Below are 57,671 nucleotides of genomic sequence, written 5' to 3' on the forward strand. Positions count from 1 at the left end.
ATATGCAAAACGTTTTAATATCATTTATTTATAATAAATATTATTAATTAAATAAAATATTATTAGTATTTTCATATAATCAAATATTTAATATATTTTTTTATTATCATATTTTACAATTTTTTTATTTGTATATTTTTTTTTTTATTTGTATAATTCTATTAATTTTCAAGATCATAAAAATAAAAATTTTAAAAAAGTAGGTTAATATATTTATGACAAAAAATATTTTTGATGTAATTGTTATAGGAGGAGGACATGCTGGAACTGAAGCAGCATCAGCTGCTGCAAGAATGAAAAAAAAAACTTTATTATTAACACAAAAAATTAATACAATAGGTTCATTATCATGTAATCCAGCAATTGGTGGAATTGGAAAAAGCCATTTAGTAAAAGAAATTGATGCATTAGGTGGTCTAATGGCTATAGTCACTGATTATGCAGGTATTCAATATAAAATATTAAACTCCAAAAAAGGACCAGCAGTAAAATCAACAAGAGCACAAACAGATAGAATCTTATATCAACAAAATATGATTAGATTATTAAAAAAACAAAAAAATTTATTTATTATTGAAGATGAAGTTGAAGATTTAATAATCAAAAATGATTTTATTCAAGGTATAATCACTAAAAACAAAAAAAAAATCTATGCAATATCTGTAATATTATCTACAGGAACATTTTTAAATGGTACAATCCATATTGGATCAAATAAATTAAAAGGAGGTAGAATAGGAGATCAATCTTCTATAATTTTATCAAAACGATTAAGAGAAATGCCATTTAAAATTAATCGATTAAAAACAGGAACACCACCAAGATTAGATGGAAAAACTATTGATTATAAAAAATTAAATATTCAACATGGGGATAATCCAACACCATATTTTTCATTTATAAAAAAAAATCATAATAGACCATTACAAATACCTTGTTATATTACCAACACTAATGAAAAAACTCATGAAATTATCAGATTAAATTTTTATAAAAGTCCAATATATCAAGGTAAAATAGAAGGTATAGGACCTCGATATTGTCCTTCAATAGAAGATAAAGTTTTTCGTTTTAAAGACAAAAATAGTCATCAAATATTTTTAGAACCAGAAGGTTTAACTACTAATATTATTTATCCAAATGGAATTTCAACTAGTCTACCATTAGAAACACAAAAAGAAATAATTAATTCTATTGTAGGTTTAGAAAAAACTAAAATCATTCAACCTGGTTATGCCATTGAATATGATTATTTTGATCCTAGAGATTTAAAATTAACATTAGAAAGTAAAATAATTAATGGTTTATTTTTAGCAGGGCAAATTAATGGTACTACTGGTTATGAAGAAGCAGCTGCTCAAGGAATATTATCTGGTATAAATGCTAGTTTATATGCATCAAATTTAGAACCTTGGTTTCCAAAAAGAGAACAAGCTTACATAGGTGTTTTAATTGATGACCTTTGTAATAAAGGCACGACTGAACCATATCGTATGTTTACATCAAGAGCTGAATACAGGTTATTATTAAGAGAAGATAATGCTGATATAAGATTAACTGAAATAGGTCAAAAACTAAATTTGATTGATGAATACAGATGGGAATATTACAATCAAAAAATAATTAAAATAAAACAAACAAAAGAAAAATTAAAAACAATGATTTTTCATCCTAATACAGAATCAACACTATATTTAAAGAATAAAAAATGTATTAATATTAAAAAAAAAATTACTGCTGAAGAATTGTTAAAAAGACCTGAAATTAACTACAAAGATCTCATGAAAATAAAATTAATACCGAATGTTCATTATGAAACCGAAATATTAGAACAAATTGAAATAGAAATAAAATACTTAGGATATATTCGACGTCAAGAAAATGAAATAAAAAAACAAACAAAAAATGAAAATACTAATTTATCTCCATACATCGATTATACAAAAATAGTAGGTTTATCAAAAGAAGTCATATCAAAATTAAATACTTACAAACCAATGACTATAGGACAAGCATCTAGAATTTCTGGAATTACTCCTGCAGCAATATCAATAATATTAATTTATTTAAAAAAAATATATTTAATTAATAAATATAAAAAAAACAATAACAATTAAATTATTTATATATTATTCATAATATAAAATTATATTAATTTTTTTATTTTTTAAAATTACCAATTTAAAAAAATAAATATTTATATATATACTATTTCAAATAATAATAATTATAAATTTATTCATAAAAATTTAAATTTTAATATATATTAAAATAAATAATATTTATTCAAAAATAATAAAAATTATTTTTTGGATAATAAATATATCAATAATTGAGTTTAAATTAAACATCTTAAATACATTTAATTAATTATTTTAAATTTAATCAAAAATATTTTTTATCTTGATTATTTATTAAAATAAATCAATACATTATAAAAATATTATAAATGTAATAAAAGGAAAAATATTTTTTATGTTTTCATCTGGAAAAAGTGATCCTCAAAATTATATTCATCATCATTTACAACATTTTACAATTAATTTAAACAACTTAAATTTTTTCAATAAAAATAGTACATTAAATAATTTTTGGAGTATTAATATTGATTCAATATTTTTTTCTTTTTTTTTAGGTTGTATATTTTTAATTATTTTTTATAAAATTTCAAAAAAATTACAAAAAAAAACACCAGGAAAATTACAAATATTTATTGAAATTATAATAAATTTTATTAACAAAAATGTAACAGAAATGTATCAAGAAAAAAATAAATTAATAGCACCTTTATCATTAACAATTTTTATATGGATTTTTTTAATGAATTTTATGGATTTAATACCTATAGATTATTTACCTATTTTAGGTCAAAAAATATTAGGAATTAAATATATGAGAATAGTACCATCTGCTGATGTTAATATTACATTATCTATGTCAATAGGTGTATTTATTTTAATTTTATATTATAATTTTAAAGTAAAAGGTTTTATTAATTTTATAAAAGAAATAACATTACAACCATTTAATCATCCTGCTTTTTTTATTTTTAATCTTGGATTAGAGTTAGTAACTCTATTTTCTAAACCTATATCATTAGGATTAAGATTATTTGGAAATATGTATGCCGGTGAAATGATTTTTATTATGATATCTAGTTTATTGCCATGGTGGTCTCAATGGATTCTAAATGTGCCTTGGTCAATCTTCCATATATTAGTAATTTTTCTTCAGTCTTTCATTTTTATGGTTTTAACAATTGTATATTTATCCATGGCATCTAAAAAACACTAATTATTATAATAATAATTTAAAATTTTATTTTTACATTAGAGCAAAATAATAATGGAACATTCTAACGTAGGTATGTTGTATATGGCTGCAGCTATGATGATAGGATTAGCTGCAATTGGTGCAGCAATTGGTATTAGTTTATTAGGAGGAAAATTTTTAGAAGGAGCTGCTAGACAACCTGATTTAATTCCATTGTTACGTACTCAATTTTTTGTTGTAATGGGTTTAATTGATGCCATTCCAATGATTGCAGTGGGATTAGCTTTATATATGATATTTGCTATTACATAATTTTATGAAAATATTTTTAATATATAAAATTATTCTTATACAAATCTTTATGCTGTAAACAGCATAAAGATTTGTATTTTATTTAATTACATTTAATTTAATCCAAGGTAAAATAATTTGAATTTAAATGCTACGATTTTAGGACAAACAATTTCGTTTATTTTTTTTGTTTGGTTTTGTATGAAATTTATTTGGCCTCCTGTAATTACAATGATTGAAAAAAGAAAAAAAGAAATTATAGATTCTTTTAATTTGATTAAAAAAAGAAAAACAGAATTATTATTAAAAGAAAATGAAATAAAAAAAATAATAGAACATGCTCATATAAAATCTGATGAAATTATAAAAAAAGCATATATTAGTCAGAATGATATTATTGAAAAAGCAAAAAAAAAAGCTATAAAAGAAGAACAAAAAATAATGGAAACAATGAATTTAAAATTAGAATTAAAATATAATAAAATCAATGAGGAACTACAAAAAAAAACAGGATTGTTAGCAATAATAATAGCAGAAAAAATATTAAAACGTTCTATTAATAAAAAAGACCATGAAAATCTTATTCATCAAATAATATCAAAATTTTAAGAAAAAAAATTGTGAATTACTATATTACTTTATCAAGACCTTATGCAAAAGCAATTTTTAATCTTGCTATCAAAACAGATACTATACAAGATTGGAATGAACAATTATTTTTTTGTTCAGAAATTTCAAAAGAATTATTTAAAAATAAAAAATACAATAATTATTTCAATAATGAAATTTTATTTAAAATATTTGTTACAATTGGGGAAAAACATATTAATCAAAAAACAAAAAATTTAATAAAAATCATGGCTAAAAATAAAAGATTAATATTATTTCCTAATATCTTTAATTTTTTTTGTAATCTAAAAAATAATTATAATAATATAATTAATTTAGAAATTGTATCATCTTTTCAATTAGAATTAAAAATTTTAAATATTGTTCATGAAAGACTATTACAATATTTTTCTAAAAAAATTATTTTTAAACATACTATTGATAATAGTATTATCGGTGGGTTAATTATTAAAATAGATGATCAAATTATTGATTGTTCAATTTTAAATCAAATTAAAAAATTAAATAACATATTAAATTTTTAAGAGAAAAATAATGTATGCAATTAAATGCTATTGAAATAAGTGAATTAATACAAAAAAGAATTACTCAATTTGAAATTGAGTATAAAATGGAAAATGAAGGAAAAATTATTTCTGTTGTTGATGGTATTATAAAAATATATGGTTTATCTCAAGTAATGCAAGGTGAAATGTTGTTAATACCATCATGCAAAACATTTGCAATTGCTTTAAATTTAGAAAGAGATTCAGTCAGTGCTATTATTATGGGACCTTATACACATATCACTGAAAATATGACTATTAAATGTACGGGTAAAATACTAGAAGTTCCTGTAGGAGAAGAATTGCTAGGAAGAGTAGTAAATACATTAGGTGAACCAATTGATGGAAAAGGAATAATTAATTATAAACAATTTTCTTCTGTTGAAAACCATGCTCCAAACGTCATTAACAGAAAATCTATTCATGAACCCATCCAAACTGGTTATAAATGTATAGATACTATTATTCCTATTGGAAAAGGTCAAAGAGAATTAATTATAGGAGATAGACAAACAGGAAAAACAACACTTGCTATAGATACAATTATTAATCAAAAAAAAACAAATATAAAATGTATTTATGTTTCTATAGGACAAAAAATCTCTAATGTTGTAAATATTGTTGAACAATTAAAAAATCATAAAGCATTACATAATACTATTATATTAGTAGCTTCAGCATCAGAATCAGCTGCTTTACAATATTTATCACCATATTCTGGATGTTCCATGGGTGAATATTTTAGGAATAAAGGTGAAGACGCTTTAATAATTTATGACGATTTATCTAAACATGCTATAGCATATAGACAAATTTCTTTACTATTAAAAAGACCACCTGGACGTGAAGCATATCCTGGAGATATATTTTATTTACATTCGCGATTATTAGAAAGATCAGCATGTATTAATGAAAATTATGTAGAAAAATTGACTAAAGGAAAAATAAAAAATAAAACAGGATCATTAACAGCATTACCCATTATTGAAACCCAAGAAGGAGATGTTTCTGCTTTTGTACCGACTAATGTTATTTCAATTACAGATGGACAAATATTTTTAGAAAGTAATTTATTTAATTCTGGTATTAGACCAGCAGTAAATCCAGGAATTTCAGTTTCTCGGATTGGAAGTGCTGCACAAACTCAAATAATTAAAAAATTATCTGGAGGAATTAGAACAGCATTAGCTCAATATAGAGAATTAGAAGCTTTCTCACAATTTTCTTCAGATTTAGATGATGTTACTAAAAAACAATTAATAAATGGGCAAAAAATAACTGAATTACTAAAACAAAAACAACATATGCCATTATCTATAGCAGAACAAGCTATACTTTTATTTGCTTCAGAAAATAATTATTTTGATGATATTGAAGTTAAAGATATTACTTTATTTGAATATAAATTATTAGAATTATTTAATGATAAACATAAACAACTAATACACAATATTAATAAAAATGGTTTATATAATGAAGAAATAAAAAATGAATTTCATTTAATTATTAAAAAAATTAATATAAAAGAATAAAACAAATTTTTTAAAAACGATAATTCAGGAATCATCATGGCTGTAGTAAAAGAAATAAAAAATAAAATTAATAGTATTATTAATACAAAAAAAATTACAAAAGCCATGGAAATGGTTGCTGTATCTAAAATGAAAAAAATTCAAGAAAAATTATTTAATTGTCGTCCATATTATGAAAATTTAATTAAAGTAATCAATCATATTACTTATGCTAATTTAGAATACAAACATCAATATTTTCAAAAAAGAAAAGTTAAAAATATCGGAATTATAATTATTTCTACTGATAGAGGTTTATGTAGTAATTTAAATACTAATCTTTTTAAAAAAATATTATTATATATTGAAAAGTATTCAAAAAAAAATATTACATTTAAATTAATTATTTTTGGATCTAAAGGTTGGAAATTTTTTAATGATTTAAATATTAATATATTAGGTGGAATGACAGGTATTCATGAAAAAATAAATATTTCTGAATTATTAGGACATATTCATATTTTCTTAAAAGAATATAATCAAAAATCAATTGATAAAATATCTATTGCTTATAATCATTTTTACAATACTATGATACAAAAACCCAAAATTATTAATTTATTACCAATAAATCAGACAATACAACAAGATGCAATCACAAGATGGGATTATATATATGAACCAAATTCCAAAATATTGCTAGATACCTTGTTAAACCGATTTATTGAATCTCAAATTTATCAAAGTATTTTAGAAAATTTAACAAGTGAACAAGCAGCTAGAATGATTGCGATGAAAACAGCAACTGATAATAGTAGTAATGTAATTAAAGAATTAAAATTAATTTATAATAAAGCACGTCAATCTTCAATAACACAAGAATTAATTGAAATTATTTCAGGTGCTTCTGTAATTTCAACTAATGAATAAAATAATTCGAGGTTTAGATGTCTGCTGGAAAAATTATTCAAATTATTGGTTCTGTAATTGATGTTGAATTTTCAACAAAATGTGTACCTAAAATATATCATGCTTTAGAAGTTCATAATAAAGGTTCTAAAATAATTTTAGAAGTACAACAACAATTAGGTTCAGGAATAGTAAGAACTATTTCTATGGGATCTTCTGATGGATTAAAAAGAGGATTATCTGTAATTAATTTACAACATGCTATAAAAGTTCCAGTTGGATCTTCTACATTAGGTAGAATAATGAATGTTTTAGGTCATCCAATTGATATGAAAAATGAATTTAAAAATAAAAATGGAGACCAAATTGAATATTGGGAAATACATCGCAATCCTCCAAAATATGAAGATCAATCTATTTCACAAGAAATATTAGAGACTGGAATAAAAGTTATAGATTTAATGTGTCCTTTTGCTAAAGGTGGAAAAGTAGGTTTGTTTGGAGGTGCTGGAGTAGGTAAAACAGTTAACATGATGGAATTAATTCGAAATATTGCCATAGCACATTCTGGATACTCTGTATTTACTGGAGTTGGGGAAAGAACAAGAGAAGGTAATGATTTTTACCATGAAATGAAAGCTTCAAAAGTATTAAATAAAGTTGCATTAGTATATGGTCAAATGAATGAACCTCCTGGTAATAGACTCAGAGTTGCATTTACAGGTTTAACTTTAGCTGAAAAGTTTAGAGATGAAGGAAAAGATGTTTTATTTTTTATTGATAACATATACCGTTATACTTTAGCAGGCACAGAAGTTTCAGCATTATTAGGTAGAATGCCATCAGCTGTTGGATATCAACCAACTTTAGCTGAAGAGATGGGGAAATTACAAGAAAGAATTACTTCAACTAAAAAAGGATCAATTACTTCTATTCAAGCTATTTACGTACCTGCTGATGATTTAACAGATCCTTCACCTGCAACAATATTTTCTCATTTAGATTCTACAGTGACATTAAGTCGAAATATTTCTTCTTTAGGTATTTATCCAGCTATTGATCCTTTAAATTCTAACAGTCGATTATTAGATCCTCAAATCGTTGGAGAAGAACATTATCAAACAGCTTTAAAAGTACAATCTATTTTACAACGTTATCAAGAACTAAAAGATATAATTGCAATTTTAGGAATGGACGAATTATCATCAGATGATCAAATACTTGTAAGTAGGGCAAGAAAAATACAACGATTTTTATCTCAACCATTTTTTGTAGCGGAAGTATTTACTGGATGTATCGGTAAATATGTTACATTAAAAGATACTATTAATGGTTTTAAAAAAATTATTATAGGGGAATGTGATCATATACCAGAACAAAATTTTTATATGATTGGTTCCATTGATGATGCTTTTAAAAAATAAAAACATATAATTTGATGTATTAATACTGGAATACATTATGAATTGTTATCTTAATGTTGTTAGTCTCGAAAAAAAAATCTTTTCAGGAAAGATATTAAAAATAAAAATATCCGGTATAGAAGGAGAACTTGGAATTTATCCTGGTCATTCTCAATTGTTAACCATGATTCAACCAGGATTATTAGCCTTAACCAATATAGATAAAACAACAGAATATATTTATTTATCCGGTGGTATTTTAGAAATACAACCGCAATTAATTACTATTTTATCTGATACAGCAATCCGAGGAGTAGATTTAGATATTGAATTAATAAAAAAATCAAAAAAAGAAGTAGAAAAAATGATTAAAAATAATGTTAACAAAATTGATTTAAAAATAAAATTAATACAAACTATTGCAAAATTGAAAGTTATTGAAGTGATGAAAAAATCAAAAAATTAAAATGTTATCAATGAAAGCTTTTTAATTAAAATTTTAATTAAAAAGCTTTCATTGATTTAAAAAATTTTAAAAAATATAAAATTTTTATGTATATATAATGAATTATATTTAATTATAATAATATTTATAATTATTTAAATTTATTATTAGTAATAAAAATTTTTTTAAAAAATTTTAAATAAATATGATTAAATAGATTATTTTTAGATTAAATATCTAAATTTTGTACATTTAAAGCATTTTCTTCAATAAATTTTTTTCTTGGTTCTACAGAATCACCCATTAATATTGAAAATAATTGATTAGCAGAAATAGCATCTTTAATAGTTATCTGAAGCATATTTCTTGTTTCTGGATTCATAGTTGTCATCCATAATTGCATAGGATTCATTTCACCTAAACCTTTATATCTTTGTATGTAAATATTTTTTAAAGATTTTTTTATTAACCAATTTAATGTGTTTTCCAAGTTATTTATTAGGATTACATCATTATCTTTTTCAATATACAGATCTTTATTAATTAGATGATTAATTTTTATGTTAAATAAAACAATTTTTTTATATGCTTCACTATTAATGAAATCATAGTTTAATATATAAATATGTTTTTCTCCATATGAAGAAACTGTAATGATAGGTTCAAATATTTTTTTTAAAAAATTATATTGCAATAAACCATTATATTGCAATTTATTAAATTCTTTTTTATTTAAACAATTAATTAAATTATTCATCCATGTTTTTACAATCAAAGAATTATAAAAATTATTTATTACTGGTTGATATATTAATTCATATAATATATTAAGAGGTAAAATATAAGAAATTTTTTTAATTAAGTTTTTAATTAAACAATATTCTTCAATAATTTTTTTAAATATATTTGGTTTAATTAATTTTTTTTCTGGTTTTTTAATATAAACAGAAATTTTTTCTAATGCTATTTTTATTTTATATTTTAATATTTCTTCATCATTTTGAATATATTTTTCTTCTTTACCTTTTTTTACTTTATATAATGGTGGTTGAGCAATATATATATATCCTCTTTCAATAATTGCTGGCATAAATCGATAAAAAAAAGTTAATAATAATGTTCTAATATGTGAACCATCTACATCAGCATCTGTCATAATAATAATTTTTTTATATCTTAATTTATCTGGATTATATTCATTTTCACCAATACCACATCCCAACACTTTGATTAATGTAGTTAATTCTGTTGAAGATAATATTTTATCTAATCTAGATTTTTCTACATTTAATATTTTCCCTTTTAAAGGTAAAATAGCTTGAAAACGCCTATTTCTTCCTTGTTTAGCCGATCCTCCAGCAGAATCTCCTTCTACAAGATAAATTTCAGATAAGCAAGGATCTTTTTCTTGACAATCTGCTAACTTTCCTGGTAATCCTATTAAAAAATCTAATGAATTAGTTTTTCTAGTAATTTCTCTAGCTTTTTTAGCAGCTTCTCGAACACGTACTGATTCTATTATTTTTCCAAGAATTAATTTAGAATCATTAGGATTTTCTAATAAAAAATCAATAAGATATTCGTTAATCAAAGATTCTACCACTGATTTTACTTCAGATGAAACTAGCTTTTCTTTTGTTTGTGAAGAAAACTTTGGATTAAACATTTTTATTGAAATAATAGCTGTTAGTCCTTCTCTAACATCTTCACCAGAAATGTTAATTTTATTTTTTTTATTATATCCTTCTTTTTCTATATATGTATTGAAAGTTCTTGTCATAGCTGATCTAAATCCAACTAAATGAGTACCTCCATCTTTTTGCGGAATATGATTAGTAAAACAATGTATATTTTCTTGAAAAGAATTGTTCCATTGCATCCCTATTTCCACTTCAATCTGATCTTTTTGAGCTACAAAAAAAAATATATGAGAATGAATAGATAATTTATTTTGATTTAAAAATTTAACAAAAGATTTAATACCTCCTTTGTAATGATAACAATCATGTATATTTTTTTTTAAATTCTTTAAATGAATAGATACTTTTGAATTTAAAAATGATAATTCTCTTAATCTTTTAGATAAAACTATATATTCAAATTTTGTTTGTTTTTTAAAAATTTTATAACTAGGCCAAAAATGAATATATGTTCCGGTATTTTTATTAGAATTAAATTCTTCTAATGATCTTTGAGGTACACCATTAAAATACCATTGTTTATATGACATATTATTTTTTAAAACAACTAATTTTAATTTTTCTGATAAAGCATTAACAACTGAAATACCAACTCCATGTAAACCACCAGATATCTTATAAGAATTATCGTCAAATTTACCACCAGCATGTAATACAGTCATGATTACTTCAGCAGCAGATATACCTTCTTCTTGATGTAAATCTATTGGAATTCCTCTTCCATTATCTTGAACTGATATTGAATTATCATCGTGAATTGTCACAATTATTTCAGTACAATATCCTGCTAAAACTTCATCTATGGAATTATCTACTACTTCAAATACCATATGATGTAAACCACTACCATCATCTGTATTACCAATATACATACCAGGTCGTTTTCTTACTGCATCCAATCCTTTTAATATTTTTATATTAGATGCATTGTAATTATTAGACATTCATACTCCTAATCAATATAAATAAAAATGATATTAATTATTTTTGTCCACATTGTTATATTTATTTTATTATCATTTTTATGTATAATAACATTACTTATATATATATTTGTAAAGGATAAAAAATATTTTTAAAAAAAATAATAAAATATTATCTTTAAAAAATATTTTAATGTTGTTGAAAAAAATAAAAAATAAATCAATTACATTCGAATTGGCATAATAATATATTTAGAAAATGTTTTAATTGTATCTTCAATTTGAATACTAGATATTGGTATATTTAATATAAATCTAACATTATCACCTTGAATAATATTTAATACATCTAAAATATAATTTACATTAAAAGAAAATTCTATTTTTTCAAAATTATTTTGATAATGAAGATTGATAATTTCTTCAGCTAATTCATCTATTTGATTATTACTAGTAATTTTTAATTGATTATCACTAATTATAAAAGATATACCTCTAAATTGTTCGTTACATAAAATAGCAACTCTTAATATTGAACTACGTAATAATTTTGTGTTAATTTCAATAATTTTTTTTTTATTACTCAATAAAATATTAGAATAATTAGGAAATTTTTCATCTATCAATTTTGTAGTAAATATTAAATCTTTTTTTTGAATAGATATACTTTGTTTAGTAATAAATATTTTTAACATATCCTTAGAATAATTTAAAATTTTAATTAATTCTACAACACCTATTCGAGAGATAATAATTGAAAATTCTGAAATAAAATTTTGAAATGAAATGTTACAAATAGCTAATCTATAACCATCAGTAGTAACACTACGAATATTATTTTTTTTGATTTCAAATAACATACCATTTAAATAGGATCTGATATCTTGTTTAGCCATGCAAAAATAAGTTGATGCAATCATATATTTTAAAAATTTTTCTTGTAGTATAAAACTAGTTTGAATCGAATTAATGAACTTTGGAAATTTAGGAAAATTTTTACTATTTAAAGTAGATAAAGAAAAAAAAATTTTATTTGATTTTAAAATTATTTTATCATTTTTTAAATATACTTGAATAATAGATTGAGGTGGTAATGAACGACAAATATTTAAAAATTTACGTCCAGGAATAGTTATTGTTCCAATAACATAAGGTGTGGATAAAATAATTTTAGCTATTATTTCTATTTCTAAATTAGTACTTATTAAAAATAAAAATCCTTTTGTAACATTGATTAAAATATTATTAATAATTGGAAAATCAATATTCTTACCTAATAAAATACTAATTTTTTGTACAGATTCTAACAATATTTTTTGTTCTATAGTAAATTTCATAAATTTATATTGATAATGTTTTAATTAAGTTGAAAAAGTCATTATTGATGTTATGATTTTTTTGTATTAATTGTTCTATAGTTCTACATGCATGTAAAACTGTTGTATGATCACGTCCTCCAAAAGCATTACCAATTTCTGATAAACTGTAATTAGTTAATTTTTTTGTAATAGCCATTGCAATTTGTCTAGATAAAACTATTGATCTTAAACGTTTTTTAGATAATAAATCAGTTAATTTAATTTGATAATATTTTGATACCATTTTTTGAATGATATCAATAGTTACTATTTGTGTTTTATTAAATAAATTGTATAATATTTTTTGAACAAAATTAATTGTAATTTTTTTATGATTAAAAATAGATTTTATAATAATTGTATTAATTATTATTTCTAAGTCTCTGACATTAGAATGTAATTTTTTAGCTATAAAATAAGCTACATCTTTTGATAATAAAATATTTTTTTCATAAGCTTTATGAATGAGAATAGACATTCTAGTATTTAACTCAGGTGGATTGATTGCTATAACTAAATCAAAGTTAAATTTTAATTTTAAAAAATCTTCTATTCCTTTAATTTCTTTAGGATAACAATTAGCAGTTAAAATAATTTGTTGATTTCCTTGTAGTAAAGTATAAAATGTATGAAAAAATTCTTCTTTGCATTTTTCTTTATCTGAAAAATATTGAACGTCATCAATTAAAAAAAAATCTACTGATTTATAATAATTTTTTAATCGATCAATTATTTTATATTTTAATGCATAAATTATATTTTTAATAAATAATTTGGAATTAATATATATAATTTTAGCATTTTTTTTATTTAAAATAACATTATTTGTTACCGCATTTAATAAATGTGTTTTACCTAAACCAGTTTTACTATATAAAAACAAAGGATTGTATTTTTTTCCAATATTGTTTGCAATTTGATATGTTATAGAACGTGCTAAATGATTAGATTTTCCTTCTACAAAATTATCAAAATTATAGTTTTTGTTAATATTTGAACAATAAGATAAATTTAATTGAGATTGATTAATATGAATTTGATTTATCATAAAATTATTTTTTTTTTTATTTTAATTGATTTTTCTTTTTCTTTATTTAAAATTTCTTGAATAATTTTAATTTTTAATAAAGGATGATTAGGTCCAAAATAACTATAAAGTAATTGATTAAAATCATGAAGATATTTTTTCTTAATCCAATCTAAAACAAATTGATTTGGAGCATATAATTCAAATATATTATTATTTATTAATTGAGCTTTTAATGGTCTAATCCACATACTAAATTCAATTGGTGACAATTTATTTTTCAAAATAGTTAAAAAATATTTCCAAATATATAATGACACAATATTCTCCATAATTAATAATTTAACAACATAGATTAATAGAAAAATATTTTTTTATATTTTTTATTTTTATAAGATTAAAAACAAATAAAAAAATAAAATTATTATTTAATGTATATTTTAAAAATTATTATTAAAAATATCTTTTTTCATATTTTTAATATTTTATAATTTATGTAATAATTATATATATTTACTATAAAAAATATAAACAATAACAATCAATAAAAATATTTATAATTATATTTTTTTAAAATATAATTTTATTAATGATATATATATTAATAAAAAATATTTTAAACATAAATTGATTTTTATCTTTAAAAAAGATTTTTCAATGCCATAGCCATAAGCAATAACCTTGGTAAATAAATTACATATGATAGAATTGACATAAATTTACTAGAACAATATATATAATGAAAATAAATATATTAATAAATAAAATATAAGGATAAAAAAATGAAAAGAACATTCCAACCATCTATTATTAAAAGAAATCGTAGACATGGTTTTCGTTCTCGTATGTCAACTAAAAATGGACGATATATTTTATCTCGTAGAAGAAGTAAAATGCGTGCTTGTTTAACTGTTTCTTCTAAATAATATCTATATGTAATGTGTAGATATTATTTTAAAAAAAAATTAAAATTATTAAAATCAAAAAATTTTAACTATGTTTTTAAAAAACAAAATAAAGTAATTTACAAAGAATTTATTATATTATCTTGTATAAATAATTTATTTTATCCTCGTCTCGGTTTAATTGTATCTAAGAAAAATATTAATAAATCTCATGAAAGAAATCGTATTAAAAGATTAATTCGAGAAACTTTTAGATTATCACAATATAAATTATCACACATGGATTTTGTTGTAATTGTAAAAAAAAACGCAAAAAAGAATAATAATATAACATTAATTAATATTTTAAAAATTTTATGGATGGAATATTATCAATAAAAAATTTTTTATTCTTGTATTTTAATATATTTCATCAAAAAATTTTTATTAACTATTTTATTTGAATAATTACTATAATTTATTTTATTTAAATTGTATTGTTTTCAAAAAATATATTTTATGAAAATACATTTTAAAAAATTTAAAATAATTTATATTTTTATGAAAAAAAATACATTATTAATTAATAATAAAATCAAAAGAGATTTCAAATAATGGATTTATTAAAACGTAATTTTTTTGTTTTTTCTTTTATATTCATTTCTGTATTATTGTGGCAAACATGGGGGAATGAATTAAAAATTAATCATCAAAATAAAAATCAACAAAATATAATTTTTTCTGCATTGAAAAAAAATAATTTTATTAATAAAAAAAAATATGTAATTTTAGAAAATGATGTTGTTTCTATTATTATTAATCAAAATGGAGGAAATATAGAAAAAGTTATTTTATTAAAGTATAAAGATTCATTAAACTCAATTAAATTATTTCATTTATTAGAAAATAAAAAAAATTTTATTTATCATGCACAAAGTGGAATAATTAAAAATTATCAATTAAATCATTTTAATCATCAAATTTATCCTTTTTATAAGTCTAATAATAAATTATTTAAATTAAAAAAAACAGAAAAAGAATTAAGAATTCCTTTTTATTGGGTAGACAAAGATGGTATTGAATATATCAAAACATTTATTTTAAAAAATGGAAAATATTATCTTAAAATTGAAGATAAAATAAAAAATAATAAAAATATTCCATTAAATATATCCATATATAGACAGTTAAAACAAACTAGTAAATTACCTGTGCAAGAAAAAAATAAAAATAATAACTTTTCTTTACATACTTATCGTGGTTCAGCATATTCGACTGAAAATGAAAAATATAAAAAATTAGAATTTAATAAAAGTAATAATATACCATTAAATATTCAAACTTCTAATGGTTGGATTGCAATGCTACAACAATATTTTATTAGTGCCTGGGTGCCAATTATTCCAAAAGATAATATAATTTATACTAATTTTTTAAAAGATCGTAATCTTTCTATTATTGGATATAAATCTAATGCAGTATTTATAGCTCCTTTTTCTAATTATAGTTTTAAATCTCATCTTTGGATTGGTCCTGCAATTCAAGATGAAATGAATAAGATAGCTAATCATCTTGATTTAACAGTTGATTATGGTATATTTTGGTGGTTATCTCAACCATTATTTAAGTTATTAAAATTTTTTCATATGTTTATTGGGAATTGGGGTGGTTCTATTATTGTTATTACTATTTTAATTAAATTAATAATGTATCCTTTAACTAAATCGCAATATTTATCTATGGCAAAAATGAGAAAATTGCAACCTAAAATTAATCAAATTAAAGAAAAATATCATGATGATCCAAAAAAAATGAGTAAAGAAATAATTTTTTTATATAAAACTGAAAAAATTAATCCATTGAAAGGATTTGTTCCTTTATTAATTCAAATGCCTATTTTTTTAGCTTTATATTATATGTTAATTAATGCAGTCGAATTAAGACATGCTCCATTTTTATTTTGGATAAATGATCTTTCAGGAAAAGATCCTTATTTTATTTTACCAATATTAATGGGAATAACTATGTTTTTAATTCAATATATTTCTCCCAATACCATTACTGATAAATTACAAAAAAAAATTATGAATTTTATGCCTTTAATATTTACAATATTTTTCTTATGGTTTCCTTCAGGTTTAGTTTTATACTATATAATTAGTAATATAATCACAATCTTACAACAAAAAATAATTTCTCGTAGTTTAAAGTATATTAATTACTCAAAATAATAAAATATAAAAATTTTTTTATAAAAATATTAAAATATATTAAAAAATATTAATAATATTTTTTATTTTAAATCAAAAGAAAAATAAAAAAATGATCTTTTATGATACGATTATAGCTCAATCTACTCCAGTAGGAAAGGGTGGGATAGGAATAATAAGGATATCAGGTATTGATGCAGATAAAGCAGCCATTATGGTTTTAGGGAAAATACCAATTCCAAGATATGCAACATTTTCATTGTTTAAAGATAATAAAAAAAATGTTTTAGATGAAGGTATAGCTATTTGGTTTCCAGCTCCTTATTCTTTCACAGGAGAAAATATACTAGAATTACAAGGACACGGTAGTCCTATAATTTTAGATTTATTAATTAAAACTATTTCATCTATTCCTGGTATTAGAATAGCAAAACCAGGAGAATTTTCTGAAAGAGCTTTTTTAAATGAAAAATTAGATTTAATTCAAGCTGAAGCTATTTCTGATTTAATTAATGCTAATTCCGAAAAATCTATTCAACTTTCATTAAGATCGATGAAAGGAGAATTTTCTAAATATATTTATCAGTTAGTTAAAAAAATAAATAATATTCAATTAAAAGTTGAAGGATCTATTAATTTTATTGAACTTGAAGATATAAAATTATCAAAAAATTATATATATAAAAAATTATTAAATATATTAAATGATTGTAATATTATTCATAAACAAGCTAGACAAGGTAGTGTTTTAAAAGAAGGTATTAAAGTAGTTATTGTTGGTCAACCAAATGCTGGAAAATCTAGTTTATTTAATCAGTTATGTGCTGATAACAAAGCTATAGTAACTAATATTAAAGGTACTACTAGGGATGTTTTACATGAATATATTAACATTAAAAATATTATATTTCATTTAGTAGATACTGCAGGATTACGTAATCCTACAAATGAAATTGAAAAAATTGGTATTGATTTATCATGGAAAGAAATTTATAATTCTGATCATATATTATTTGTGATTGATGGTAGTATGAATTTTGAAAAACAATCACAATTATATTTAAAATATGTTGCTCTTTTCCCTAAAAACATAAATGTTAGTATTATAATTAATAAAAATGATTTATTTTTAAAAAAGAATAATTTTTTTAAAAATAAAAATAATTTATTATATTTGTCATCATTAACTGGTGAAGGAATTGAAGCATTAAATCAACATTTATTAAAAACGCATATATCTAATATTGATAATACAGAAAGTTTATTTTTAGCTAGAAGAAGACATTTAAATATATTAAATGAAATTTATTTAATAATTTTGAATAGTAAAAAAAATTGGATTTTATCTCAAAATCTTGAATTATTAGCTGAAAATTTAAATATTGTAAAAAATAAATTAAATGAAATTACTGGAGTGGTAAAAAACAAAAATATATTAGATGAAATTTTTTCTAAATTCTGTATTGGAAAATAATTGTGATTTAAGATAAATATAAAAATTAAATTTGATTTATATAATAATAAAAATATTGTTTTGTTAAAATTTAAATATATCTTTTTTTATTTTGATTTTTAATTCATATATAAAAATTTTTTATTCATATATAAAAAATATATGCCCGAAGGCGGAATTGAACCACCGACACGGGGATTTTCAGTCCCCTGCTCTACCAACTGAGCTATTCGGGCAATATTGTTATTTAATCATTAATTTTCTATTAAAGTCAATCTTTTTATTGATTTTTTAATAAAAAATAATTTTATAAGATATAAATAAACTATTTAATAAAATATATTTATATATTACAAATAATATAATCACTGCATTATATGCTATTATGCTATAATTAAATTTTAAAATTATATCAAATCCATTATATTAATAAAAAAAAACATATAACCCTTGAAAGTTTTAATAAGAATCCTCATATCTGAAGATAAGTACTATTACTTTTAGTATATTTTAATAAATTTTTAAATTTATTAAAATAATTTATTAGATTTATTAAAAGGAAAATTATTACATGAAAATTCGTCCATTACATGATCGTGTTATTGTAAAAAGACAAGAAGCAGAATCTAAATCAGCTGGTGGAATTGTATTAACTGGTTCAGCTGCTAGTAAATCTACTCGTGGAACTGTAATTGCAGTAGGAAATGGTCGTATCTTAGATAATGGTAATATTAAAGCACTAGATGTAAAAGTTGGAGACATTGTAATTTTTAATGAAGGTTATGGTGCTAAAACAGAAAAAATGGATCATGAAGAGGTTTTAATTTTAACTGAAAGTGACATTTTAGCAATTGTTGAATAATAAACAATCTGCTTATTTTTTTAACTAAAAAAAGAAATTGAAGGAATGTCAAATGGCAGCTAAAGATGTAAAATTCGGTAATGAAGCTAGAGTAAAAATGCTTCGTGGTGTAAATGTGTTGGCTGATGCTGTAAAAGTAACATTAGGACCTAAAGGACGTAATGTAGTTTTAGATAAATCTTTTGGAGCACCAAGTATTACTAAAGATGGTGTTTCTGTTGCTAGAGAAATAGAATTAGAAGATAAATTTGAGAATATGGGAGCTCAAATGGTTAAAGAAGTAGCATCGAAAGCAAATGATGCTGCTGGTGATGGAACTACTACTGCTACATTATTAGCTCAAGCAATAGTTAATGAAGGCTTAAAAGCAGTAGCGGCTGGTATGAATCCCATGGATTTAAAAAGAGGTATTGATAAAGCAGTAATTAATGCAGTAGCAGAATTAAAAAATTTATCAGTTCCTTGTTCTGATTCTAAAGCTATTACCCAAGTAGGTACAATTTCTGCTAATGCTGATGAAAAAGTTGGTTGTTTAATTGCAGAAGCTATGGAAAAAGTAGGCAATGATGGAGTTATTACTGTAGAAGAAGGAACAGGTTTAGAAGATGAATTAGAAGTAGTAAAAGGGATGCAATTTGACAGAGGATATTTATCACCTTATTTTATTAATAAACCAGAAACTGGAATTGTTGAAATAGAAAATCCATATATTTTAATGGCTGATAAAAAAATATCTAATGTTAGAGAATTATTACCTTTATTAGAAGCAGTAGCTAAATCCAGCAAACCACTATTAATTATTGCTGAAGATTTAGAAGGTGAAGCATTAGCAACATTAGTAGTAAATTCTATGCGAGGAATTGTTAAAATTGCAGCAGTGAAAGCACCAGGATTTGGTGATAGAAGAAAAGCAATGTTACAAGATATTTCTATATTAACTGCTGGTTCCTTAATTTCTGAAGAACTTGCTATGGAATTAGAAAAAGCAACTTTAGAAGATTTAGGTCAAGCCAAAAGAGTGGTAATTACTAAAGATACCACTACAATTATTGGTGGGATAGGAAAAAAACAAGATATACAAAATAGAATTAATCAGATCCGCCAACAAATTCAAGAAGCTACTTCTGATTATGATAAAGAAAAATTAAATGAACGTTTAGCAAAATTATCAGGTGGTGTAGCTGTATTAAAAGTTGGTGCAGCAACAGAAGTAGAAATGAAAGAGAAAAAAGCTAGAGTAGAAGATGCTTTACATGCAACTCGTGCTGCAGTAGAAGAAGGAGTAGTAGCTGGTGGTGGTGTAGCTTTAGTACGTGTAGCTCAAAAAATTTCTAATATTACTGGTCAAAACGAAGATCAAAATGTAGGTATTCGTGTTGCACTACGTGCTATGGAAGCACCATTGCGTCAAATTGTTTCCAATTCAGGAGAAGAACCATCTGTAGTTACAAATAATGTAAAAGATGGAAAAGGAAATTATGGATATAATGCTGCTACTGATGAATATGGTGATATGATAAATTTTGGAATATTAGATCCAACAAAAGTTACTAGATCTGCATTACAATATGCTGGTTCTGTAGCAGGATTAATGATTACCACAGAATGCATGGTAACTGATTTACCAAAAGAAGAAAAACCAGAAATGAATGTACCATCTGGTGGTGGAATGGGTGGTATGGGCGGTATGATGTAAATTTTTTAAAATTTTTATTAATGTATATCTCCAGGCTATTTTATATAAAAATAGCCTGGAGATTTATTTTTTATTTTATTATAAAATATTATTATAATAATCATCATTAATAATAAAAATAATTACATATATAAAATTTTTTAACAAAATATGTTATTAATTAAACATAATGATTATAATTAATAACATTATTAATAATATTATTTTTGACTGTTTAAATATAAAAATAATTTTAATTATCAAATTAAATTGTAATTAATATTATTAAATGTATTTCATTTTTATTGATTATAAAAAATTATTTAAAAAATTTTAATTTTTATTTAATTGATTTTTATTGTGCGTGTAAACTAAAAATATTATTAATTAATAGAGAAATGTATGACTATATATAACAGTAATAATTTTAAAATTGGTTTAAAAATTATTTTTGAAAACGAACCTTGTTGCATTGAAAGTAGTGAATTTATTAAACCTGGAAAAGGTCAATCTTTTACACGTATTAAAATTCGCAAATTATTAACAGATCAATTATTAGATAGATCATTTAGATCAACAGAATATTTTAAAAAAGCTGATATTTTTGATGTTAAATTATTATATTTATATAATGACAACATTTGTTGGCATTTTTTAAATACTCAAAATTTTGAACAATATTCTGCAGAAAAAAAATTATTGTATAAAAAATTACAATGGTTAATTGAACAAAATTATTATATGACTACTTTATGGAATAATCAGATTATTTCTGTAATACCGAGTAATTTTGTTGAATTAAAAGTAATAAAAACAACACCTGGAATTAAAGGAGATTCTTTAAACAATAATGTAAAAATTGCTATATTAAATAACAATGCAAAAATTAAAGTACCATTGTTTATAAAAACAGGAGAAATAATAAAAGTAGACACAAGATCAAATCAATATATTTGTAGAATTAAAAACAATTAAAAATTTATTTAATATTATTATAATATAGATTATATTTATATTGATTTTTATTAAAATTCATTTCCTTTTATATATTTTCTATAACTATCCCATTCAAAGTTTAACCATAAACTATTACCCAGTCGCATACGATCTATTACTCTTTCACCTAATAAATTAGTCATTCCTCGATAATTTAAATTAGATAACATTCCAGTAGCACGTTTAGAAGATGAACGACGGTCTACTATTTGATTAATAATCACTTTTTCGTAACGTGATTCCGTTTGCATACCTATTTCATCAATCATTAACAAATCGACAGTACTTAAATTATTTAATAATTTCTCTTCTGTATTAGCACTAAAACCATTAAAGGTGCTTTTTATATTTGACATTAAATCAGCAACAGTTACAATTAAAACACTTTTTCCATTTAATATTAAATAATTACCTATTGCAGAAGCTAAATGATTTTTTCCAGTACCTGGTCTTCCAGAAAAAATAAAACTAGATATATTGAAATTAAAATTTTTGGCATATTTTTTTGCACAATCTAACACTTTTTTATGACCATTATGATGTATTCTATAATTATCAAATGAACAATTTATATATAATTCTTTGATTCCTGATCTACCTAAAATTTTTTCCATTTTTGTTGCTTGATTTTCTCTTAAAATGGATTCAGAAGATAATCTTCCTTGTTCTTGATTCCAAGATAATAATTCAGATTCATCTTTAAATTTTGGTTTTATTCTATGAGGTACTAGTTGTTGTAATCTTTTTAAAAGATTTGTGTATTTTTGCATTTTTGTTGATCTCAAAAATATATAATAATAATAAAATTAAAAATTTTAATTTTTAAATTAATTGAATGATTAAAAATATTTTTTAAAATAAAAATCATTTTAAATTAATCAATAGAATAATTTATTACCTACGAATATATAAATAATAAGATACTTTTTTATTATTTTTTTGTTTATATAAATGCCAATTTTTTGGAATATTCAATAAATTAAAATCATTTTTTTTTTCAATATAAATTATAGATTGAGATTCTAAACAATTGTATGTTTCTAAAAAAAATATTATCTTTGAAATCAGTTCTTGATCAAAAGGAGGATCAATAAATATAATTTGATATTTTTCCTTATTTTGTTTTAACCAATGAAAAAAATTATCATGAATAACATTACAATAATTTAAAATTTTTAACCTTATTAAATTTTTTTTTAATTGATTAATAGATTTTTTATTAATGTCAATTAAAGTAACTGATTTTGCAAAACGAGAAATAGATTCTATACCCAGTGCACCACTGCCCGTAAAACAATCCAGACATTTTGAATTTTGAATATCTTGATTTAACCAATTAAATAATGTTTCCCTCATGTAATTAGTAGTTGGACGTATATTATTATTTGAACAAATAGATATTAAACTATTTTTTAAATATCCTCCAATAATTCGAATTTTGCCATAATTACTGTTCATTTTTATATTAAATTTATATGTTATTTATTACTTATTATAATAAAAATTAAGATATATTTAAAATATTTATTATATTACAATAATATTAAACATTTTAAAATATTTAATTTTTAATCTTATATATTAGGAAAATTTTATGACAAAAGATAAAAAACGGAATTTTTTTTCTTTTTTTTCTTTCAAAAATAAAAAACAAATTTTAAAAAAAGAAGATAATCATTCTAAAGATTTAATTATTCTTAAAAAAAAACCTATTAATCTATTTAATAAAGAAGATGTATCTCAAAAAGAAAAAAAAAATTATATTTCAAATATTAATCATAATGTTAAAAAAAAGAATTGCAATTTATTCATGAGATTGAAAAATAGTTTATATAAAACCAGTAAAAAATTTAGTATAAATTTTATAAATTTATTTTCCAAAAAAAATATTAATTGTTCTATTTTTGAAGAATTAGAAGAAAAGTTATTATTAGCAGATATTGGTTTAGATACTACAGATTATATTATTAATAATATTAAAAAAAAAATTAATGATATAGAAATAAATAATTTTAATTGCATTTATACAATTTTAAAACAAGAAATGTTAACAATTTTAAAAAAAACAGAAAAACCATTCTTAAATAATCAAAATTATGTTCCATTTGTAATTTTAATTGTAGGAGTAAATGGAGTAGGAAAAACAACAACAATTGGTAAATTAGCTAAAAAATATAAATTACAAGGAAAATCTGTTATGTTAGCTGCAGGTGATACATTTAGATCAGCAGCAGTAGAACAATTACAAAAATGGGGGGAATTAAATGATATTATAGTAATATCTTCACCAATTCAAAAAGTTGATCCAGCTTCTGTCATTTTTAATTCTTTAGAACATGCTCTAGCTAATAAGATTGATATCTTAATTATAGATACTGCAGGAAGATTACATAATAAATTTGATTTGATGCAAGAACTAAAAAAAATTATACGAGTTATTAAGAAAAAAATTTCTCTAGCACCTCATGAAATTTTATTAATTATTGATGCATGTACTGGTCAAAATGCAATAAATCAAACTAAATTATTTCATGAAAATTTAGGTTTAACTGGTATTATATTAACAAAAGTAGACGGTACTGCTAAAGGTGGAATAATTTTTCCCATTGCTCATAATTTTAAAATTCCGATAAAATATATAGGTATTGGAGAAAAAGAATTGGATTTAATAAAATTTAATAGCATAAATTTTGTTGATGTTTTATTTGAAAAAAGATAAATAAAATTTAATGATTTGATATATAAGATTAATAAAAATAATAAATATCACTAGTTATGAATATAAATAATAATCTTGATTAAAAAATAATTCAATATGTCAGTATATTATATTTATAAAATAATTATATAATATAAGGTTGTATAACAAATTATATTTTATGGTATATAATATAATTAAATTTTTTAAAAATACGGATTATAAAGTTTTTAAAATAATATTAATAACAATATAATTAGTAAAAACGAGTTATTAAATGATTAATAAAAAAAATAGATTTATAATCACTTCTTTAGGAAATCTTGAATCTTATATTAGATCAGCTAATTCTTGGCCTATGTTATCATTAGAAGAAGAACAGTTTTTATCTAAAAGATTATATTTTGATAGTGATTTAAATGCAGCTAAGACTTTAATTTTGTCTCATTTGCGTTTTGTTATACATATAGCTAGAAGTTATTCAGGATATGGTTTACCTCAAGCGGATTTAATTCAAGAAGGTAATATAGGATTAATGAAATCAGTTCGAAGATTTAATCCAGAAGTAGGAGTACGTTTAGTATCTTTTGCAGTACATTGGATCAAATCTGAAATTCATGAGTACGTATTAAGAAATTGGAGAATCGTAAAAATTGCTACAACAAAATCACAAAGAAAATTATTTTTTAATTTAAGGAAAACAAAAAAAAGATTAGGTTGGTTTAATGAATCTGAAGTAAATATAGTAGCTAAAGAGTTAGGTGTTAGTAGTGAAGATGTAAGAGAAATGGAATCTCGTATGTCGGCACAAGATATTACAATTAATTTAAACAATGAAGAAGATTCTCCAGATGGAAAAATTACTACTGTTATGCCATATCTAAAAGATAATGCATCAAATTTCGCTAATTTATTAGAAAAAAATAATTGGGGTCAATATGCTACAATAAAATTAACTAATGCATTATTAGGATTAGATGAAAGAAGTAGACATATTATTAATGCAAGATGGTTAAATGAAAATAATAAAATTACATTACAAAAAATTGCTAATGATTATGGTATTTCAGCAGAACGTGTACGACAATTAGAAAAAAATGCTATGAAAAAATTGAGGATAGCAATAGAAACATAAAATATAATAATTTATTTTATAAATTATATATACAAAAAATTGATTTTTAAAATTTATTTAATAATTACTATATAAAATATTTATATTATATTGAATACGAAAATATTTTTTTACAAACATATTTTTTTTCAATAAAAAAATATATTAGCATCAGTAAAATATTTTATAATACTAATTATTTTACTGATCCTAATATGAATAAAATTTTATAAAAATTTATTATTTTAAAATAAATCTTAATAGGTTTACATCATTTTAATATTATATTATAGTATGAAAAATAATTTGTAATTTTTTATAAAAAATTCTAATTTTATGTATAAAATTATTGTATCTGATTTAGATGGAACACTATTAACATCTCAATATAATATTACTGATTTTACTAAAAAAATATTATTATTATTAATTTCTAAAGGAGTGCATTTTATTTTTGCAACTGGTAGACATTACATAGATGTATTTAAAATTAGTGATAATTTAAATATAAAATCATATATGATTACATCTAATGGTTCTCAAATATACAATCAAAAAAAAGAATTAATTTTTAATCAATTTTTATTAAAAGAAATTGCTATTTCTTTATGTAAAATTAGATATATAGATAAAGAAATTATGACTCATTTATATTGTAATCATCAATGGTATACAAATTCATCTTGTTCCAAAAAAAATATTTTTTGTAAAAAATTATTTTTAAAAAATAAAATTTTTAATTTAGAAAATTTTTGTTTTGATAAAGTTAACAAGATATTTTTCACTTCTAATAATATTAAAAAATTAAAATTATTAGAACAAGAAATATTAGAAATATGGAGTAATAAAAAAAATATTAATATTTTTTTTTCATTTCCAGAATGTTTGGAAATTGTTCCTTGTGGTGTTTCAAAAGGATCTGCATTAAATATTATATTAAAGTTAATAGGATATTCTTTAAGTGATTGTATTTCTTTTGGAGATGGTATGAATGATCAAGACATGCTGAATATATCTGGAAAAGGATGTATAATGAAAAATGCAGATCCTTGTTTAAAATTAGCCCTTCCTCATTTAGAAATCATAGGTGATAATAATAATAATGGATTAGCACATTATTTATGCAAAATATTTCATATTAATATATAATATATATATTAAATTAATTATTAATTTTATTTAACATTAATAATAATGTTTTTTCAAAATAATTTATTCATATTTAATTTTATAAATTTTACAAAATCTATAATTAAAGATTTTTGTTTTTCTTCAGGACGAATAGCTGCATATAAATTACTCCATAAACCTTTATATCCCAATTCTCTTGTTGCTACTAAACCTTGTTTTTCGAAATTATAAACTACCCAATAAGGTAAAGCAGTGACTCCCATCTTGGCAGATACCATTTGAATTAATAAAGATGTATTATCTACATTTTTAAATAATGGAATGATTCCAGCAGGTTTTAAAAAATGTTTCCAAATATCTAATCTAGTAAGATCTATTGGATAAATCATTACTATCTCTTTTTGTAGATCTATCGGTAAAATATTTTTTTTTTTTAATAAAGGATGATCTATAGACATAACTAAACGAATTTCAAATTTAAAAACAGATAAATAAGATAATTTAGATTGATATAAAATGTCTGAAGTAAATACTAAATCGATTTTACCTTTTTGAAGATCTGGTTGAGGATTAAATATAACTTCTGATTTTAAGTTTATTTTTCGTTCTGGCCATTTTTTTTTAAATTTCATTAAAATTGGAATTAACCATTGAATACAACTATGACATTCAATAGCAATATGTATGGTTTTTTTATAATTATGATAACATGATTGCATAGCTATTTTAATTGTTGGTAAAATTTTTTCAGATAAATTTAATAAAATTTTACCTTGTACAGTAAATTCTAAAGGTATACTTTTTCTTATGAATAATTTAAATCCTAATTGTTGCTCTAATTTATTTATTTTATGAGACAAAGCAGATTGTGTTTGATGTAATTTTATTGCTGCTGCCGTAATTGAATTACTATTTTTTAATTCTTGTAATATTTTTAGATGTTTGATTTCAATCATGATATTCCTTCATGTTCATAATGTAGTATTTGCTCTTGTTAATTTTTAATAAATCAAGAACAATAATACATAGTATTAATAAAATAATTAACTTATTTATTAAAAATGTTTTTAATAAGGATAATAAATGACAATTTTAAATCATATTCTTGGTTTTCCTAGAATTGGTTGTAATCGAGAATTAAAACAAGCACAAGAAAAATATTGGAATAATCTTATTTCACAAAAAGAATTATTATCTGTAGGATACAATATAAGAAAATATAATTGGAGAAAACAAATAGAAGAAAAGATAAATTTTTTAACTGTTGGTGATTTTGCTTGGTATGATCATGTTTTAAATACTAGTATGTTATTAGGAAATATTCCTGAAAGGCATAAAAATATTGATAAATCAGTTGATTTGGATACTTTGTTTCGTATTGCTAGAGGGCACGCACCAACTGGTCAATCAGTTGCAGCTTCTGATATGACAAAATGGTTTGATACGAATTATCATTATATAGTACCAGAATTTTTTGAAAATCAAAATTTTAGTTTAAATTGGATACAATTATTTCAAGAAATTGATGAGGCTTTACTACTCAATCATACCATAAAACCTGTCATTTTAGGTCCTTTGACTTATCTTTGGTTAGGAAAATCAAAAAATAATTCTTTTAATAAATTAGATTTATTAAATAGTATATTACCTGTTTATAAAAAAATATTAAAAGAAATTTCAAAAAGAAATATTACATGGATTCAAATTGATGAACCTATATTAGCATTAGAATTACCGACAGAATGGAAAAAATCTTTTATTTTAACATATAATTATTTATATAGTTCTATAAAAATATTATTGACCACTTATTTTGATAGTATAAATCATAATTTAGATATAATAACTCAATTACCAATACAAGGATTACATGTTGATGTTATATTTGGTCAATATAATTTATCTAAGTTAAATAAAATTATACCAATAGATTGGGTTCTTTCTTTAGGTGTAATTAATGGTAGAAATATTTGGAGAACAGATTTAATTAAATGGTTTCAATTAATACAACCAATAACTAATATGCGTACTAATTTATGGATTAGTACTTCATGTTCTTTATTACATGTTCCTGTAGATTTAAATATTGAAAAAAATTTGAATGATGAAATTAAAAGCTGGTTTGCTTTTGCAATACAAAAATGTACTGAGCTTAATTTATTAACTGATGCATTAAATAATAATGATACATATAAAATTAATGAATGGAGTAAACCAATTCATACTAGAAAAAATTCAAATTTAGTACATAAAATAAATGTCCAGGATAAATTAAATTCTATTACTGAACAAAATTTTCATCGAAAAAATAAATATTCTATTCGATCTCAAATTCAAAATAAAAAATTTAATTTTCCAATTTTGCCAACTACTACTATTGGTTCTTTTCCTCAAACTGTTGAAATTAGAAAATTACGTTTAGATTTTAAAGAAAAAAATATAACTAAAGAAAAATACAACCAAAAAATTTCAAATTATATTAAAGATATTATACATGAACAAGAAAAAATTAATTTAGATGTTTTAGTACATGGTGAACCAGAAAGAAATGATATGGTAGAATATTTTAGTAAAAAATTAAATGGATTTATATCAACTTCTCATGGTTGGGTTCAAAGTTATGGTTCACGCTGTGTCAAACCACCAATTATCATTGGAGATATCAGTCGATCTGAAGATATGACTGTTAAATGGTCAAGATATGCACAATCTTTAACTAAAAAACCAGTTAAAGGAATGTTAACAGGTCCTGTAACTATGTTATGTTGGTCTTTTTCAAGAGAGGATTTAAGTAAAAAAAATATTGCGAATCAAATTGCATTAGCCTTAAGAGATGAAGTGCACAGTTTAGAAAAATCTGGTATTCAGATTATTCAAATTGATGAACCAGCTTTAAGAGAAGGTTTACCATTACGAAAAAGCTTATGGGATAATTATTTATTATGGGCAACAAATGCATTTAAATTAGCATCTTCTGGAGTTAATGATGAAACACAAATTCATACTCATATGTGTTATTGTGAATTTAATGACATTATGAATTCTATTTTATTGTTAGATGCAGATGTAATTACTCTTGAAACTTCTAGATCTGACATGGAGTTATTAGAATTCTTTAAAGAATTTAATTATGTTAATTCAATAGGACCTGGGGTATATGATATTCATTCTCCTAATATTCCTACTGTAGAATGGATTGAGAATTTATTAAAAAAAGCACTAAATTATATCTCATTAGATAGACTATGGGTAAATCCTGATTGTGGTTTAAAAACTCGAAATTGGAAAGAAACAAGAAAAGCATTAAAAAATATGATTACAGCGGTTAAGAATATTCGTTCTAAAATGAATAGTATTTAGCATTGTACAAAAAAAAGATGCTTCATTTTAAAAATGAAGCATCTTTTTTTTGTACAATGCTAAATACTATTCATTTTAGAACGAATATTCTTAACCGCTGTAATCATATTTTTTAATGCTTAAAATGCCTTATATTAGTAAAAATCATAATCATATTGTATTCATTTACTGCTTGAATCACTTCTTTATCACGAATAGATCCACCTGATTGAATAATACAATTTACACCATTCTTTTTTGCTATATCGACATTATCTCTAAAAGGAATAAAAGCATCTGAAGCCATAATAATATTTTTAATTTTTATTTTTTGGTCTATTAATTTGAGATTTGCTATTTTTGTTGAATATATACGACTTGTTTGGCCTGAACCAATACTAATAGTTTTTTTGTTTTTTACATATACTACAGCATTTGATTTTACAAATTTTACTACTTTCCAAGCAAAAATTGCATCTTCATATTCTTCATGATTTGGTTTACAATTACTAACTATAGTCCATGTTTTTTCGTTGATATTTTCAGAATCAATATCTTGAACAAGAACACCACCATTAATTTGCTTAAAACTAAATTTATTTTTTTGTTTTTGAATATTAGAACAGATTAATACTCTTATGTTTTTTTTTGTTTCTAATATTTTTAATGCATTTTTACTAATATTAGTTGCAATAATTACTTCAACAAATTGTTGATTAATTATAGTTTGAACTGTATCAGAATTTAATAAACCATTAAATGCTATTACACCACCAAATGCAGATGTAGGATCACATTTATATGCAGAGATATATGCATTAATAATAGAGATGTTTTCTGATACTCCACAAGGTGTACCATGTTTTACAATAACGCATGCTGGTTTTAAAAAAGTTTTAACACATTCCCAAGCAATATCAGCATCAGATAAATTATTATATGATAATAATTTTCCTTGTATTTGTTTTGCAGCAACAATATCAGTAGGTTTTTGAGTATTATCAAAATATAAAGCTGCTTTTTGATGATGATTTTCACCATAACGTAAATTTTGTTTTTTAATAAGATTCAAATTAATGATTTTAGGTAAATATATAAAATTATTTTTTTCATTATAATATTCATTATATTTGGTTTTTAAACATCCAAAAATAATAGAATCATATTGAGAAATATATTCAAATGCTTTACATGCCATGTAAAATTTATTTTTTATAGGAAAATTATTATTATTTTCATCAAGTATTTTGATTGCTTTTTTATAATCTAAAGGGTCAGTTAAAACCATAACATCTTGATGATTTTTAGCGGCAGATCGAATTAAAGTTGATCCACCTATATCAATATAATTTATAATATCATCCATATTATTAATATTTTTTGACATATTTTCTAAAAATGGATATAAATTAACAACAACAATGTCAATTGGAATTATATTATATAATTTCATTACAGCATCATCTTTTTTTCTTCTTCCTAAAATTCCTCCGTGAATTTTAGGATGTATAGTTTTTATTCTTCCATCCATTAATTCAGGAAATTCAGTATAATCTGAAATATTTTTAAAAGGAATGTTATTTTTTTTTAAAAATACAGATGTACCTCCTGTTGATAATATATTAATTTTTCTATCAACAAATGATTTTGCTAATTCTATTATACCAAATTTATTTGAAACACTAATTAAAGCTTGTTTTACAGGTTTTAAATTTTTCATAATCTATATATTATTTATATAAGATAGTAATAACTATTATATTTTAAATAATATAACAATATTAAATAAATAAAATAAAAAATAAAATTTTTTATTTTTATATTTTTATAATCTTAATTAAAATATAAAAATTTTCAGAATAAAAAATTATAATATTTGTTGTATTTTTTAATGTAATAATAGGACAAGGAAAATTAAATATTATCCTTATCCTATTAATGTTAAAGATTATTTGTTATTCATATCTATAATACTAGAATTTAATAATTCTGATAAGCTAGCAGACGCTTCTTCAACACTAATTTGTTGATTTTGTTTATTGTTTTGATTGTTATGACCATTATTTTTAATTTTTTGATTAAATCTTTTTTGATGATAAGCATAACCAGTTCCGGCTGGTATTAAACGTCCCACAATAACATTTTCTTTTAAACCCCTTAACTTATCCTTTTTACCTGCTACAGCTGATTCAGTTAAAATACGTGTTGTTTCTTGAAATGATGCAGCAGAAATAAATGAATCAGTAGCTAAAGATGCTTTTGTAATACCTAATAAATCTCTAGAAAAAATTACTATATTTTTATTTAATTTTTCTAATTTTTTATTTTCAATTTTTATTTTAGAATATTCTAATTGTTCACCATTTAAAAAATTTGAATCACCTTTATGGACAATTGTAGCTTTTCGAAGCATTTGTCTAATTATCACTTCAATATGTTTATCATTTATTTTAACACCTTGTAAACGATATACTTCTTGTACTTCATTAACAATATATCTTGTAACAGATTGTACACCTCTTAACCTTAAAATATCGTGAGGTGATTCAGGACCATCAGAAATCACATCACCTTTTTCAACTTTTTCACCTTCAAAAACATTTAATTGTCTCCATTTTGGAATCATTTCTTCATAAGGTTCAGTATTATCATCAACAGGAGAAATTACTAATCTTCTTTTACCTTTTGTTTCTTTTCCAAATGATATAATTCCAGTAATTTCTGCAAGGATTGCTAATTCTTTTGGTCGACGAGCTTCAAATAAATCTGCTACTCTAGGCAATCCTCCTGTAATATCTTTTGTTCCTCCAGACTCTTGGGGGATTCTAGCAATAGTATCTCCAGAAAAAATTTCTACTCCATTTTCTAATTGTATGATGCTTTTTCCTGGTAAAAAATATTGAGCAGGCATATCTGTTCCTGCAATTAATACATCTTTTCCTGTTTTTGTAACTATTTTCAATGAAGGCCTTAAATCTTTGCCTATTGTTGTTCTTTCTGAAGTATCTAAAACGACAATAGATGATAATCCTGTTAATTCATCTGTTTGTCTAATAATACTTTGTCCGTCAATCATATCAATAAATTGTACAAAACCGTTTACTTCAGTAATAACTGGCATAGTATGAGGATCCCATTTTGCTACAGTTTCTCCAGAATTAACTATTTCTCCATTTCCTTTTGCCATAATTGAACCATAAGGTACTTTATAACTTTCTTTAGTTCTACCGTATTCATCAATCATTCTTAATTCTACATTTCTTGATGTAATTATAATTTTCCCTGTAGAATTTTTAACAGATTTTGCATTAATTAATTTAATTATACCTTTATTCTTGACTTGTACACTAGATTCTGCAGCAGCTCTAGAAGCAGCTCCTCCAATATGAAATGTTCTCATAGTTAATTGTGTACCAGGTTCTCCAATAGATTGTGCTGCTATCACTCCAATAGCTTCACCTTTATTTACGAGATTTCCTCTTGCTAAATCTCTTCCATAACAATATGCACAAACTCCAAAATTAGTTTCACAATTTACTACTGAACGTACTTTAATAGTATCAATAGAATTATTTTCTAAAATGTTACACCATTTTTCATCAAGCAAAACATTTTTTGGAATTAAGATAATAGTAGAATTTATTTTAAAAATATTTTCTGCTGTAATGCGACCAAGAACTCTTTCTCTTAATGGTTCTTTAACATCACCACCTTCAATGAGTGATGTCATGACTAATCCTTCATCAGTTTTACAATCATCTTCTGTAACTACTAAATCTTGAGCAACATCTACTAAACGTCGAGTTAAATAACCTGAATTGGCTGTTTTTAATGCTGTATCAGCTAATCCTTTTCTTGCTCCGTGAGTAGAAATAAAATATTGTAATACATTTAATCCTTCTCTAAAATTAGCTGTAATAGGTGTTTCTATAATTGATCCATCTGGTTTAGCCATCAAACCTCTCATACCAGCTAATTGTCTTATTTGTGCAGCAGAACCACGAGCTCCTGAATCTGCCATCATAAAAATACTATTAAAAGATATTTGATTTTCTATTTTTCCATTTTTATTTAGCACTGGTTCAGTTGATAAATTTTTCATCATAGCTGTTGCAACTCTTTCATTTGCTGCTGCCCAAATATCAATCACTTTATTATAACGTTCACCAGCAGTAACTAAACCAGACTGGAATTGTTCTTGTATTTCAATAACTTCTGTTTCAGCTTCATGAATTATTGATGATTTTTTTAATGGAATTACCATATCATCAATACCTACTGATGCTCCAGATCTTGCAGCGTACGAAAAACCAGTATACATAATTTGGTCAGCAAATTTCACTGTAGGTTTTAATCCTAAAATTCGATAACAAGTATTTAGCATTTTTGAAATAGTTTTTTTAATAAGTACTTGATTAACAATAGAAAAAGGTAGTCCTTGAGGTACTATCATCCATAAAAGAGAACGTCCAATAGTGGTTTGAATTAATTTTTTTGTGGGAATCATTTTTTTATTTTTATTTTTTTTATATTCAGTAATTAACACTTTTACTATTGAATGTAATTCTGTATATCCAGTTCTATATGATTTCTCAGCTTCTTCTGGACTACTTAAGACCATTCCTTCTCCTTTTCCATTGATTTTTTCTCTAGTCATGTAATACAAACCTAAAACAACATCTTGAGAAGGAACAATAATAGGTTCACCATTAGCAGGTGATAAAATATTATTTGTAGACATCATTAAAGCTCTAGCTTCTAATTGAGCTTCTAAAGTCAAAGGAACATGAACAGCCATTTGATCACCATCAAAATCAGCATTATAAGCTGCACAAACTAAAGGATGTAATTGAATTGCTTTTCCTTCAATTAATACTGGTTCAAAAGCTTGTATTCCTAACCGATGTAAAGTAGGGGCTCGATTTAATAAAACAGGATGTTCACGAATAACTTCATCAAGCACATCCCATACTACGGATTCCTCTCTTTCAACCATTTTTTTTGCTGATTTTATTGTAGTAGCTAATCCTCGAACTTCTAATTTACCATAAATAAAAGGTTTAAATAATTCTAATGCCATTTTTTTAGGTAATCCACATTGATGTAAATGTAAATATGGTCCAACTGTAATAACAGATCTTCCTGAATAATCAACTCTCTTTCCTAAAAGATTTTGTCTAAATCTACCTTGTTTTCCTTTTATCATATCAGCTAAAGATTTCAGTGGTCTTTTATTAGATCCAGTTATAGCTCGACCTCTTCTACCGTTATCTAGTAATGCATCTACTGATTCTTGCAACATTCTTTTTTCATTACGAACAATAATGTCGGGAGCTGATAAATCTAATAATCTTTTTAATCTATTATTTCTATTTATTACTCTTCTGTATAAATCATTTAAATCAGAAGTTGCAAACCTTCCTCCATCTAATGGTACTAATGGTCTTAGATCTGGTGGTAATACTGGTAATACCGTTAAAATCATCCATTCAGGTTTATTATTTGATTGAATGAATGATTCAACTAATTTAATTCTTTTAGTAATTTTTTTTCTTTTAGTTTCAGAATTAGTATTGCCTAATTCATTTCGAAGAATTTGACATTCTTGTTTTAAATTTAAATTTTTTAACAAATATTGAATAGCTTCAGCACCTATTTTTGCATCAAATTCATCTCCAAATTCTTCTAATGCATTTAAATATTGTTCCTCTGTTAAAATTTGATTTTTATCTAAGTTTGTCATACCTCCTTCAACTATGACATATGATTCAAAATATAATACTCTTTCAATATCTCTTAACGGCATATCTAATAATAATCCAATTCTGGAAGGTAAAGATTTTAAAAACCAAATATGTGCTGTAGGAGAAGCTAATTCAATATGTCCCATTCTATCTCTTCGAACTTTACTTTGAGTAACTTCTACTCCACATTTTTCACAAATAACTCCACGATGCTTAAGTCGTTTATATTTTCCACATAAACATTCATAATCTTTAATTGGTCCAAAAATTCTTGAACAAAATAATCCATCTCTTTCCGGCTTGAAAGTACGATAATTAATAGTTTCTGGCTTTTTAACCTCTCCAAAAGACCAAGATCTAATCATATCTGGTGATGCAAGTTCAATTTTAATTGCATCAAATTCTTCTTTTTTAGTTTGTGATTTTAAAAATTTAAGTAAATCTTTCACGAATTAGTTCCCATTGCAGTGAAACGAAACAAGGAATCCAATTTTTTTTAATTGGATTCCTTGTGATAACATGAATTTAATTACTTATTCGTCTTCTAATTCAATATTGATACCCAGAGATCGTATTTCTTTTAATAATACATTAAACGATTCAGGCATTCCAGGTTCCATTTGATGATTACCATCAACAATATTTTTATACATTTTTGTTCTACCATTGACATCATCTGATTTAACAGTAAGCATTTCTTGTAACGTATATGAAGCACCATATGCTTCTAAGGCCCATACTTCCATTTCCCCAAATCTTTGACCACCAAATTGGGCTTTTCCACCTAATGGTTGTTGAGTAATTAAACTATAAGAACCAGTAGATCTAGCATGCATTTTATCATCTACTAAATGATTTAATTTTAACATGTACATATAACCAACTGTTACAGGACGTTCAAATTGTTCTCCAGTTCGTCCATCGAAAAGTATGATTTGGCCAGAACTAGGTAAATCTGCTAGTTTTAATAATTGTTTAATTTCATTTTCTTCAGCTCCATCAAAAACAGGTGTTGAAATAGGCATTCCATGTCTTAAATTTTTAGCTAAACAAGAAATCTCAGCATCTGAAAAACTAGATAAATTAACTTTTTGACGAATATTATTTCCAATATCATATGCTTTTTGCATAAATTGACGTAATTCTAATATTGTTTTATGATTATTAATCATATTATTAATTTTATCACCAATGCCTTTAGCAGCCATTCCTAAATGTGTTTCTAATATTTGACCAATATTCATCCTAGAAGGCACTCCTAATGGATTCAATACAATATCTATAGGTTCACCATTTTTATCATAAGGCATATCTTCAACAGGATTAATTTTAGAAATAACCCCTTTATTTCCATGTCTTCCAGCAATTTTATCACCTGGTTGAATTTGACGTTTGACAGCTAAATAAACTTTTACTATTTTTAATACTCCTGGAGCAAGATCATTTCCTTGAGTAATTTTTCTTTTTTTATCTTCTAGTTTTTTTTCAAAAATAATTTTTAATTCTTTATATTTAGAAATTAATGTTTTAAAAATATTATGATTTTTTTTATCATTTAAATTTATTGAGATCCATTTTTCTTTTGGAATAGACAGCAATTTTTCTTTTTCAATACCTGATTCTAATAATAATGATTTTATACGAAGAAATATTTCAGATTCAAAAATTTTTAGTTCTTCTTTTAAATCTTTTTTAACTTGTTTCAGTTGCATCTCTTCAATTTCTACAGCTCTTTTGTCTTTTTTAACGCCTTCTCGTATAAAAATTTGTATATCAATAACAGTTCCTGATACTCCATTAGGTACTCTCAGCGAAGAATCTTTAACATCTGAAGCTTTTTCTCCAAAAATCGCTCTTAGTAATTTTTCTTCTGGTGTTAACTGAGTTTCTCCTTTAGGTGTAACTTTTCCTACTAAAATATCACCGCCTTTTACTTCTGCACCAATATATACAACACCTGATTCATCTAACTTTGATAAAGCTGTTTCACCAATATTTGGTATGTCTGCAGTTACTTCTTCAGGTCCTAATTTTGTATCTCTAGAAATACAAGATAATTCTTGAATATGTATAGTTGTAAATCTATCTTTTTGTACTATTTTTTCTGAAATTAATATAGAATCTTCAAAATTATATCCATTCCAAGGCATAAATGCCACTCTCATGTTTTGACCTAAGGATAATTCTCCTAAGTCTGTAGAGGGTCCATCAGCTAAAACATCTCCAATTTTTATAAATTCGTTTGTTTTTACACAAGGTTTTTGATTGATACAAGTATTTTGATTAGAACGTGTATATTTGGTTAAATTATAAATATCAATACCAGCTTCTCCTGGATGACATTCTTTCTCATTTACTTGTATAATAATCCTTGATGAATCTATATATTTAACTATTCCTCCTCTTTTTGCTACAGCTGTTACACCTGAATCAACAGCAACAGCTCTTTCCATTCCTGTTCCTACTAATGGTTTTTCTGATATTAATGTAGGAACAGCTTGTCTTTGCATATTTGCTCCCATTAAAGCTCTATTTGCATCATCATGTTCTAAAAATGGTATTAATGAGGCTCCTACAGAAACAATTTGTTGATTAGATACGTCCATAAATTGAACTTGATTTCGATTGAATAGACTTGATTCCCCTTTATTTCTACATGTAACTAATTCATCAATAAATTCTCCATTTGATTTAAGATTTGTATTGGCTTGTGCTATTATATAATTTCCTTCTTCAATAGCTGAAAGATATTGAATTTTATTAGTTACAATATTATTTAAAACTTTTCGATAAGGAGTTTCTAAAAATCCATATTCATTGGTTTGTGCATATACTGAAAGAGAGTTAATTAAACCTATATTAGGACCTTCAGGAGTTTCGATCGGACAAACTCGACCATAGTGAGTAGGGTGGACATCTCTTACTTCAAATCCTGCACGTTCTCTAGTTAAACCACCGACTCCTAATGCAGAAATTCTTCTTTTGTGAGTTATTTCTGATAATGGATTATTTTGATCCATAAATTGAGATAATTGACTTGATCCAAAAAATTCTTTAATAGCAGCAGAAATTGGTTTTGCATTGATTATATCTTGAGGCATTACAGTATCTAAATCTCCTAAAGATAATCTTTCTTTAACAGATCGTTCAACTCTAATTAATCCAATACGAAATTGATTTTCAGTCATTTCACCTACTGAACGTATTCTTCTATTCCCTAAATGATCAATATCATCTACTTCTCCTTTTCCATTTCTGATATTAATTAATTTTTTAATTACATCAACAATGTCTGTTTTATTTAAAACACCTATTCCATCAATATTATTTCTAGATAAGGATCGATTAAATTTCATTCTTCCTACAGCAGATAATTCATATTTTTCTTCAGAAAAAAATAAATTTTGAAATAAATATTCTGCTGCTTCTTTTGTAGGAGGTTCACCAGGTCTCATCATACGATAAATTTCTACTAATGCACTTAATTGATCTTTGCTATGGTCAATTCTTAAAGTTTCTGAAATATAAGGTCCATGATCTAAATCATTAGTAAAAATAGTTTCAATAGTATTATAACCAGATTGAATTATTTTTTCTATATTTTCTAAAGATAAGATTGAATTTGCTGATATAATTGTTTCTTTAGTATTTAAATTAATATATTCTTTTGATACGACTCTTCCAGTAAGATATTCTATTGGTACAATAATTTTATTAATATTATTTTTTTTTAGTTCTCTTATATGTTGAGCGGTAATACGACGTCCTTTTTCAATATAAATTTTAGAATCAAATACAATATTAAAAGATGCAGTATCACCTCTTAATCTTTCTGGAATTAATTGCATTTCAATAACATTACTATTAATTATTTTATATTTTGTTTTTTCAAAAAAAATATTTAAAATTTCTTCAGTATTATAATTTAAAGCTCTTAAAATTATACTAACGGGTAATTTTCTTCTTCGGTCAATTCGAACAAATAAATGATCTTTAGGATCGAATTCAAAATCTAACCATGATCCTCTGTATGGAATAATTCTAGCATTATATAAAACTTTTCCAGAAGAATGTGTTTTTCCTTTATCACTATCAAAAAAAACACCAGGACTTCGATGTAACTGAGAGACAACAACTCTTTCTGTTCCATTAATAATAAATGTTCCGTTGTTTGTCATTAATGGGATTTCACCCATATATACTTCTTGCTCTTTGATATCTTTTACAGTTAAATCAAAAGTATCTTTTTCATAAATTATCAGACGTAGCTTGACTCTTAATGAAGAAGAAAAAGTAATACCTCTGATTTGACATTCTTTAACATTAAAAATTGTATTACTTAAACGATAACTCACATATTGTAATTCAGCATTTCCACTATAACTTTTAATAGGAAATATGGAACGAAATGCAGATTCTAATCCAGATTGATTACAACCGTTTTTTTGAATAAATTTTTTGAATGAATCAAGTTGAATAGATAGTAGATATGGTATATTTAATACTTTTGGACGTTTTCCAAAATCTTTTCGAATTCTTTTTTTTTCGGTATAAGAGTAAACCATGGGGTTCCTCAATGAGCCTGATAAGTTGAAAAATTATTACCATAAAATAAAAATAATAAATGAATAAAAATATTTATTTTTTAATGTTATTCAATGAAATATTTTTCAATCAATTAAATTAATTAATATATATATAAATTTTGATTAATTTAATAGAATCAATACTAAAATAAATTTTAAATATTTTTATTTTAGTATTGATTGGTAATTCAATTATTACCATTCAATACTAAAATTAACATGATGATAGTATGATAAATTTTATTTTTATTGTATTTCTACTTCAGCACCTGCTGTTTCTAAAATTTTTTTTAAATTATCAGCATCTTCTTTACTAATATTTTCTTTTATTATCGTTGGTGCAGATTCTACTAAATCTTTAGATTCTTTTAAACCTAAACCAGTAGCACTTCTTACTGCTTTGATAATAGATACTTTATTACTACCAATAGATTTTAAAAATACATTAAATTCAGTTTTTTCTTCTTTTTCTATTGTATTATTAGATTGTGTATTGATAGATAAATTAGCAGATACTCCAAATTTTTTTTCCATTTCTGAAACAAGTTCAATAACATTCATGACCGACATATTAGATATAGCTTCAATTATTTGTTCTTTTGTAATTAACATAAAATTATTCCTAACAAAAATCAAAAATATTTATATCTGATTTAATTTATTTTTAAAATGATTTTAAATTATTTTTTTTATCAGATAAATTGGATAAAACGCGTATCATTTTTCCAGCAGCAGATTCTTTTATAATAAATAGTAAATGCATAATAGATTCTTTATATGTTGGCATATTTGCTAATTGATCAATTTGTGCATCCGTTAGTATTTTTTTTTCAAACACAGCATTAGTAATTTTAAATTTAATATTTTTTTTAGAAAAATCTTTAAATAATCTAATTGCACTTCCAGGATGGTCTAAAGAATAACCAATAAATGAAGGTCCTGTTAAAAATTTTTGCAAACATTCAAAATTAGTTTTTTTAATGGCTAAATTCAATAAAGTATTTTGTACTATACTAATTTTCACTCCAATTTTTCTTGCATCTTTTCTGAGTTCTGTAATTTGGTTTGCTTTAATTCCTCTAGAATCAGCAATAACAGCAGATAGTGCTATATTGGCTATTTTATGTATTTTTAAAACGATTTTTTTTTTTTCTTGAAGGTTTAATGCCATATTCCTGCTCCTAGATTCTAGAAATAATTAAGATGTTACTTGAAATAATAAGTTCTAAAAATTCGGTGCTATACTGTCACTATATATTATATTATAAATGAATTTATATTATAAATTAATTATATTAACATTGAATATTATTTTTTTATTTAAAATTATTTTAAACGTAAAAATTATTATAAAATCAAAAATATTAAAATTATATAATTATAAATTCTTCATTGATATTATCACTATAATATTTTTATTTTTTAAATTTAACAATATTATTTAATTAATTATATATGGATCAATAATAATTGATACACCCATTGTTGTAGATAAAATTATTTTTTTAATAAATAATCCTTTTGATTGATTAGGCTTTAATTTTTTTAATTTTTCTAAAAATGTAATAAAATTATTTTTTAGATTTTGAGCTGTAAAATTAATTTTTCCAATGGTTGTATGTAATATTCCATATTTATCATTCCGAAATCGTATTTGTCCTGATTTAGCATTATTAATTGCATTTTTCAGATCTTCAGTAATAGTACCTAACTTTAAATTAGGCATTAATCCTCTAGGACCTAAAATTGAACCTATTTTGCTAACTGTTGTAATTGCGTCTGGAGACGCAATTACAACATCAAAATTTATTCCATTTTTTTTGATTTGTTCACATAAATCGTTCATTCCGATGAAATCAGCTCCTGCTTTTTTTGCTATTTTTATATTATCACCTTGTGTAAAAACAGCTACTCGTATTAAACGACCTATACCATGCGGTAATACAATTGAACCCCTGACATTTTGATCTGTTTTTTTAGGATCAATTCCTAAATTTACAGCTATATCTACACTTTCAATAAATTTTACTGAAGGAATTTCTTTAAGTATTTTAATTCCATCATCAATATTATATTTTTTTTTAATATTGATTATTTTGTGAATAAGTTGCATTCTTTTAGTAGGTTTTTTCATAACTTATTCTCGTATTGTTAATCCCATTGATTTAGCAGTTCCTAAAATTGATTTACTTATTTTTTCAATATTTGAACCAGTCATATCAGATGCTTTAATTTTTGCTATATCTTGAATTTGTTGATTAGTGATTGAACCAACAATTTCTTGGTTTGGTTTTTTTGATCCTGATTTAATACCAGCTGCTTTTTTTAATAAAGTTGAAGCTGGTGATGTTTTTGTAATAAATGTAAAACTTTTATCAGAATAAACAGTAATTATTACAGGTATTGGTAATCCTTTTTCTAATTTTTCTGTTTTTGAATTAAATAATTTACAAAACTCCATAATATTTAATCCTTTTTGTCCTAAAGCAGGACCAATTGGAGGACTTGGTGTAGCTGATCCTGCTGGAACTTGTAATTTTATGTAAGCTTGTATTTTTTTATTCACCATAATTATATACCTATATAGTATTAAATATTATTTATTTTAAAAAAATATTTTATTAATTTTTTTCTACTTGTGAAAAATCTAATTCTACTGGTGTAGATCTTCCAAATATTGATACTGATACTTTTAATCTACTTTTATCATAATCAACTTCTTCTACAATTCCATTAAAATCTGAAAATGGTCCATAATTTACACGAACTGTTTCACCTGGTTCAAAGAGTGTTTTTGGTCTAGGTTTATCACTAACTTGTTTAAGTCTGTTAATTATTGAATTTACTTCTTTATCACTAATTGGAGATGGTCGATCAGAAGTTCCTCCAATAAAACCCATGACTCTAGGAACATTTTTTACTAAATGCCAACTTGAATCATTCATATTCATTTGAATTAACACATATCCTGGAAAAAATTTATGTTCACTCTTTCTTCTTTGTCCACTTCTAATTTCCACAACTTCTTCTGCAGGAACCATGATTTCTCCAAAATCTGTTTCCATATGATTAAGTTTGATATGTTCTTGAATAGATTGTGTAACACGACTTTCAAAACCTGAAAAAGTTTGTAAAACATACCATCGCTTTTTTTTATCCTTAAACATTTTACCACCTTATGTTAGTAATCAATGATACTAAATAAAATAAAAATCTGTCTAGTATCCATAAGATTAATGACATTATGGTAGTAACTATAGATACAATTAATGTCGTATATAATGTTTCTTTATAGTTTGGCCAAATAATTTTTTTTAATTCTATTTTAGATTCATTGATTAAATCTAGTACATAAATTCCTTTTTGTGTTATCGAAAAAATTTTATATATCATAATACTAGAAAATATTATTAGTATTATTCGAATAAATAAATTAATAAATTGATAATAATAATTACCTATAATAATGATAAAAATCAAAGTAATTATACTGCTCCATTTTATTAATTCTAATTGATGATTATTTTTTTGATCTCGATTATTATTCATCAGAATTTTTAAAAACCATAAACATAGTTATTTGTTTCATTATTTGAAAAATATTAATATTTAATTTTTGATAAAAATAAAATGATTAATTTTTATTCAATAAAAAATAAAATTTTTATATTGAATATATAATTAATAAATTAATATTTTATTTTTTATTATTATGAATTCAGATTTATATTCATTTTAAAATATATTGAATAAATTAATATGTAATATAGCATTATTATTTTTCTAATTGAAAATTTAATTCTTCATTGATTCTTTTTTTTGAATGATTTAGGAAAATAATTAACTAACTATATATTAACAGTATTTTTTATCGATGGTGCTGACACCCAGATTTGAACTGGGGACCTCACCCTTACCAAGGGTGTGCTCTACCTACTGAGCTATACCAGCAAAAATATATGGAGCGGGTAGCGGGGATCGAACCCGCATTATCAGCTTGGAAGGCTGAGGTAATAGCCATTATACCATACCCGCTTAGTATAATTTTAATTAGCTATAATCTTTATTTGGTGGGAGAAGGATTCGAACCTTCGAAGTCTTTGACGGCAGATTTACAGTCTGCTCCCTTTAGCCACTCGGGAATCCCACCTTATTTTTTTCAATGATTTTTTGCCGGCTACCGGAATCGAACTGGTGACCTACTGATTACAAGTCAGTTGCTCTACCTGCTGAGCTAAGCCGGCTATTTTAGTATTTTACGAACAGATTATATTTTTTGCAATAAAAATTTTTATTCATAATAACATATTTTAAAATAAAAATATAATATATTATATTTTTATAATTATATGATTCTTTTAAATAAAAAATAATTTTTTAGTTCAAAGTTTTTTATTAAATATATTTAAATAATATATCAATGATATTAAAAATATTATTTAATTAAAAATTGTAATTTTAGAATTATAAAATATAATCTTATTTTTATATTATTTTGAAAAAAATAATATTCAAGGTATATTAAAAATAATAATGAAAAATTAAATTATTTATTATTTTTTTAAAAATTTAATTAATGTATATGATGAATAAATTACATGGATATCAACTATTTAATTTGATTTATTTTTTATTTTTGTTTCACAAACAATTAATGGAGTATAATATGAATATTATTAATGAATACAAACATGATTTGTTAAATCACGATCTATGGAATTTAAATACTAAAATTCATATTTCATTTGAATTTTTTCCTCCAAAAAATTATGATATGGAAAATAAATTTTGGAATTCAATAGGTAAATTGTCTACATTAAAACCTGATTTTTTTTCTATTACATATGGTGCTAATAATAGTCAATGTAATCAAATTTTTGATTTAGTTAGTAAAGTTAATCAAATTACAAAAGTTGAGGTAGCTCCTCATTTAACTTGCATTAATCATACTATTAATGAATTAGAAGATATTGCTGTAAAATATTGGGATGCTGGCATTAAACATATTATTGCTTTAAGAGGTGATGCACAAAATGTTGATAATAAAATAAAAATGTATGGTTCTGATTTAGTTCGGTTATTAAAAAATATTGCTGATTTTGATATTTCTGTAGCAGCATATCCTGAAATACATCCTGAAGCAATTAATGCAAAAATGGATTTGCTATATTTAAAGAAAAAAATTGACGAAGGAGCTAATAGAGCTATTACACAATTTTTTTTCAATATTGATAAATTTCTTCGTTTTCGTGATAAATGTATATCTAACAATATAAATGTAGATATTGTTCCTGGAATTCTACCGATTTCTAATTTTAATCAAATTTGTCGTTTTTCAAAAATGACTAATGTTGATATTCCAAAATCAATTTATAATATATTTAATGGTCTTGAAAAAGATCAAACAACAAGTATGATATTAGGTTCTAAAATAGCTATGGATATGGTTCAATCATTATATTCTGAAGGAATAAACAATTTTCATTTTTATACTTTAAATTGTTCAAATATTTCTTATGCAATTTGTTGTTTATTAGGTATTAAACCTTGTTGAAACATTTTTGATGATTAAATATTTTTTCGAAAAAAATATTTTAATTGCATTTATATAAATTATTTTATACAGAAATATTCTATAAATTTTTTAATAATTTTTTTAGCAGGTGTGATCATATTATTATCTAAATATTCATTTGGTTGATGTGCTTGATTAATTGAACCTGGTCCTAAAATTAATGTAGGGGCAATATTTTGCATATATGATGCTTCTGTACAGTAATTGACAAAACTAGATTTTTGTTTTGATAACTTTTCAATAAGATTTATCATTTTTGGAAATTTTGATAATGTATAACTAGGAATGGGGTCATGTATATTTTTTATTTTTATATTTTTAAATATATTTGTGATTTCTGTAAATTTTTTTAACATGATTTTATCGAATTTTCGTATAGATAAATTTGGTAATAGACGAATATCTATACTTAATGTACATAAATCACAAATTATATTTGCTGCTTTTCCACCATTAATACATCCTAAATTCATTGTAGAATATGGTATTTTAAATTCCTCTTGTAAACATATATTTTTTATTTTTTTTTTGATTTCAAATAATTTTGTTAATATTTTATACATTATTTCAATACTGTTGATACCTCGGTCAGGATCACTTGAATGTCCTGCTGTACCTGTTACACAAATTGATTTTGAAATATGTCCTTTATGTCCAATGATTGGTTTTAAAGAAGTAGGTTCACCGATAATTATTAAATCTGGTTGAATTTTTGTATTTTTTGAAAAATATTTTGCTCCAGACATAGTAGTTTCTTCATCAGCAGTGATCAGTATATATAATGGTTTTTTAATTTTATTTAAATTAAAATTAAATAATACATCTAAAACACAAGAAATAAATCCTTTCATATCAACTGTCCCTAAACCATAAAATTTATCATTTTTAATAGTTAATTGAAAGGGGTTCACAGTCCATAATTTTTCGTTAATATCAACAGTATCAGAATGACCACTCAGTAATAAACCTCCTGGACCATAACCAATTTTAGCTAATAAATTAAATTTGTTATTTGTAAGAGGTATAGATTGGATCTTTGTAGAAAAATTCAAGTCATTTAACCAATTAGCTAAAATATCAATAATTTTTTTATTACTGTAATCGTACTCTAAATTAGTTGAATTAATTGATATAGTTTTTATTAATGTTTCATAGATTTGAATAAATTTAGGAAATTTTTGCATATTAAATTTCTTTATGAATAAAAATTTAGATTTTATCTAAAACAGTTGTTATTGTATAGAATTAAATATTAAATATAATTTTTAAAAATTTTAATTTAACTAATTTATTTTTTAATTTTAATATTAAAAATATTTATATAAGGTATATAAATTATATGTTAAAAACTCTTATAGTAGGTGCTAGTGGATATTCTGGTATTGAATTAGTTTTTTACCTAAACAGACACAAAAATGTTAATATAACATCACTAGCAGTTTCTAAAAACAGTAAAGATATTGGAAAATGTATTTCTGATGTTGCTCCTCAATTAAAAGGAATAATAAACATTCGTTTACAATCTATTACTGATATTATTGTTAACAATGAAGATTTTGATGTAGTATTTTTTGCTACTGATCATTTTGTTAGTTATGATTTAGTTCCTTTATTTATTTCTCGTGGTTGTGTGGTGTTTGATTTATCTGGTTCATTTAGAATGAAAAATTCTAATATATATACTGAATATTATGGTTTTGTTCACCATCATTTAGATTTATTGGAAAAATCAGTATATGGATTACCAGAATGGAATGCAAAAAAAATAAAACATGCTCAATTATTAGCTATACCTGGTTGTTATCCAACTTGTATACAATTAGGATTAAAGCCATTAGTAATAAAAAAATTATTGTGTTCAGAACATATACCGGTTGTGAATGCTATTAGTGGTGTCAGTGGTGCTGGAAAAAAATCTAATTTTAATAATAATTTCTGTGAAGTTAGTTTGCATCCTTATAATATTTTCATACATAGACATAGTCCTGAAATTATGGAACATTTGAAAATTCCTATTATATTTATTCCACATATAGGAGCATTTTCTCGTGGTATTCTTGCAACAATTACGTGTCGTTTAAAAACAAATATAAGTTATTTAAATATAATAAAAATTTTTGATGAAGTTTATCAAAGTAAACCATGTATTCGTTTATATAATAATGTTATACCTAAATTAAAATCTGTTATCCGATCACCATTTTGCGACATTGGTTTTGCATTAAATAATCAATATTTAGTGATTGTAGTAACAGAAGATAATTTACTGAAAGGAGCAGCAACACAAGCAATACAATGTTTTAATATTCGCTTTGGTTTTTTCGAAACTGAATCACTAATTTAAATCAATGAGTTTATTTTTAATATGAATAATCCTTTAGTTATAAAGTTAGGTGGGGTTTTATTAAGTAGTGATCATGCCATGGAAGCATTATTTGATTTTTTATCATCTTATATACAATCTAATTCTCGTGATGTATTAATTTTGCATGGAGGTGGAAGATTAGTTGATCAAATGATGATTAAATTGGGTTACAAAATTAATAAAATTAATGGATTAAGACAAACTTTATCGCATCATATAGATGTAATAACAGGAGTTTTATCAGGTACTGTTAATAAAACTTTGCTGTCTTGGTCGAAAAGAAAAAATATAAATTCTATTGGTTTATGTTTATCTGATGGTGGTAGTGTTATTGTTAAACAATTAAATCAAGAACTAGGATTTGTTGGTAAACCTGAACCTGGTTGTTCTTTATTTCTTAATAATATATTAAAAAATAATTTTTTTCCAATTATTAGTTCTATTGGAATTACTGATTCAGGTGATTTGATGAATGTTAATGCTGATTTAGCCGCTGCTGCTTTAGCTAAAACATTAAATGCAGATTTAGTTTTATTATCAGATGTAAGTGCTATTTTAAATGGAAAAGGAAAACGTATAAAATCACTAAATAATATTGAAGCTGAATATTTAATTCAACAAGGTATTATTACTAATGGTATGATTATAAAAGTACAAACAGCATTAAATGCTTCATATGTATTAGGAAAACCAATTGAAATTGCTAGTTGGCAAAATGTTTCCAAATTAGAATTATTATTTAATGGTATTTCTATAGGTACTCGTGTTTTATATAATTAAAATGTTTATATATTAAAGGAAAATATCAATGAATAAAAAAAAAACAAATAAAGTAGTCTTGGCTTATTCTGGTGGTTTAGATACTTCAGCTATTATCCCTTGGATTAAAGAAAATTATAATCTTTCAGTAATAGCTTTTGTTGCAAATGTTGGTCAAAATAAAGAAGATTTAGAAGGAATTGAAGAAAAAGCTTTAGTATCAGGAGCTGATGAAGTTTATATCGTTGATCTTCGTGAAGAATTTTTATGTAATTACATATATCCTGTAGTACATACAGGAGCTACTTATGAAGGAAATTATTTATTAGGAACCAGTATGGCACGTCCAATTATTGCTAAAGCACAAGTTGATTTAGCAATAAAATTAGAAGCTAAATTTTTATGTCATGGAGCTACAGGAAAAGGGAATGATCAAGTGCGTTTTGAAATTGTGTATGCTGCATTAGCTCCTGAATTAAAAGTTATTGCTCCTTGGAGAGAATGGAATTTTTATTCTCGTGAAGATTTATTAACATATTTAAAAACTAAAAATATATCTACTACATCTACAATAGAAAAAATATATAGTCGAGATGATAATATTTGGCATACTTCTACTGAAGGTGGAATATTAGAAAATCCTTGGAACGAACCATTAAGTAATTGTTGGATCAAGACAGTGGATCCGTGTTTAGCTCCAAATGAACCAGAATCTGTTTCAATCAAAATTGAAAAAGGTATTGTAGTATCCGTAAATCAGGTAAAAATGAATCCTTTACAATGTTTGGAAAAATTGAATGAATTAGGTTCTAAACATAGTATAGGAAGAATCGATATCGTTGAAAATAGATTAATTGGAATAAAATCTAGAGGATGTTATGAAACACCAGGAGGAACAATTATCATGAAAGCTATTCGTGCGATTGAAGAATTAGTATTAGACAGGGATAGTATAAAATGGAGATTAAAATTAGCTTTAGATATGTCTTATATTGTTTATGACGGTTGTTGGTTTTCTCCATATCGTGAATCTTTACAAGCAGCTATAAAAGTTTTAGTCAATTATTTTTATGGAGAAATAGTATTAAAATTATATAAAGGTATGGTGACTGTTGTACAAAAAAAATCTATTCATTCATTATATTCTCAAAAATTTTCTACTTTTGGAAAAGATGATGAATATCTTCATTCTGATGCAGCTGGTTTTATTCGTCTTTTTTCTTTGCCTTCTCGTATTAGAGCACTACATCAAAAAAAAAATATTAAAGATAATTAAATATTAAATAATTATTTTTATTTAATTCGAATAATTTTTTATGGAGTTATTATGAAACTTTGGGGTGGTCGTTTTTTAAAAAAATCTAATAGTTTTTTTAAAAAATTTAATAATTCTTTAAATTTTGATCATCATTTAGCTGAACAAGATATTTTAGGTTCTATTGCTTGGTCAAAATCTATCTTAAAAACTAATATTATTACTTTAGACGAACAAAAAAAAATAGAACAATCATTAATTATTTTATTAAAAAAAATAAAAATAAATCCAAATATTATATTTAATAGTGATGCTGAAGATATTCATAGTTGGGTAGAAGAAAATTTAATTATCATGTTAGGTCCTTTAGCAAAAAAATTACATACAGGAAGAAGTCGAAATGATCAAGTAACAACAGATTTAAAGTTATGGTGTAAATCCCAAATTAAAATATTAATAAATAATTTAGAAAATTTAGAAAAAGTATTAGTGATTACAGCCGAAAATACAATTCATGTTATTATGCCTGGATTCACACATTTACAACGTGCTCAACCAATTACTTTTGCTTATTGGTGTTTAGCTTATGTAGAAATGTTAAAAAGAGATAAAAGTCGTTTAAATGATGCTTATGCAAGAATGGATACTAATCCATTAGGTTCCGGAGCATTATCTGGTAATGCTTGGTCTATTGATCGATCAGAATTAACTCGTGATTTAGGATTTTCTAGTACTACTAATAATAGTTTAGATAGTGTCAGTGATCGAGATTATGTAGTTGAATTATTATCTATAGCTTCAATCAGTATGCTTCATTTGTCTCGTTTTTCTGAAGATTTAATTTTTTTTAATTCAGGTGAAGCTAATTTCATTGAATTGTCTGATTTAATGACGTCAGGATCATCTTTAATGCCACAAAAAAAGAATCCTGATTCTTTAGAGTTAATTCGTGGAAAATGTGCTCGTGTATACGGTGCTTTAATTCAAATTCTAGTATTATTAAAAAGTTTACCATTATCATATAATAAAGACATGCAAGAGGATAAGGAAGGATTATTTGATGCATTAAAAACATGGAATGATTGTTTAAAAATGTCTTGTTTAGTTTTAGAAACAATTAAAATCAATGATAAAATATGTCTTAAAGCAGCTCAATCTAGTTATAGTAATGCTACAGAATTAGCCGATTATTTAGTTCGAAAAGGTGTTCCATTTCGAGAAGCACATCATGTAGTTGGTAAAATTGTTTTAGAAGCGATGCATAACAATATTTATTTAGAACAGTTAACATTAGATCATTTTAAATTACATCATCAATCTATTGAAGAAGATGTATATGATTTTTTACAGTTAAAATCTTGTCTGAATAAAAGAAATTCTCAAGGGGGTGTATCATTTATTCAAGTTAAAAATACCATAACAAATGAAAAAAATCGGCTTAATATCATTTAAATATAATCTAATAATATTGCATTAATTAAAATATAGTATGTAATTTCAAAACGCGATATTTTGAATATCGCGTTATATATAAAATTTAAAAATATAATTTTTATTATTATGTTTAAAAATTAAAATTAATACAATTTTTTACAGGGACATAAATCTTGCATTAGTGGAATTTTTAAAATAAGCAAATAGGTTATTTATAACTTGTTTATTTTGATTGGTTTTAATATGATACATATTATTTGGAATATGTTTTGAAAAATTAATAAAAAATTAAATATGTTAAATTAATTTTTATAATTAATTCGAATATAGTGATTTTTATTGATTTTATTAATAAAAAAATAATTTTAATTATATTTCAAGATTAATAAATATTACAGTAGGAGATATTTTTTATTAAAAAATAGAATGAATGAGATCAAATTTAAATTTATTTGTTTTTTGAATTTTTAAAAAATATCAAACATAATACATTGATCTTGTTACTTAAATAAATTAGTATTTTAAAAATATATATTTTTAAAGATAAGATATATAGTTGAAATAGAGATAATTTATTTTTAATAATTTAATTTATTCAAAAATTTTTAATTTTACTTTTTAATCAAATAGTAGAATAATATGCTAAAAATAAATTAAAAATTAAATATTTTTATTAATTATAAATAATATAAACTATTTTATATCAAATAGTATATTTTTATTATAGAGAAAAAATAATGTTAAAAACATTAGATATAGTTTGGAATACAATAATTACTGAAACTGAGTTTTTTTTAAAGAATGAACCATTTTTATCTCATTTTTATTATCAAAATATATTGCAACATGACAGTTTAATTGATTCTATGGCATTTATTTTATCCAATAAATTATCTAATTCTATGATTTCTGATAATTTTTTAAAAAAAATTTTTAAAGAAGCTTATTTTTCTGATATTTCGTTAATTGAATGTGTTAATAGAGATATTCAAGCAATATATTATCGTGATCCTTCTATTGATAATTATATTATTCCATTTTTATATTTTAAAGGTTTTCACGCATTACAAGGATATCGGATTAGTAATTATTTATGGACTTTTAATCAAAAATCTTTAGCATTGCATTTACAAAATCAAATATCAACAGTTTTTTCTGTAGATATTCATCCTGCTGCAAAAATTGGATCTGGTGTTATGTTTGATCATGCTACTGGTATTGTTATAGGAGAAACAGTAGTCATTGAAGACAATGTTTCTATTTTACAATCAGTAACATTAGGTGGAACAGGTAAAATAATTGGTGATCGTCATCCAAAAATTAGATCAGATGTTATGATAGGAGCTGGAGCTAAAGTTCTTGGTAATATTGAAGTAGGAATTGGTGCCAAAATAGGAGCAGGAGCAGTAGTTTTAAATTCTATACCAGCTTATTCTACTGTAGTAGGTATACCTGCAAAAATAGTAAAATACTATAATAAAAAAATGTTAATAAATAGCAATATTGATAAAATTCGTCATAAAAATTATTTAATGGAATGTAATTTTGAATATGGTTCAGGTATTTAATGATTTTAAGTATATTTAATATATAATCATTAAAAATATTTTTACATAAAATATATAATTGGAATTCTTTTGAATATTATATTTATTTTTATTTGTTTTGTTAATTTGATTATATCAAAAATTTTTAACTTAATTAATAGAAAAGCTTCCAAAATATCTAAGGAAGCTTTCATTGAAATTATATTTTAATAATATTTATTTTTATTTTTATATTTTATAATTATCAGTCATCCAAAAAACTACGTAATATTTCTGATCGACTAGGATGTCTTAATTTTCTTAATGCTTTTGCTTCAATTTGACGTATTCTTTCTCTAGTAACATCAAATTGTTTACCTACTTCTTCTAAAGTATGATCAGAATTCATATCAATACCAAATCTCATCCTTAATACTTTTGCTTCTCTTGGTGTTAAACCAGATAATATGTTATGTGTTGCTGAACGTAGGCTTTCTGCTGTTGCAGAATCTAATGGAAGTTCTAAAGTGGTATCTTCAATAAAATCACCTAGATGAGAATCTTCATCATCACCAATAGGTGTTTCCATAGATATTGGTTCTTTGGCAATTTTTAATACTTTTCTGATTTTATCTTCTGGTATTAACATTTTTTCTGAAAGTTCTTCAGGGGTTGGTTCTCTTCCAATTTCTTGTAACATTTGTCTAGAAATTCGGTTTAGTTTATTGATTGTTTCGATCATATGTACTGGAATTCGAATAGTTCTTGCTTGATCAGCAATAGAACGAGTAATAGCTTGTCTGATCCACCAAGTAGCATATGTTGAAAATTTATAACCACGACGATATTCAAATTTATCGACTGCTTTCATTAAACCAATATTTCCTTCTTGAATAAGATCTAAAAATTGTAAGCCTCGATTGGTATATTTTTTTGCAATTGAAATAACTAATCTTAAGTTTGCTTCTACCATCTCTTTTTTTGCTCTTTTTGCTTTTGCTTCTCCAATTGATATTCTTTTATTGATATCTTTTACTTGTTTAATAGTCAGTCCTGTTTCTTTTTCAACTTCTGTTAATTTGTTTAAACTATTATGAATGGATTCTTTGACTGTTAGTAATTTTTCAGACCATGTTTTATTCATTTTTTTAACTTGATTAAACCAATTTTTATTATTTTCAGATTTACTGAAAATATGAATAAAACTTTTTTTTGGAATTTGACATTTTTCGACGAATAATTTCATAACATATCTTTCTTGAATCCGTACACGTTCCATCATGTTTCTCATGTTATTTACTAAATGATCAAATTGTTTTGGTACTAATCGAAACTGTTTAAATATTTCTGATAAATTATGAATTTCAATAATAGCATCTTTATGATTACGATTTTTATGTTTTATAATTTGATTTGTTGTGAAATATTGATTTCTTAATTCAGAAAATTTTTCATGGGCTAATACTGGGTCAATATTATTTTCTTCTTCAGTAATTTCTTGATCATTTTGATCAATGTTTTTAATTTCTTCTTGTTTTTTTATTGATTCTGATAATTCTTCTTCAATATTCATTATTGATGAAGATATTATATCTTCTTCATGAGGATCAATAAATCCAATAATTAAATCTGATAATTGCATATCTCCAGATTCCACACGTTCATATTGTTTTAACAAATAAGTAATTGCTTCAGGATATTCTGCAACAGAACATTGTACTTGATTAATTCCTTCTTCAATTCTTTTTGCGATGTCGATTTCTCCTTCTCTAGTTAATAATTCAACTGAACCCATTTCTCTCATGTACATACGAACCGGGTCAGTTGTTCGACCTAATTCTGTTTCGACACTAGATAGTACTTGCGCAGCAGCTTCAGCAGCATCTTCGTCTGTTTCTGTACTACTTTCATTTAAAATTAAATCATCAGCATCTGGAGCTTCTTCTACGACTTGAATACCCATATCATTAATCATTTGTATGATATCTTCAATTTGATCAGAATCGACAATATCTTCTGGAAGATGATCATTGACTTCAGAATAAGTTAGATATCCTTGTTCTTTACCATGATTAACAAGAATTTTTAATTGTGATTGTGGGTTTTGTTCCATAAGACGGTATCCACATTTTTTGTTGATAAATATCAAATTAACTTTTTAAAGGTTAATTTATGAAAAATATTAATAAAAAAATATTTTTAATATTAATAATTTAGTGTTTTTAAAATTAATTTAATTTTTAAAATTATGATCTTAAATTAATATAAATGCATTATTGTCATAATAATTTTTTTGAGATTTTTGATAAGTTGATTGTAATTGACCATAATTCTTTTTTTTCATTTATATTTAATCCTTTTTTTCTTTCTTTTGTTATTAATAATTGATATTTTTTTTCTAACATTTGATTATATATTTTTGTTAATAAATCTAAAAATACATTTTTAATTTTTTCTGAAATAATCATATGATCCCAAATTATTAATTTCCTGAGAATATTTACTATTTTTGTATCTCTATATAATTCTAATATTTGGCTGGTTTTATACGTTGGGTTTTTTTGACATATATGGACTAATTTTAAAAAAATATCAAATCCTTGAATAGGTAGGTTAATTGTAGTTATTTTAGATGTCACTAATTTTGATAATTTAGGATTTTGTATTAATAAACTAATTAGCATACGCATAGGTGTTTGTTTTATTTTTTTAATAATATATTTGTTTTTATTTTTTTTATTAATAATCAGATTCATTTTTTCTATTTCTAGAATACCTATTGTTAATCCTAATTTTTTACGTAGGTAAAATTGAATAATTTGTCCTGGTATTTTATTAATAAATGATATAATTAAAGAACTAAAATGAGCTTTTCCTTCTATAGAAGATAAATCTAAATTATTTAAAAGTTTTGAAAATAAAAATTCTGAAAAGTTAATTGCGTTATCAATTCTTTTTTGAAATTCAACTGTACCTTCTTGTTGAATAATAGAATCTGGATCAGATCCATTAGGTAAAAAAATAAATTTAATACTTTTATTGTCTTGTAAAAATGGAAGTGAAATTTCTAAAGATTTCCATGATGCAAATTGACCAGATTTGTCTCCATCATAACAATAAATAATATTATCAGTAACACGAAAAAGAAATTTAATTTGTTCAGCTGTAATTGTACTTCCAAGTATGGCAACAATATGTTTAATATGATATTGAGTTAACATAATTACATCTATATAACCTTCAACAATTATAATTTTTTTTGGTTTAGGATTTTTTTTTAATAATTCATATATTCCATATATTTGTTTGCGTTTTTGAAAAATTATTGTTTCAGGAGAATTTAAATATTTAGGTGTAATATAAGAATCAATAGCTCTACCTCCAAAACCATTAACTTTACCGTATTTATCACGAATAGGAAAAATAATTCTATTCCTAAAATGTTGATATTTTTTTCCATTAAGATTATCAATAATAATTCCTAATTTAATTAAATGATTTTTTTCAGTTTGATTGATTGTATGATAGTATTGAATAACATTATTCGATTGATTATTACAAAATCCAATAGAAAAACGTTCTATCATTTCTTTTTTAATTCCTCTTTTAATTAAATATTGATATGCAATTTTTGATTTTGCTTGTAATAATGTATGTATGTATATATTACAAATTTTTTTTAATATTAAATATAATTCATTTTTATTGAATAAATTATATGTATTAAATTTTTTATCATATTTTTTAGGTATGTTTAATTTATTTAAAATAGATAATTCTTCAACACTTTCTAAAAAATTTAATTGTTCATAGTTCATTAAAAAATCAATAGCATTACCGTTAGCTTTGCATCCAAAACAGTGATAAAATTGTTTGGTGTGATTAACTATAAAAGATGGTGTTTTTTCATGATGAAATGGACATAATGATTGATAATTATTACCTATTTTTTTTAATGTGATTTTTGAGCTAATTAAATCCACTATGTTTGTTCGAACTAGTAGTTCATTGATGAATTCTTGTGGTATTTTCCATTTATGCATTTTATAT

43 protein-coding genes, 5 tRNA genes and 1 pseudogene are annotated in these 57,671 nt (G+C 23.4%); 26 read left to right on the forward strand and 23 right to left on the reverse strand.

The genetic code is table 11. The features are described from left to right. Nucleotides 1-209 precede the first annotated feature (209 nt). The 9 genes from mnmG (at nt 210) to atpC (ending at nt 9,028) form a co-directional block, all read left to right on the forward strand. Nucleotides 210-2,117: a tRNA uridine-5-carboxymethylaminomethyl(34) synthesis enzyme MnmG gene (gene mnmG, locus AB4W51_RS00005; RefSeq protein ID WP_367676838.1), complete on the forward strand. Its 1,908-nt coding sequence runs from the start codon at nt 210-212 to the stop codon at nt 2,115-2,117. 358 nt (nt 2,118-2,475) lie between these two features. Then, nucleotides 2,476-3,294 carry a F0F1 ATP synthase subunit A gene (atpB, locus tag AB4W51_RS00010; protein ID WP_367676584.1) on the forward strand — a complete coding sequence of 273 codons (819 nt, stop codon included), beginning with the start codon at nt 2,476-2,478 and terminating at the stop codon, nt 3,292-3,294. A gap of 51 nt (nt 3,295-3,345) precedes the next feature. Then, nucleotides 3,346-3,585 carry a F0F1 ATP synthase subunit C gene (gene atpE / locus AB4W51_RS00015; protein WP_367676585.1) on the forward strand — a complete coding sequence of 80 codons (240 nt, stop codon included), beginning with the start codon at nt 3,346-3,348 and terminating at the stop codon, nt 3,583-3,585. Nucleotides 3,586-3,702: 117 nt separating this feature from the next. Then, complete coding sequence (locus tag AB4W51_RS00020) at nt 3,703-4,173, forward strand: F0F1 ATP synthase subunit B (RefSeq protein WP_367676586.1); 471 nt, start codon at nt 3,703-3,705, stop codon at nt 4,171-4,173. Nucleotides 4,174-4,184: 11 nt separating this feature from the next. Continuing rightward, nucleotides 4,185-4,718: a F0F1 ATP synthase subunit delta gene (locus tag AB4W51_RS00025; protein ID WP_367676587.1), complete on the forward strand. Its 534-nt coding sequence runs from the start codon at nt 4,185-4,187 to the stop codon at nt 4,716-4,718. 14 nt (nt 4,719-4,732) lie between these two features. Then, nucleotides 4,733-6,271, forward strand: a complete 1,539-nt coding sequence (gene atpA / locus AB4W51_RS00030; RefSeq protein WP_367676588.1) for a F0F1 ATP synthase subunit alpha — start codon at nt 4,733-4,735, stop codon at nt 6,269-6,271. A 36-nt stretch (nt 6,272-6,307) separates the two neighbouring features. Beyond that, on the forward strand, nt 6,308-7,180 hold the full coding sequence (gene atpG / locus AB4W51_RS00035) for a F0F1 ATP synthase subunit gamma (protein WP_367676589.1): 873 nt from the start codon (nt 6,308-6,310) through the stop codon (nt 7,178-7,180). Between the two features lie 17 nt (nt 7,181-7,197). Next, nucleotides 7,198-8,583, forward strand: coding sequence for a F0F1 ATP synthase subunit beta (gene atpD / locus AB4W51_RS00040; RefSeq protein WP_367676590.1), 1,386 nt, complete (start codon nt 7,198-7,200; stop codon nt 8,581-8,583). 37 nt (nt 8,584-8,620) lie between these two features. Next, nucleotides 8,621-9,028 carry an ATP synthase F1 subunit epsilon gene (gene atpC / locus AB4W51_RS00045; protein ID WP_367676591.1) on the forward strand — a complete coding sequence of 136 codons (408 nt, stop codon included), beginning with the start codon at nt 8,621-8,623 and terminating at the stop codon, nt 9,026-9,028. A gap of 208 nt (nt 9,029-9,236) precedes the next feature. Here the strand turns inward: atpC and gyrB are convergent, their stop codons facing one another. The 3 genes and pseudogenes from gyrB to dnaA form a co-directional block, all read right to left on the reverse strand. Next, nucleotides 9,237-11,651, reverse strand: a complete 2,415-nt coding sequence (gyrB, locus tag AB4W51_RS00050; protein WP_367676592.1) for a DNA topoisomerase (ATP-hydrolyzing) subunit B — start codon at nt 11,649-11,651, stop codon at nt 9,237-9,239. 203 nt (nt 11,652-11,854) lie between these two features. Continuing rightward, complete coding sequence (gene dnaN / locus AB4W51_RS00055; protein ID WP_367676593.1) at nt 11,855-12,967, reverse strand: DNA polymerase III subunit beta; 1,113 nt, start codon at nt 12,965-12,967, stop codon at nt 11,855-11,857. 4 nt (nt 12,968-12,971) lie between these two features. Continuing rightward, a pseudogene (gene dnaA, locus AB4W51_RS00060) lies at nt 12,972-14,335 on the reverse strand (chromosomal replication initiator protein DnaA). Nucleotides 14,336-14,797: 462 nt separating this feature from the next. Here dnaA and rpmH point away from each other — a divergent pair. The 4 genes from rpmH (at nt 14,798) to mnmE (ending at nt 18,583) form a co-directional block, all read left to right on the forward strand. Further along, complete coding sequence (gene rpmH, locus AB4W51_RS00065; RefSeq protein ID WP_367676594.1) at nt 14,798-14,941, forward strand: 50S ribosomal protein L34; 144 nt, start codon at nt 14,798-14,800, stop codon at nt 14,939-14,941. 12 nt (nt 14,942-14,953) lie between these two features. Then, a complete protein-coding gene (gene rnpA, locus AB4W51_RS00070) occupies nt 14,954-15,298 on the forward strand; it encodes a ribonuclease P protein component (RefSeq protein WP_367676595.1) in 345 nt (114 codons plus the stop codon). A 215-nt stretch (nt 15,299-15,513) separates the two neighbouring features. Then, nucleotides 15,514-17,130: a membrane protein insertase YidC gene (gene yidC, locus AB4W51_RS00075; RefSeq protein WP_367676596.1), complete on the forward strand. Its 1,617-nt coding sequence runs from the start codon at nt 15,514-15,516 to the stop codon at nt 17,128-17,130. Between the two features lie 91 nt (nt 17,131-17,221). After that, entirely contained in the window at nt 17,222-18,583 is a 1,362-nt protein-coding gene (gene mnmE, locus AB4W51_RS00080; RefSeq protein ID WP_367676597.1) for a tRNA uridine-5-carboxymethylaminomethyl(34) synthesis GTPase MnmE, read from the forward strand. A 142-nt stretch (nt 18,584-18,725) separates the two neighbouring features. Here the strand turns inward: mnmE and AB4W51_RS00085 are convergent. Next, nucleotides 18,726-18,798: transfer RNA gene (locus AB4W51_RS00085), tRNA-Phe, on the reverse strand. Nucleotides 18,799-19,133: 335 nt separating this feature from the next. Here AB4W51_RS00085 and AB4W51_RS00090 point away from each other — a divergent pair. From AB4W51_RS00090 to efp, 3 genes are all read left to right on the forward strand, one after another. Next, complete coding sequence (locus AB4W51_RS00090; RefSeq protein WP_367676598.1) at nt 19,134-19,424, forward strand: co-chaperone GroES; 291 nt, start codon at nt 19,134-19,136, stop codon at nt 19,422-19,424. Nucleotides 19,425-19,476: 52 nt separating this feature from the next. Then, entirely contained in the window at nt 19,477-21,120 is a 1,644-nt protein-coding gene (gene groL / locus AB4W51_RS00095) for a chaperonin GroEL (protein ID WP_367676599.1), read from the forward strand. 381 nt (nt 21,121-21,501) lie between these two features. Then, nucleotides 21,502-22,074 (forward strand): elongation factor P, encoded by a 573-nt coding sequence (gene efp / locus AB4W51_RS00100; protein ID WP_367676600.1) that lies wholly within the window; start codon nt 21,502-21,504, stop codon nt 22,072-22,074. Nucleotides 22,075-22,124: 50 nt separating this feature from the next. Here the strand turns inward: efp and dnaC are convergent, their stop codons facing one another. After that, complete coding sequence (dnaC, locus tag AB4W51_RS00105; RefSeq protein ID WP_367676601.1) at nt 22,125-22,865, reverse strand: DNA replication protein DnaC; 741 nt, start codon at nt 22,863-22,865, stop codon at nt 22,125-22,127. Nucleotides 22,866-22,989: 124 nt separating this feature from the next. Next, nucleotides 22,990-23,553, reverse strand: a complete 564-nt coding sequence (gene rsmD / locus AB4W51_RS00110) for a 16S rRNA (guanine(966)-N(2))-methyltransferase RsmD (protein WP_367676602.1) — start codon at nt 23,551-23,553, stop codon at nt 22,990-22,992. Nucleotides 23,554-23,689: 136 nt separating this feature from the next. Between rsmD and ftsY the strand changes: the two genes are divergently transcribed. From ftsY to AB4W51_RS00125, 3 genes are all read left to right on the forward strand, one after another. Beyond that, nucleotides 23,690-24,814 carry a signal recognition particle-docking protein FtsY gene (ftsY, locus tag AB4W51_RS00115; RefSeq protein ID WP_367676603.1) on the forward strand — a complete coding sequence of 375 codons (1,125 nt, stop codon included), beginning with the start codon at nt 23,690-23,692 and terminating at the stop codon, nt 24,812-24,814. Nucleotides 24,815-25,070: 256 nt separating this feature from the next. Next, the gene (rpoH, locus tag AB4W51_RS00120) at nt 25,071-25,928 is read left to right on the forward strand and encodes an RNA polymerase sigma factor RpoH (RefSeq protein WP_367676604.1); all 858 of its coding nucleotides are present in this window, start codon (nt 25,071-25,073) and stop codon (nt 25,926-25,928) included. 315 nt (nt 25,929-26,243) lie between these two features. After that, nucleotides 26,244-27,056, forward strand: a complete 813-nt coding sequence (locus AB4W51_RS00125; protein WP_367676605.1) for a Cof-type HAD-IIB family hydrolase — start codon at nt 26,244-26,246, stop codon at nt 27,054-27,056. Nucleotides 27,057-27,109: 53 nt separating this feature from the next. Here AB4W51_RS00125 and metR read toward each other — a convergent pair whose 3' ends face one another. Further along, on the reverse strand, nt 27,110-27,994 hold the full coding sequence (metR, locus tag AB4W51_RS00130) for an HTH-type transcriptional regulator MetR (RefSeq protein WP_367676606.1): 885 nt from the start codon (nt 27,992-27,994) through the stop codon (nt 27,110-27,112). Between the two features lie 127 nt (nt 27,995-28,121). On the opposite strand from metR, the gene metE reads away from it, so the two are divergent. After that, on the forward strand, nt 28,122-30,398 hold the full coding sequence (gene metE / locus AB4W51_RS00135) for a 5-methyltetrahydropteroyltriglutamate--homocysteine S-methyltransferase (protein WP_367676607.1): 2,277 nt from the start codon (nt 28,122-28,124) through the stop codon (nt 30,396-30,398). A gap of 112 nt (nt 30,399-30,510) precedes the next feature. On the opposite strand, the gene purH is transcribed toward metE, so the two are convergent. From purH to AB4W51_RS00200, 13 genes are all read right to left on the reverse strand, one after another. Beyond that, a complete protein-coding gene (gene purH, locus AB4W51_RS00140) occupies nt 30,511-32,097 on the reverse strand; it encodes a bifunctional phosphoribosylaminoimidazolecarboxamide formyltransferase/IMP cyclohydrolase (protein ID WP_367676608.1) in 1,587 nt (528 codons plus the stop codon). Nucleotides 32,098-32,325: 228 nt separating this feature from the next. Next, nucleotides 32,326-36,570 (reverse strand): DNA-directed RNA polymerase subunit beta', encoded by a 4,245-nt coding sequence (rpoC, locus tag AB4W51_RS00145; protein ID WP_367676609.1) that lies wholly within the window; start codon nt 36,568-36,570, stop codon nt 32,326-32,328. A gap of 84 nt (nt 36,571-36,654) precedes the next feature. Continuing rightward, on the reverse strand, nt 36,655-40,686 hold the full coding sequence (gene rpoB / locus AB4W51_RS00150) for a DNA-directed RNA polymerase subunit beta (protein ID WP_367676610.1): 4,032 nt from the start codon (nt 40,684-40,686) through the stop codon (nt 36,655-36,657). Nucleotides 40,687-40,953: 267 nt separating this feature from the next. After that, nucleotides 40,954-41,319, reverse strand: coding sequence for a 50S ribosomal protein L7/L12 (rplL, locus tag AB4W51_RS00155; protein WP_367676611.1), 366 nt, complete (start codon nt 41,317-41,319; stop codon nt 40,954-40,956). 52 nt (nt 41,320-41,371) lie between these two features. Further along, the gene (rplJ, locus tag AB4W51_RS00160) at nt 41,372-41,878 is read right to left on the reverse strand and encodes a 50S ribosomal protein L10 (protein ID WP_367676612.1); all 507 of its coding nucleotides are present in this window, start codon (nt 41,876-41,878) and stop codon (nt 41,372-41,374) included. Between the two features lie 270 nt (nt 41,879-42,148). Next, a complete protein-coding gene (gene rplA / locus AB4W51_RS00165; RefSeq protein ID WP_367676613.1) occupies nt 42,149-42,841 on the reverse strand; it encodes a 50S ribosomal protein L1 in 693 nt (230 codons plus the stop codon). 3 nt (nt 42,842-42,844) lie between these two features. After that, complete coding sequence (gene rplK / locus AB4W51_RS00170; RefSeq protein WP_367676839.1) at nt 42,845-43,273, reverse strand: 50S ribosomal protein L11; 429 nt, start codon at nt 43,271-43,273, stop codon at nt 42,845-42,847. A gap of 55 nt (nt 43,274-43,328) precedes the next feature. Next, the gene (gene nusG, locus AB4W51_RS00175) at nt 43,329-43,874 is read right to left on the reverse strand and encodes a transcription termination/antitermination protein NusG (RefSeq protein ID WP_367676614.1); all 546 of its coding nucleotides are present in this window, start codon (nt 43,872-43,874) and stop codon (nt 43,329-43,331) included. A 1-nt stretch (nt 43,875) separates the two neighbouring features. Beyond that, nucleotides 43,876-44,256, reverse strand: coding sequence for a preprotein translocase subunit SecE (secE, locus tag AB4W51_RS00180; protein WP_367676615.1), 381 nt, complete (start codon nt 44,254-44,256; stop codon nt 43,876-43,878). 326 nt (nt 44,257-44,582) lie between these two features. Next, a tRNA-Thr gene (locus AB4W51_RS00185) sits at nt 44,583-44,658 on the reverse strand. Nucleotides 44,659-44,667: 9 nt separating this feature from the next. Continuing rightward, nucleotides 44,668-44,742 (reverse strand) — tRNA-Gly (locus AB4W51_RS00190). A gap of 33 nt (nt 44,743-44,775) precedes the next feature. Then, nucleotides 44,776-44,857: transfer RNA gene (locus tag AB4W51_RS00195), tRNA-Tyr, on the reverse strand. 21 nt (nt 44,858-44,878) lie between these two features. Next, nucleotides 44,879-44,951: transfer RNA gene (locus AB4W51_RS00200), tRNA-Thr, on the reverse strand. Between the two features lie 422 nt (nt 44,952-45,373). On the opposite strand from AB4W51_RS00200, the gene metF reads away from it, so the two are divergent. Then, nucleotides 45,374-46,261 (forward strand): methylenetetrahydrofolate reductase, encoded by an 888-nt coding sequence (gene metF / locus AB4W51_RS00205; RefSeq protein WP_367676616.1) that lies wholly within the window; start codon nt 45,374-45,376, stop codon nt 46,259-46,261. Between the two features lie 59 nt (nt 46,262-46,320). Here the strand turns inward: metF and argE are convergent, their stop codons facing one another. Continuing rightward, on the reverse strand, nt 46,321-47,466 hold the full coding sequence (gene argE / locus AB4W51_RS00210) for an acetylornithine deacetylase (RefSeq protein WP_367676617.1): 1,146 nt from the start codon (nt 47,464-47,466) through the stop codon (nt 46,321-46,323). A 155-nt stretch (nt 47,467-47,621) separates the two neighbouring features. On the opposite strand from argE, the gene argC reads away from it, so the two are divergent. From argC to cysE, 5 genes are all read left to right on the forward strand, one after another. Continuing rightward, on the forward strand, nt 47,622-48,626 hold the full coding sequence (gene argC / locus AB4W51_RS00215; protein WP_367676618.1) for an N-acetyl-gamma-glutamyl-phosphate reductase: 1,005 nt from the start codon (nt 47,622-47,624) through the stop codon (nt 48,624-48,626). Nucleotides 48,627-48,647: 21 nt separating this feature from the next. Further along, entirely contained in the window at nt 48,648-49,427 is a 780-nt protein-coding gene (gene argB / locus AB4W51_RS00220; RefSeq protein WP_367676619.1) for an acetylglutamate kinase, read from the forward strand. Nucleotides 49,428-49,455: 28 nt separating this feature from the next. Beyond that, nucleotides 49,456-50,682, forward strand: coding sequence for an argininosuccinate synthase (locus tag AB4W51_RS00225; RefSeq protein WP_367676620.1), 1,227 nt, complete (start codon nt 49,456-49,458; stop codon nt 50,680-50,682). A gap of 51 nt (nt 50,683-50,733) precedes the next feature. Continuing rightward, nucleotides 50,734-52,113, forward strand: a complete 1,380-nt coding sequence (argH, locus tag AB4W51_RS00230) for an argininosuccinate lyase (RefSeq protein WP_367676621.1) — start codon at nt 50,734-50,736, stop codon at nt 52,111-52,113. Nucleotides 52,114-52,832: 719 nt separating this feature from the next. Beyond that, on the forward strand, nt 52,833-53,663 hold the full coding sequence (gene cysE / locus AB4W51_RS00235; protein WP_367676622.1) for a serine O-acetyltransferase: 831 nt from the start codon (nt 52,833-52,835) through the stop codon (nt 53,661-53,663). 223 nt (nt 53,664-53,886) lie between these two features. Here the strand turns inward: cysE and rpoD are convergent, their stop codons facing one another. Together rpoD and dnaG are read right to left on the reverse strand one after the other, a co-directional pair. After that, complete coding sequence (rpoD, locus tag AB4W51_RS00240; RefSeq protein WP_367676623.1) at nt 53,887-55,734, reverse strand: RNA polymerase sigma factor RpoD; 1,848 nt, start codon at nt 55,732-55,734, stop codon at nt 53,887-53,889. 166 nt (nt 55,735-55,900) lie between these two features. Then, complete coding sequence (dnaG, locus tag AB4W51_RS00245; protein ID WP_367676624.1) at nt 55,901-57,664, reverse strand: DNA primase; 1,764 nt, start codon at nt 57,662-57,664, stop codon at nt 55,901-55,903. Nucleotides 57,665-57,671: the final 7 nt, after the last annotated feature.

This window comes from Buchnera aphidicola (Eriosoma grossulariae) (assembly GCF_964059045.1).
GTDB classification, from domain to species: Bacteria; Pseudomonadota; Gammaproteobacteria; order Enterobacterales; family Enterobacteriaceae; genus Buchnera_D; species Buchnera_D aphidicola_A.

Excerpts from the sequence above, each read along its gene's own strand:
- atpB (WP_367676584.1), top strand. The coding sequence starts at position 2,476 with ATGTTTTCATCTGGAAAAAGTGATCCTCAAAATTATATTCATCATCAT.
- atpE (WP_367676585.1), top strand. The coding sequence starts at position 3,346 with ATGGAACATTCTAACGTAGGTATGTTGTATATGGCTGCAGCTATGATG.
- atpA (WP_367676588.1), top strand. The coding sequence starts at position 4,733 with ATGCAATTAAATGCTATTGAAATAAGTGAATTAATACAAAAAAGAATT.
- atpG (WP_367676589.1), top strand. The coding sequence starts at position 6,308 with ATGGCTGTAGTAAAAGAAATAAAAAATAAAATTAATAGTATTATTAAT.
- atpD (WP_367676590.1), top strand. The coding sequence starts at position 7,198 with ATGTCTGCTGGAAAAATTATTCAAATTATTGGTTCTGTAATTGATGTT.
- atpC (WP_367676591.1), top strand. The coding sequence starts at position 8,621 with ATGAATTGTTATCTTAATGTTGTTAGTCTCGAAAAAAAAATCTTTTCA.
- gyrB (WP_367676592.1), bottom strand. The coding sequence starts at position 11,651 with ATGTCTAATAATTACAATGCATCTAATATAAAAATATTAAAAGGATTG.
- dnaN (WP_367676593.1), bottom strand. The coding sequence starts at position 12,967 with ATGAAATTTACTATAGAACAAAAAATATTGTTAGAATCTGTACAAAAA.
- rpmH (WP_367676594.1), top strand. The coding sequence starts at position 14,798 with ATGAAAAGAACATTCCAACCATCTATTATTAAAAGAAATCGTAGACAT.
- rnpA (WP_367676595.1), top strand. The coding sequence starts at position 14,954 with ATGTGTAGATATTATTTTAAAAAAAAATTAAAATTATTAAAATCAAAA.
- yidC (WP_367676596.1), top strand. The coding sequence starts at position 15,514 with ATGGATTTATTAAAACGTAATTTTTTTGTTTTTTCTTTTATATTCATT.
- mnmE (WP_367676597.1), top strand. The coding sequence starts at position 17,222 with ATGATCTTTTATGATACGATTATAGCTCAATCTACTCCAGTAGGAAAG.
- AB4W51_RS00090 (WP_367676598.1), top strand. The coding sequence starts at position 19,134 with ATGAAAATTCGTCCATTACATGATCGTGTTATTGTAAAAAGACAAGAA.
- groL (WP_367676599.1), top strand. The coding sequence starts at position 19,477 with ATGGCAGCTAAAGATGTAAAATTCGGTAATGAAGCTAGAGTAAAAATG.
- efp (WP_367676600.1), top strand. The coding sequence starts at position 21,502 with ATGACTATATATAACAGTAATAATTTTAAAATTGGTTTAAAAATTATT.
- dnaC (WP_367676601.1), bottom strand. The coding sequence starts at position 22,865 with ATGCAAAAATACACAAATCTTTTAAAAAGATTACAACAACTAGTACCT.
- rsmD (WP_367676602.1), bottom strand. The coding sequence starts at position 23,553 with ATGAACAGTAATTATGGCAAAATTCGAATTATTGGAGGATATTTAAAA.
- ftsY (WP_367676603.1), top strand. The coding sequence starts at position 23,690 with ATGACAAAAGATAAAAAACGGAATTTTTTTTCTTTTTTTTCTTTCAAA.
- rpoH (WP_367676604.1), top strand. The coding sequence starts at position 25,071 with ATGATTAATAAAAAAAATAGATTTATAATCACTTCTTTAGGAAATCTT.
- AB4W51_RS00125 (WP_367676605.1), top strand. The coding sequence starts at position 26,244 with ATGTATAAAATTATTGTATCTGATTTAGATGGAACACTATTAACATCT.
- metR (WP_367676606.1), bottom strand. The coding sequence starts at position 27,994 with ATGATTGAAATCAAACATCTAAAAATATTACAAGAATTAAAAAATAGT.
- metE (WP_367676607.1), top strand. The coding sequence starts at position 28,122 with ATGACAATTTTAAATCATATTCTTGGTTTTCCTAGAATTGGTTGTAAT.
- purH (WP_367676608.1), bottom strand. The coding sequence starts at position 32,097 with ATGAAAAATTTAAAACCTGTAAAACAAGCTTTAATTAGTGTTTCAAAT.
- rpoB (WP_367676610.1), bottom strand. The coding sequence starts at position 40,686 with ATGGTTTACTCTTATACCGAAAAAAAAAGAATTCGAAAAGATTTTGGA.
- rplL (WP_367676611.1), bottom strand. The coding sequence starts at position 41,319 with ATGTTAATTACAAAAGAACAAATAATTGAAGCTATATCTAATATGTCG.
- rplJ (WP_367676612.1), bottom strand. The coding sequence starts at position 41,878 with ATGGCATTAAACCTTCAAGAAAAAAAAAAAATCGTTTTAAAAATACAT.
- rplA (WP_367676613.1), bottom strand. The coding sequence starts at position 42,841 with ATGAAAAAACCTACTAAAAGAATGCAACTTATTCACAAAATAATCAAT.
- nusG (WP_367676614.1), bottom strand. The coding sequence starts at position 43,874 with ATGTTTAAGGATAAAAAAAAGCGATGGTATGTTTTACAAACTTTTTCA.
- secE (WP_367676615.1), bottom strand. The coding sequence starts at position 44,256 with ATGAATAATAATCGAGATCAAAAAAATAATCATCAATTAGAATTAATA.
- metF (WP_367676616.1), top strand. The coding sequence starts at position 45,374 with ATGAATATTATTAATGAATACAAACATGATTTGTTAAATCACGATCTA.
- argE (WP_367676617.1), bottom strand. The coding sequence starts at position 47,466 with ATGCAAAAATTTCCTAAATTTATTCAAATCTATGAAACATTAATAAAA.
- argC (WP_367676618.1), top strand. The coding sequence starts at position 47,622 with ATGTTAAAAACTCTTATAGTAGGTGCTAGTGGATATTCTGGTATTGAA.
- argB (WP_367676619.1), top strand. The coding sequence starts at position 48,648 with ATGAATAATCCTTTAGTTATAAAGTTAGGTGGGGTTTTATTAAGTAGT.
- AB4W51_RS00225 (WP_367676620.1), top strand. The coding sequence starts at position 49,456 with ATGAATAAAAAAAAAACAAATAAAGTAGTCTTGGCTTATTCTGGTGGT.
- argH (WP_367676621.1), top strand. The coding sequence starts at position 50,734 with ATGAAACTTTGGGGTGGTCGTTTTTTAAAAAAATCTAATAGTTTTTTT.
- cysE (WP_367676622.1), top strand. The coding sequence starts at position 52,833 with ATGTTAAAAACATTAGATATAGTTTGGAATACAATAATTACTGAAACT.
- rpoD (WP_367676623.1), bottom strand. The coding sequence starts at position 55,734 with ATGGAACAAAACCCACAATCACAATTAAAAATTCTTGTTAATCATGGT.
- dnaG (WP_367676624.1), bottom strand. The coding sequence starts at position 57,664 with ATGCATAAATGGAAAATACCACAAGAATTCATCAATGAACTACTAGTT.